Raw genomic sequence first — 57,421 nt, forward strand, 5'->3', positions numbered from 1 at the left:
CCCTTGTGTTGCGACGGCCCCGGCTGGCATATTGGCGGGACGCAAATAGTACACGCGTACTATTAAAAAAATAACATCAGATCAGGAGACATGATGCGCCAAATGACATTTGCGCTGGCCGTAGTGGCCGGCGCCATCCTTGCCGCGTGTGGCGGCAGCAGCGGCGATCCCCAGCCCGGCGCCCAGGTCAACCGGGTCAAGTTCGCCTCCCAGGTGAGCTTCGGCGACAGCCTCTCCGACGTGGGCAGCTACGCCGTCGGCACCGTGAAGGCGCTGGGCGGCGGCAAGTACACGATCAACGGCGACAGCACATCGGTCAACCCGGCACTGACCGGCAAGAACTGGACCGAACTGATGGCGGCGCAGTTCGGCCTGCCCGCACCGTGCCCGGCCCAGACCGGCCTCGACGGCGACGCCGCCCGCGGCTTCTCGGTTCCCGTCGTCAACCATGCCGGGTGCTACAGCTATGCGCAGGGTGGTGCCCGCGTCACCAATCCCATCGGCGCCGGCCACAAGTTGACCGGCAGCCCGCTCGGCGCATTGACCGTGCCCGTCGTCACGCAGGTGCGGAACCACCTGGCGAAGACGGGCGGCAGGTTCAAGGGCGATGAAGTGGTGTTCGTGATGGCCGGCGGTAACGACGTGCTCGTCAACCTGGGCCAGCTGTCCGCCGGCGCCACCGCGGCCGGCACCGCGGCCGGCCAGCAGGCCTTCGGCACCAGCCTTGCCACGCAGCTGGCGGCCGGCGCCACCAACCCCGCCACCGCGGCGCCCGCGATCGGCCTGGCCATCGCCACCGAGAGCGCGCGCAGCGGCAGCACGCAGGCGTCGATCGTGCAGGCAGCCGTCGCTGCGGCGGTCCAGGCCGGCAACACGGCGGCACCTGCCAATATCACCGCCATTGTCGGCACGGCCACGACCGCGGCTTCCACGGCGGGTGCAAAGGCCGGTACCGACTACGTGACCGCGCAGGCGCCGGCCATGGTGGCCGCGCTGGGCACCGCCGGCGCCGAACTGGCCGCGCTGGTCAAGTCGCAACTGCTGGGCAATGGCGCCAACTACGTGGTGGTGAACAACCTGCCGGACGTGGCCAGCACGCCGGCCGGCCGCTCGCGCGACGCGAATGTCCGCGCGCTGATCGACCAGATGGTGCAGGCGTTCAATGCGCAGCTGACGTCCGCGCTGGCGTCCGAAAGCAAGGTGCTGATCGTCGACGTGTATGCGGTCAGCCATGACCAGGCGACCAATCCGGGGCCGTACGGCCTGACCAATGTGTCCGAACCGGCCTGCGACCTGGCCTCGGCGAAGAACCCGCTGGCCAGTTCGCTGGGCTGCACGGCTGCCAGCCTGAAGGCGGGCGACGTAAGCCATTACTCGTTTGCCGATGAAGTGCATCCGACCCCCTTCAACAATCTGCTGCTGGCGCGCTTCGTCTCGAAGGCGCTGGTGACCAAGGGCTGGCTGTGAGCGAACGGAGAAAAACCATGAAAAACACGAAAACCGCGATGCAGCTGGCCGTCCTGGCCGCCATGCTCGGCACCGCCGGCGGCGCCGCGGCGCAGGCAAAGGGCGACTGGACCGTGAAGCTGGGCGTCAACCGGATCACGCCGAAAGTGGAGAGCGGCAACGTGTCTGCCCCCGCGTTGCCGAACACCAAGGCCGACGTCAATTCGGATACCAAGCCGATCCTGAACCTGGCGTATTTCATCACGGACCATCTTGCGGCCGAGCTGGACATGGGAGCGCCGTACCGCCACAAGCTGTTCGGCGCCGACGCCATCGCCGGTACCGGCCAGCTGGGCACGGTGGATGTGCTGCCGCCCACGCTGTTCGCGCAATACCGCTTCTTCCGGCCGGATGCCATGTTTCGCCCGTACGTGGGCCTGGGCGTCACCTACGCCTACTTCCGCCGCGAGCGTGGCTCGGCGCAGCTGACGGCGATCCTGAACACGGGCGGCCCCGCGTCCACGTTCTCGCTGGAATCGAAATGGGCGGCAAGCGCGCAGCTCGGCGCCAGTGTCCGGCTGAGCGAGCGCTGGTCGCTCGACGGCGGCGTGATCAAGACCAGGCTGCGCACCACGGCCACCTATTCGACCGGCCAGACGCAGGCGATGAAACTGGATCCGGTGGCCGTCAACCTGGGCGTCACGTTCAAGTTCTGAAGCTCCAGGTCGCCCCCTGGAAGCCGGCCTCGCGCCGGCTTTTTTGCGCGCTGGAACGGCGGCGCCGTGCCGCGGCGCCCTTGGCTATACTCGCGGACTATGAGACCAGACGGGAGAATGTGCAGCATGCCGCCAAATGACGCAGGGTTCCTGACCGAAGGCGGCACGATGGGCGCGGCGATGCGCGGCCACGACTGGTCCACGTCGCCGCTCGGGCCGCCCGAACGCTGGCCGGCGGCGCTGCGTACCGTTGTCGGCCTGATGCTGAACTCGAAGTTTCCCATGTTCGCTGCCTGGGGACCGCAGCTGGCCTTCCTGTACAACGATGCGTACGTGGAGATTCTCGGCCGCAAGCATCCGCAGGCGCTGGGCCGGCCATTTAGCGACGTCTGGGCCGATATCTGGCCCGACATTTCGCCGATCGTCGACGAAGCCATGGCGGGGCGTGCCACCTACCACCAGAACCTGCTGCTGACCATGCAGCGCAAGGGCTATGACGAGGATACGTGGTTCACGTTCTCGTATTCGCCGATGCGCGACGAGGACGGCAGCGTGGCGGGCGTGTTCTGCGCCTGCACGGAGACCACCGAGCAGGTATTGTCGGAGCGCCATCGCGCCGAGGAGATCGGGCGCATGCGGCTGCTGTTCCAGCAGGCCCCCGGCATCCTCGCGGTGGTGTCCGGCCCGGATCACGTGTTCGAGATCGCCAACGATGCCTATATGCGGCTGGTGGGGCGCGGCGACATCGTCGGGCGGGCGGTGGTCGAGGTGCTGCCGGAAGTCCGCGACCAGGGCTTCATCGCGCTGCTGGACGAGGTCTACCGCACCGGCGATCCCCACGTCGGCCACGAAATGCCGGTGCTGCTGAGGCGCCGGCCGGACAGCGAGCTCGAAGAGCGCTTCGTCAACTTCATCTACCAGCCGATCCGCGACCATCGCGGTGCCGTGTACGGCATCTTCGTCGAAGGCAGCGACGTTACCGCCGCCGTGCTGGCGATGCGCGCGCTGCAGGAAGCGAACTCGCGCAAGGACGAATTTCTGGCCATGCTGGCGCACGAGCTGCGCAACCCGCTGGCGCCGATTGCCGCCGCGGCCGAGCTGCTGCGGCTCGGCACGCCCGATGCCGCGCGCGTCCACAAGACCAGCGCCGTCATCACGCGGCAGGTCGAGCACATGACGAAACTGGTCGACGACCTGCTCGACGTGTCGCGCGTCACGCGGGGGCTTGTTACCCTGCAGCGCGAAACGCTCGACTTCGGCGCCGTGGTGGGCGACGCCGTCGAGCAGGCGGGCGCGCTGATGCAGGCCAAGCGGCAACGTGTAACCGTCGAGCTGCCGGACACGCGGCCATGGGTCAACGGCGACCGCACGCGGCTGATCCAGGTGTTGTCGAACCTGCTCAACAACGCGGCCCGCTATACGCCCGATGGCGGCGAGGTGGCCGTGCGGGTGACGGCGGACGAGCGCGAGGTGCGCGCCACCGTCGCGGACAACGGAATCGGCATTGCTCCCAGCCTGCTGCCGCACGTGTTCGACCTGTTCACGCAGGCGGAGCGCTCGCCCGACCGGTCGCAGGGTGGCCTCGGCCTTGGGCTGGCGCTGGCAAAGACGCTGATCGAACTGCAGGGCGGCCGCGTAACCGCGTACAGCGCCGGTGCCGGGCTGGGCAGCCGCTTCACGGTCTGCCTGCCGCGCGTGGCGCGGCCCGAAGGGGCCGGGCCGGGCGTTGGCGACGGCGAAGGTGGTGGTGGCAAGTACACGCGCGGCGCCAGGCGGCGCCACCTGATGGTGGTGGACGACAACGCCGACGCGGCGCAGATGCTGGCGCTGCTGCTGGAAGCGGCCGGCCATTCGGTGGCGGTGTGCAGCGATGCCCGGCAGGCGCTCGGCGCCGTGGTGGACAGTCCGCCGGTGCTGATGTTCGTCGACATCGGCTTGCCGGGCATGGATGGCTACGAACTGGTGCGCCGCCTGCGGCAATTGCCGGAAACGGCCAAGGCCTGCATCGTCGCCATCACCGGCTACGGCACGCAGCAGGATCGCGAGCGGGCACTGGCAGCGGGCTTCGACGAGCACCTCGTCAAGCCGGTGCACCCGAAGGCGCTGTACGGGATACTGGCGCGGCTGGCCGCGCAGTAGTCAGTATGCAGTAGTCAGTAGTCAATAGGCAGCGGTCAGCCCGGCACGTGCAGGCCGCCCAGGCGGCCGGCATGGAATACGAGCGGTTCGCGCGGGCTGAACTCGCAATGCTCCACCTCGCCGACGAAGATCACGTGATCGCCTTCCGGATAGCGGCTGCGGTTGTGGCACTCGAACGAGGCCGCGCATCCCTTCAGCACCGGGTGGCCGGTACGCGACAGTTCGAACTCGACCTGGCTGAACGGGTCTTCCGTACGGGTCGAAAACAGCTTGGCCAGGTGTGCCTGGTCGGCCGCCAGGATATTGATCACGTAATGCGAATTGCCCGAAAAGACCGGCATGCTGGACGCCTGCGACTTCAGGCTCCACAGTACCAGTGGCGGATCGAGCGAGACCGAATTGAACGAACTGGCGGTCAGGCCGCGAAAGGTACCGTCCGCCAACCGGGTGGTGATGACGGTAACGCCGGTGGCGAATTGCGACAGCGCCTGCCGGAAATGCACGCTGTCGAACGCGGGCGTGGCGGCGCGGGGGGAACTGGTATTCATCCGGGCATTATGCCAAAGTTTGCGCTAGCCGAGCGCGGCACCGGAAATCCAGTTGCACGAATGCATGAAGTGTCGGAAATATTTCCTGCGGGCGGCGGTGTTTTGCCAATTGCGTTACAGTAGCCGTCATTGAACAGTGAGGATCGTATGGCGCAGAGCGAAATCGCCGTGCTGGGCGGCGGGTGTTTCTGGTGCACGGAAGCCGTGTATCTTGAAGTCAAGGGGATCGGCAAGGTGGAGTCGGGCTACACCGGCGGCCCCCAGCCGGACCCGACATATGAACAGGTGTGCTCGGGCACGACGGGCCATGCGGAAGTGGTGCGGCTGGAGTTCGATCCCGCCGTGATCAGCTACCGCGACATCCTGGAGATCTTCTTCACGATCCACGATCCCACCACGCTCAACCGCCAGGGCAATGACGTGGGCACGCAATACCGCTCGGTGATCTATTTCCAGTCGCCGGAACAGGAAGCCACCGCGCGGCAGGTGATCGCGGAAATGGCGCACGTATGGGATGCGCCGATCGTGACCGAACTGTCGCCGGCGCAGCCTTACTACAAGGCCGAGGATTACCACCAGAACTATTTTGCCCAGCATCCGCTGCAGGGTTATTGCGCGTTCGTGGTCGGCCCGAAAGTGGCCAAGTTCCGCAAGATGCACGGCGCGCGGCTGAAGTAGACACCGCGCTGCGCTGCGGGCTCATCCGGCCGTACATGTGCTGGATCCCGCTAAGGCTGGATCCTCCCCCTGGACCAGCTCCCATCCGCCTGCAGCGTATAGACGATCCGGTCATGGAAGCGCGAGGCGCGCCCCTGCCAGAACTCGATACGTTCGGGCACCAGGCGATAACCTCCCCAGTGCGCCGGCCGTTGCGGCTTGCCGCCGCCGGCCGCCGGGTCGCGGGTACCCTGCTGGCCATCTGCCACGCCTTCTGCCACGCCTGCTGCAACGGCACGTTCCACGGCCGCATAATTTGCCTCCATGTCGGCCCGGCTGCCGATCGGCGCGCTCTGCATCGAGGCGATCGCCGCCAGCTGGCTCTTCACGGGGCGGCTGTAGAAATACGTGTCGCTTTCCGCGGCCGATGTCCGTTCCACGCGGCCTTCGATCCTGACCTGGCGCTCCAGTTCGGGCCAGAAGAACAGGATGGCGGCATGGGGATTCTCCGCCAGCTGGCGGCCTTTCAGGCTCTCGTAGTTGGTGTACCACGTGAACCCGCGCACATCGAACTGCTTGATCAGCACGATGCGCGAAGATGGCTTGCCGTCGCTGCCCACCGTGGCCACGCTCATCGCGTTCGGTTCGTTGACCTGCGCCTTCATGGCCTCGTCGAACCACTTGCCGAACTGCGCCACCGGGTCGGCCAGCGTGTCGTCTTCGGAAAGACTGGCGCGGCCGTAATCCATGCGCAGGTCGGCCAGCGCGATGCCGCCCGCTGCCGGGCTGCCGCCATTGGCGCCACCGTTGCCCCCACTGCCACCGCCGCCACTGTTACCGTCCGCAGCCGGCGAGTCGATACCGCGCCGGCGCCGCATCGATTCGCCCAGTACCGCCATCTGGGCCGGATTGAACAGGCGCTTCGCCATCGGCGCGATATGGCCTTCTTCGGTTTCCATGTGCGCCGTGTACATGCTTACGAAGGTGTTCACCGCATCGGCCGAGAGTTCGCCGGCGGAGCCGCTGGCGATCTTGTCGAGTTGTCGATCGAGTACATGCCACGCCTCGTCCATTTGCTGGTGTTGCTGGAGGATCTCGGGACGCAGCCGCCGCACCGTTTCCAGGTCGGTGCCGGTGGCCGTCGCGTCGAGCATCGGCAGCAGGTCGATTTCCTCGTCGGCGTGGTGCACGTGCGCCGCCTTGTTGAAGTATTTCTGCACTGCCTGCGCCGCCTGTTGCGCGGCCGCGTCGGCACCATGCCGGGGCAGGTGCGTCAGCAGGTTTTGCAGCGTGGCCAGCTGCTGGCGGATCTTGTCGTGGCAATGTTTCAGCACGGCGATCGGCTGGTCGAACCCGGGGGCGGGGGCGGGGAGGAAATCTGTCATGGCGGCATCCTTGGTTCTGAACGACGGATTGTAGAATAATCCTTCGGGCCGCGTCCGTTAAAATGGCCCCATGAACGACATCATCCCATCTTCCCAAGGCGCCGCGCACGATATCGACACCGACATCGACTTCGAGCGCCGCTTCGGCGGCATCGCCCGGCTGTACGGGGCACCTGCCCTGGAGCGCTACCGCGCCGCGCACATCTGCGTGATCGGCGTCGGCGGCGTCGGCTCCTGGATCGTCGAGGCGCTGGCGCGCAGCGCCATCGGCCGCCTTACGCTGATCGACCTGGATAACGTGGCGGAATCGAACATCAACCGCCAGATCCAGGCGCTGACCGATACCGTCGGCATGGCCAAGGTCACCGCGCTGCGCCAGCGCATCGCCCAGATCAACCCGTATTGCCAGGTGACCGAAATCGAGGATTTCGTCACCCCCGACAACCTCGACGAGATGATCGGCGGGCACGACTACGATTACGTGATCGACGCGATGGACAGCGCGCGCGCCAAGACGGCGCTGGTGCACTATTGCCGCACGCGCGGCATCCGCCTGATCATGATCGGCAGCGCCGGCGGCAAGACCGACCCCACCAAGATCGAGGTGCGCGACCTGGCCAGGACGGAACAGGAACCGCTGCTGAAGAAGGTGCGCCGGCGCCTGCGCAGCCAGTTCAACTATCCGCCGAACGGCAAGAACAAGCTCGGCGTGGATGCCGTGTTCTCGATGGAGCCGCTGAAGTTTCCCGAAACGGGCGAGGTGTGCGAAGTCGACGCGGACGATGCGCCACCCGTGAAAGCGGGGCTTACCGGCATCAACTGCGCGGGCTTCGGGTCGGCGGTGGTGGTCACGGCCACGTTCGGCATGGTGGCCGCGGGGCACGTGCTGGCGAAGCTGGCGGAGGAAGTGGCTCCGGCAGCTCCGGCAGGCACTTCCGAAGCGGCGGCAGGCAAAGGCTAGCTCTCCACCGGCACATACCGGCCATCCGGCAGCGACTCCACCAGCACTGCCCGGTCCACGGTCCACACGACCGGCATTTCCGGTGCCGCGGGCGGCGCCTGTTTCGCCTCCCGCGCCAGCGTGACGTGCGGCTTGAACGATCCGTGCGTGGCGGCGGAAAAGCCGGCCGCTTCCAGCTGCCGCACCAGGTCTTCATGCAGCGCCACCAGTCCGGCCGGCACCTGCGTCATGCCGGCCCAGGCAATGCGCGGCCGCGTGAAGTAGCCATAGCAGTCGATGACCAGCCGCAGCGGCGGCACGCCGAGCCGGTCGCGTATGGCGAGCAGGGCCGGCACGGCATCGGCAGGAACATGGCCCAGGAAGGCCAGTGTGAGGTGCAGCTTTGCGCGTGGCGTCAGCCTTCCCGCGACAGGGGCCTGCAGCGCGGCCAGCGCGGCGCGCGCGGCTTCGTCCGGCCACAATGCAAAGAAAAGCTTGCGGGTGGGCCCGGCTTTTGGCTGTTCTTCAGGTTCATTTGCTATCATGTTGCCGCCTCAAAACCCAGTACAGAAAGAATACATGATGACCCGTCTGTCCGCTCCAGTGCTGTCCGTCCTGCTGTGCGCCGCCTCCTTCGCGCACGCCCAGACCCCGCCCGCCGGGCAAGAAACCCCGGCACAGCCGGCCGCCCAGGAAGCGCCGGCGCAGCCCGCCGCCGCCCAGGAAGCGCCGGCAGGCCCCGTGGTGCCCGGCTCCGCCACGATCGGCCCCGCCGCCGAGCAGTTGATCGTTACCGACAGCAAGGTCGGTACCGGCCGCGAAGCCGCGACCGGCGGTACCGTGTCCGTGCACTACACGGGCTGGCTGTACCGTCCGATGGCGCGCGGCCACAAGGGCCGCAAGTTCGATTCCTCGCGCGACCGCGGCGAACCGCTCGAATTCCGCCTCGGCGCCGGCCAGGTCATCAAGGGCTGGGAGCAGGGCGTGGCCGGCATGAAGATCGGCGGCAAGCGCACGCTGATCATCCCGTCGAACCTGGCCTACGGCGCGCGCGCCATGCCGGGCATTCCTGCCAACTCGGCGCTGATCTTCGACGTCGAACTGCTCGACGTGAAATAAGCCGCGGCGTTACACTGGTCTTCCATTCCTCGTGAGGAGACCTCGATGAACGTTGCGAATGATGTGACTGCGCTGATCGGCAATACGCCGCTGGTGCGCATCAACCGGTTGGCGCAAAGCGGCCTGGCCCAGGGTGCAACCGCGCCCGCGCAGATCCTGGCCAAGCTGGAGTTCTACAATCCCGCCCACAGCGTGAAGGACCGCATCGGGCTGTCGATGATCGCAGCGGCCGAACAGGCCGGCCTGATCCGGCCCGATACGGTCATCCTCGAACCCACCAGCGGCAACACCGGCATCGCGCTGGCGATGGTCTGCGCGGCACGCGGCTACAAGTGCACGCTGGTGATGCCGGAAACGATGAGCCGCGAACGCCGCACGCTGCTGCGCGCGTATGGCGCCGAACTGGTGCTGACACCCGGCAGCGAAGGCATGGTCGGGGCGATCCGCCGGGCCGAGGAAATGGCCCATTCCGATCCGCGCTACCTGATGCCGCAGCAGTTCAACAATCCCGCCAATCCCGAGATCCACCGCCGCACCACCGCCGAAGAAATCTGGCGCGACACGGACGGCGGCATCGACATCCTTGTCGCCGGCGTAGGCACCGGCGGCACGATCACCGGCGTGGGCGAAGTGATCAGGGAACGCAAGCCGTCGTTCCAGTGCATCGCCGTGGAACCGGAAGCGTCGCCGATCCTGTCGAAAGGCACCAAGGGTCCGCACCCGCTGCAGGGCATCGGTGCCGGCTTCGTGCCCGCGGTGCTGAACACGCATGTCTACAGCGAAGTGGTCGCCGTGAAGAACGACGATGCGTTCGACTACGCGCGCCGGGCCGCGCGCGAAGAGGGCCTGCTGGTGGGTATTTCAGCCGGTGCCGCGCTGTGGGCCGCCGTGCAGGTGGCGCGCCGGCCGGAAAACGAAGGCAAGCTGATCGTGACGATCATTCCGTCGTTCGGCGAGCGCTACCTGAGCACGCAGCTGTTCGCGGGGCTGGCCGATCAGTGATGGCCGGCATGGCCATGCGCGCGGCCATGGCCGTGCTTGTGGTCGTGTCCATGATCGTGGCCATGCTCATGGTCGTGGCCATGTCCGGTCTTGTGGCCGTGCCCATGCTCATGGTCGTGGTCATGCTGATGTCCATGTCCATGTTCATGTTCATGTTCGTGGTCATGGTCGTGCCCATGGCCATGGCCGTCATCCCCCTGCGCCTGTCCGTTCGGACCCAGGCAGCACGCATGTTCGGTCGTGCCCAGCTCGGTCTGCAAGGTGCTGTGATGGATCGAGAACTGCTCGCGCAGGCCGCGCGCGATGTCGTCCATCGCCACGTCGCCGGGGTAGCCGCCCGGCATCACCAGGTGCGCGGTCAGCGCCGTCTCGGTCGTGCTCATCGACCAGATATGCATGTCGTGCACATCCGTTACGCCGGGCCGGCCGCGCAGGAAATGCTCCACCTTGCGTGAATCCACATTGTTCGGCACGGCCGCCATCATCATCCGCAGCGATTGCTTCAGCAGCGACCATGTGCCGGCCACGATCATCACCACGATGCCGAGGCTGACCAGCGGGTCGAGCCGGATCCAGCCGGTAAACATCACGAGCAGGCCGGACACCAGCACGCCGAGCGAAATCGCGGCGTCGGCGGCCAGGTGCAGGTAGGCGCCGCGGATGTTCAGGTCATCCTTGCTGCCCTTCATGAACAGCCAGGCCGAGATGCCGTTGACGAGGATGCCAATGCCGGCAACCACCGACACGGTCGGGCCATGCACGGGCACCGGATCGATCAGCTGCAGCACGGCTTCCCACGCGATGGCGCCGCATGCGGCCATCAGCAGCATGCCGTTGAACAGCGCGGCCAGCATCGAACTGCTGCGCAGGCCGTAGGTATAGCGGCGCGACGGTTCCCGCCTGGCCAGGATCGCGGCGCCCCAGGCCAGCATGAGCCCCAGCACGTCGGACAGGTTATGCCCCGCATCGGCCATCAGCGCCGTCGAATTGGCCAGGAAGCCGTAGCTGAATTCCACGGCGACGAAGATCGCGTTCAGCGTGATCGCAATCGCGAACGCGCGGCCATGGTCCGTGGGGTCGCCATGGTGATGATGGTGCCCATGCCCGTGGTCATGATGATGGTGGCCGCTCATACGTCGTTTCCTGTCGAGGGTTCGGCGATATGCTCGAGCATGTCGCGCAGGACACCGCTGATGTGCGCATCGGCGGTCGAATAGAACACCTGCTTGCCCTGGCGCTCGGCCTTGACGATGCGGGCGGCGCGCAGCAGGCGCAGGTGATGGCTGACCAGCGAGCTGGAAAGCGCCAGCGTGGCAGCGATCCCGCTGACGGCGATCGGGGCGGCCACGCAGGCCAGTACGATGCGCAGGCGGGTAGGGTCGCCCAGCAGGTGGAACAGGTCGGCCAGCTGGGCAACCGACTCTTCGTGGACGGGCGCCAGGTCCATCTTATTGACAACATTTGAATACATGTTCACATATTAGTCCCACTCCCACGATGGCGCAAGCCGCCTGCATTCGGCGGCCAGCTCCGACCACTACGGCTTCATGCCAATCGGCGCCGCGCGGCAAACGATGGCAAGGTAGGGAGCGGCACGATGAAGGCCCGGATCGCGCGACAGCGTCGACGGTGACCGGGTGGCGGCAGCGGCAGCGACCGTTGCGATGGCGGCGCCGGTGCGTACATGCAGGTTGGCGATGGCGACGACCTCTAAGTGGCCGGCACGGCGTTCGCCGTCGTCATCGACGCGGATGGTGGTGGCCGCAATGCCGTAAACATGAGCCTGGCTTTTGCGTTACCGGCCCGGTTACCGCTGCGGTTCGCGGACCGGGCTTGCAGACTCAGTTCACGAACCGCAGCAGCCCTTGCAGCGCGTGGATCACGGTCTGCTCGCGCACCGCGCGGCGGTCGCCGGAGAACACCAGGCGTTCGGTATGCACCGTGTCGCCGTTGGCCCAGCCGAAACAGACAGTACCGACCGGCTTGCCCGGCACCGCGCCGGTAGGCCCGGCAATGCCGGTGGTGGACACGGCCAGGTGTGCATTGCTGTTGCCCAGTGCACCCTGCGCCATCGCGGCCGCGACTTCCTCGCTGACGCTGCCGAACTGGGCGATCAGCGCGGCCGGTACTTCCAGCAACTCCGTCTTCGACGCATTCGAATAGCAGACGAAGCCGCAATCGAACCAGCCGGTGGAGCCGGCGATCTCGGTGATCGCCTGCGACACGCCACCCCCGGTGCATGATTCGGCCGTGACCAGAAGTAATTCCTTGTCCTGCAAGGCACGGCCCACCTGGGCGGCCAGTTCGTTGATGTCCGTACTCACTTGTAGCTCCTTCGGCAAAGAATGTCCGGGTTCATTCTAGCGCGCGGCATCGGCTGCCGGCCACGCGTGCGGGAAAAAAGTTGTCGGGTCCGTATTGGCGCCGCGGCTGGCAGGGCAAAGATGCGGCGCTGCCTGGAACTGGACGATAGAATAGAGGCAATCAAACACGCGGGCGCGGCAACGTGGAAACTGGAAAGCTCACCCGGAGGCAATGGCTGGCCGCCGCGCTGGCGGCGGGCATGCCCGTGGCCCGGGCGGATGGCGAGCTGGAGCGCCAGGTCAAGGCGGCGTTCCTGTACCGGTTCGGCGGCTTCGTCGAGTGGCCGGCGCACGCGTTCGTGCGTGCCGACAGCCCGCTCGTGATCGGCCTGCATGGCGCCGACGAGCTGGCCGCGCCGCTGGAGCGCACGGTCACCGGTCGCACCATCAACGGGCGCGCGCTGCAGGTGGTCAAACTAAAGAAGGACTACGCGGTGGGTGGCGAGCGCGCGCCGCACATCGCCTTCGTCGGCGCACGGGACCGGACAGCGGCGCAGGGCATGCTCGACGGCTGCCGCGAACGGCCGGTACTGACGGTGTCCGACAGCGACCATGTCCATGGCATGGGCAGCGTCATCAATTTCCTGCTGGCCGACCAGCGCGTGCGCTTCGAGGTGTCGCTGAAAGCGGCCGCTTCGGCACAGCTGCGCATCAGCGCACGGCTGCTGTCGGTAGCCTATCGCGTGCAGGACGGCATGCAGGAGCAGGTGCGCCCGGGGGCGGCATCATGATCAGGCTGCGCTCGCTGCGCACCAAGCTGCTCGGCGTGATCGCGCTGGTGATGCTGCCGACCGTACTGGTATCGATCGGCACCATCGTCGCCTACGACCTGCACGTCTACGAACAGACGATCACCGACGACATGACCACCCAGGCCGAGCTGATCGGCCACATGAGCGCGCCGGCGCTGTCGTTCGACGATGACCGCCTGGCACACGAGAACCTGGCGTTGCTGCGGCTGCGGCCGCAGGTCGATGCGGGCGCCATCTACGACGCGCGTGGCCGGCTGGTCGCGCGCTACGCGGCAGCGGGCAAGTCTTCCGGCTCCGGCGAGGGTGGCGTGCCGGCGGCGCCGGGGCCGCAAGGCTTTCGCATCGACGATGGCAAGCTGTACCTGTTCCAGCCCATCGCCGACAATGGCGAGGTGCTGGGCACCGTCTACCTGCGTGCCGATTACGAGGTGCTGGAGCGCTTCCTCGACTACATCGTGATCGGCATCGTCGCCGGCCTGCTGGCGCTGATCTGCGCCTGGCTCGTCACCCGGCGGCTGAACGACGTGATCACGCGGCCGATCCTGTCGATCGCGGACGTGGCGCGCGACGTGATCGCTACCGGCGACGTGTCGCGCCGCGCCGAGCGGCTGGGCGAGGATGAGGTGGCCGAGCTGGCAGGTTCGTTCAACCAGATGCTGGCCGATATCGAGGGCCGCAAGCGCGAGCTGGAAACCTCGAACCGCGAAATCGCCCGCGAATCGGAGCGCCGGCGCGAGGCGCAGCAGGAAGTCATGCGGCTGAACCAGGAGCTGGAACAGCGCGTGCACGAACGCACGCTGCAGCTGGAAATGGCCAACCGCGAGCTGGCGCTGGCCATGGAAGAAGCCAAGAGCGCGAACCAGGCCAAGTCGGCCTTCCTGTCGTCGATGAGCCACGAGCTGCGCACGCCGCTGAACGCGATCCTGGGTTTCGCGCAGATCCTCACGTCGGACAAGCTGCCGTCGACGCTGGCGCAAAAGAAGGAATTCGCCCAGCACATCCTGAAGTCGGGCCGGCACCTGCTCACGCTGATCAACGAGATCCTCGACCTGGCCAAGATCGAATCCGGCGCGGTGGCGCTGTCGATGGAACCGGTGGCACTGCCGGAAATGCTGCGCGAGTGCGAGGCGATGATGGTGCCGCTGGCCACCGAGCGCGGCATCCGCCTGCTGTTCCCGGAACGCTGCACGGCGAACGTGACGGCCGACCGCACGCGGCTCAAGCAGGTGCTGCTGAACCTGCTCTCGAACGCGATCAAGTACAACCGCGAGGGCGGTGCGGTGGTGCTCGACTGCGCCCCATCCGGCCCCGGGCTGCTGCGCGTGTCGGTGCAGGACACCGGCATGGGCTTGCGGCCGGAACAGGTGCGCATGCTGTTCCAGCCGTTCAACCGTCTCGGCCAGGAAGCCGGCGCGGAAGAGGGCAGCGGTATCGGCCTGGTCGTCACCAAGCGCCTCGTCGAACTGATGGGCGGCACGATCGGCGTCACCAGCAGCCCCGGCGTGGGCAGCATGTTCTGGGTCGAACTGAAGACGACCGAGCCGGTGCCGGTACCGGCGACCCGTGTCCCGGCGATGGCGGCGCCCGGCACGGCGGCGCCCGGGCGCCACAGCGTCACGCTGCTGTACGTGGAGGACAACCCGGCCAACCTGAAGCTGGTGCAGGAAATCATCCGCTTCCGGCCCGAGCTGCGGCTGCTGTCGGCGCCGGACGGCCAGCTGGGCCTGGAACTGGCGCGCGCCCACCTGCCGGACGTGATCCTGCTCGACATTAACCTGCCGGGCATGAACGGGTTCGACGTGCTGCGCCAGTTGCGCGCCGACCCGCGCACCGCCGGGATCCCGGCTATCGCCTTGACAGCCAACGCGATGCCGCGCGACGTGGAACGGGGAATTGCGGCAGGATTCTTCCGTTACCTGATCAAGCCGATCAATATCGACGAATTCACGGAAGCCATCAACAGCACGATGGGGACGGCCGGCGATGACAGCAATGCCGGCAATGCCGGCAATGCCGGCAATGATGGTAATAACGGCACTAACAGTAATAGCGGCACTAACAGTAACAGCGCCACTAACAGTAACAGCGGCATTAACAGTAACAACGGCACTAACGGCAATGGCAGTGCTACCGGCGAGCGGCAGGCCCAGCTGCTGGCGGAAAAGAAGGAGGAGTCATGATCAGCCGGGCCGATATCCAGAACGCGAGCATCCTGATCGTCGACGACCAGCCCGTCAACGTGCAATTGCTGGAATACCTGCTGCAATCGACAGGTTACACGCACGTCAGTTCCACGACCGATCCGCGCGTGGTGGCGGCGTGGCACGAACAATATAACTACGACATCATCATTCTCGACCTGCAGATGCCGGGCATGGATGGCTTTGCCGTGATGGCGGCGCTGCGCCCGCTGGAGCCGGACGGCTACCTGCCGGTGCTGGTGGTGACCGCCGAGCCGGACAAGAAGCAGGCTGCGCTGGATGCCGGCGCGCGCGACTTCGTCAGCAAGCCGTTCGACCCGGTCGAAGTGCTGACACGGATCCGCAACCTGATCGAGGTGCGGCTGATGCAGCGCGAAGCGAGGTTCCACAACATCGTGCTGGAGCGCACGGTACGCGAGCGCACCGCCGACCTGCAGCGCTTCCGTACGGCCATGGACGCGACGGCCGACGCGATCTTCCTGATCGACCCGCAATCGATGCACTTCGTCGACGTCAACGATGGCGCCGCCCGCATGCTGGGCTACTCGCGCCAGCAACTGATGGCGCAGGAGCCGGCGCGCATCGGCCTGGGCAGTCCGGAGTCGTTGCGCCACCATGCCGATGCGGTGCCCGGTGCCGGCGCGGACGCGCGTGCGCCGGTGCTGCTCGAAGCCGAGCTGCTGCGGCACGACCATGCCACGGTGCCGGTTGAGCTCTACTGGCAAGTACAGCACAATCAGCACAATCCGCACGAAATAACGCAGGAAAGCGGCCGGGATAGCGCACGGAATAGCGCACGGGATAGCGCACGGGATAGCGCGCTGGTGCCGGTCCCGGCGCGCGAGATCCAGCGCACGCTGATCTGCGTGGCGCGCGATATTTCCGAGCGCCGCCTGGCCGAGGAAAGACTGCGCCATGCGGCCCATTACGACAGCCTCACGGGCCTGCCGAACCGCACGCTGTTCTACCGCACGCTGGGCGACGCGATCGACCTGGCGCGCGACAAGGAATGGCGCATCGTCGTGCTGTTCATCGGCCTCGACCGCTTCAAGAACATCAACGACTCGCTGGGCGCCGCGATGGGCGACGAGCTGCTGCGCGAGTTCGCCGGGCGCCTGGTGCAGTCGGCACGCATCCGCGACACGGTGGGCCGGCTGGGCGGCGACGAGTTCGGCCTGATCCTGACGATGCAGCGCGACCAGCAGGACGCGCTGCTGGTGGCGAACGAGGTGCGCGAGGCGCTGCGCTCGCCGTTCCAGCTGGGCGGGCACCAGGCCACGATGACGGCTTCGATCGGCATCGCCGTGTATCCGGACGATGCGGCCGATCCCGAAACGCTGGTGAAATATGCCAACACGGCGATGAGCCAGGCCAAGGAAGCGGGCAGCGACGCCTACCGCTTCTTCACGGCGGGCATGAACGTGCAGGTGCTGGCGCGGCTCGACCTGGAAATGGCGCTGCGCCGCGCGCTGGACCAGGAGGAACTCGAGCTGCACTACCAGCCGAAGGTGAACCTGCTGACGGGGCGGGTGTCCGGCGCGGAAGCGCTGCTGCGCTGGAACCGGCCCGGTCACGGCACCGTGTACCCGGCCGAATTCGTCGGCGTGCTGGAGGATACCGGCCTGATCGTCCGCACCGGCAACTGGATCATCGATGCGGCGTGCCGGCAGATCGCGGCGTGGATGGCGTCGCCGGTGGGGCCGGTGCACGTGGCGGTCAATGTCGCGTCGCGCCAGTTCATCGAGGGCGACCTGGAGCGGGAAGTGAAGGAAGCGCTCGAGCGCCACCAGGTGCCGCCGGATCTGCTGGAGCTGGAGCTGACGGAAACGGCGCTGATGTCGAACGCCGAACGCACCATCGACGTGCTGACCAAGCTGCGCCTGCTCGGCGTGAAAGTCGCGATCGACGATTTCGGCACCGGCTATTCATCGCTGGCCTACCTGCAGCGCTTCCCGATCGACAAGCTGAAGATCGACATCGCCTTCGTGCGCAATATCGTCACCAACCCGAACGATGCGGCGATCGCGCTGGCCATCATCAGCATGGCGCACAGCCTGAAGCTGCGCGTGGTGGCGGAAGGCGTGGAGACGCGGCCGCAGCTCGAGTTCCTGCGCCGCAACCGCTGCGACGAGGTGCAGGGCTTCTTCTTCAGCCGCGGCCTGAACGTGGCGGCGTTCGGCGAGCTGGTGGAGGGCGGCAAGTCGCTGCCGCCAGACCCGAACCTGGCGACCGAGCCACCGCAGACGCTGCTGATCGTCGACGACGACGTCAACGTGCTGTCGTCGCTGCACCGGCTGTTCCGGCGCGACGGCTACCGGATACTGACGGCATCCTCGCCCACCGAGGGCTTCGACCTGCTGGCGCTGCATCCGGTGCAGGTGATCGTGTGCGACCAGCGCATGCCGGTGATGAGCGGTACCGAATTCCTCAGCAAGGTAAAGGACATGTACCCGGACACGATCCGCATCATCCTCTCCGGCTACACGGGGCTGGAAGCGATGCTCGATTCGATCAACCGGGGCGCGATCTACCGCTTCTACACCAAGCCGTGGGACGACGTGCAACTGCGCGACAACATCCGCCTGGCCTTCCACCATTACTGGCTGATGCACGGCAGCGGCAAGCAGGCCGGCCAGCCCGGCGAGGATCACACGGCCTTGCCGGGACGCTGACGGCGCTTACTGGCTGCCGAAGTGGTCGAAGCCGGCCAGCCGCAGCTCGAGCGGCGCGCCCTGGCCATCGGTCAGTTGCAGGCCCGGCGATGCGTCGATGCGGCCGACCCGCGTGACCGGCGTGCCGCTGGCGGCGCCGGCCGCCAGGATGGCCGCCCGCTGCTCCGGCGCGGCGGTGAAGCACAGCTCGTAGTCGTCGCCGCCGGCGGCCGCGTAGTTGCGGCGCAGCGCGATGTCGCACGTGGCGAGCACCGGGCCGGCGGGCAAGGCGTCGATGTCCAGCGTGGCGCCGACCCCGGAACGTTCCAGGATGTGATCGAGGTCGCCCACCAGGCCGTCGGAAATGTCGATCGCGGCGCGTGCCAGGCCGTTTTCGGCGAGCAGCCGGCCCAGCGCCACGCGCGGTGCCGGCAAGTGCAGGCGCGCCTCGGCCTGCCGTTGCGCGTCCGGCGCCAGTGCCACTTCGCCGCGCATGCCGGCCAGCGCCAGGCGTGCGTCGCCCAGCGTGCCGGAGATCCAGATATCGTCGCCCGGCCGGGCCGCATCGCGCCGCAGTGCCTGGCCCGGCACCACTTCGCCGAACACGGTGATGCAGATATTGAGCGGGCCCTTCGTCGTGTCGCCGCCGATCAGCTCGCAGTCATGCGCATCGGCCAGCGCGAACAGCCCGGCGGAAAAGCCGGCCAGCCAGTCGCGGTCGGCGGCCGGCAATGCCAGTGCCAGCGTGAAGCCGGCCGGCCGGGCACCCATCGCCGCCAGGTCGGAGAGATTCACGGCCAGGCTCTTGTGGCCGAGGCGGCGCGGATCTTCGCCTGCAAAGAAATGGCGGCCCTCGACCAGCATGTCGGAGGAAATCGCGAACGACTGGCCGGGCGCGATGCCCAGCAACGCGCAATCGTCGCCGATACCCAGCTGGACCCGGCTCTGGAGCTGCGGGGCACGTGCCGGGCGAACGAAATACTGTTTGATCAGGTCGAATTCGGAGAGCATGCCGTCATTGTAACGGCACCGGAAACCTACCGGCGGCGCATCGCCCGCGCCATGACGCGCCGTGGCTCGCGGCGCGCATAGATCCATGCGCTGCCGGCCGTGACGGCCGTGACCGATAACGCCAGTTCCCATACGGATCGCTGCGGAGTGAAGAACAGTGCGACCGTGCAAACGGGGAAAACCACACCCGCTACGCGGGAGCACGTACGCCAGAACTTGGCCCGCATCCGCAACCCTTTCCGATAATGAGAATCCAGAGAAGCATTAGTCTAGAAGAACGTTTGGTTTATGTAAAGAAATAATTGAAACTCTGCCAAGTATCGCGTGCCTCTTTCCGCCAGTTGAACGATCCGGCCGATACGCTGAATAATGTCTTTACATACGTGCGATAAGGACCAATGCCGCGCGGCATGCGGCTTTGCGGGACACGGGAAGCATTTTTGATAGCGCAAGCGGATAACGGAAGATTTTCCGATAGAAAATTCGGTGGTAACCCGGCCGTTGGTAAAAATACCTACTTTGGCCAGGAATGCGGTCTGCTAGAATCAAAGGATTTCAGACAGCACAGGAAGGCAGCAGGCAATGGATTCGTCATCTGACAAGAAAGAAGAATTGCGGCAACAACTGCGTCTGGCGGCGCTCGAATACCACGAGTTTCCGCGGCCGGGCAAGATCAGCGTGACCCCGACCAAGACATTGACGAACCAGCGCGACCTGGCCCTGGCGTACTCGCCGGGCGTGGCCGCGCCCTGCGAGGAAATCGTCGTCGACCCGGCCGCCGCCTATAAATACACCGCGCGCGGCAACCTGGTCGCCGTGATCTCGAACGGCACCGCCGTGCTGGGCCTGGGCAATATCGGCGCGCTGGCATCCAAGCCGGTGATGGAAGGCAAGGGCGTGCTGTTCAAGAAGTTCGCCGGCATCGACGTGTTCGACATCGAGATCAACGAACAGGATCCGGACAAGCTGATCGACATCATCGCCGCACTGGAACCCACCTTCGGCGGCGTCAACCTGGAAGACATCAAGGCGCCCGAGTGCTTCTACATCGAGCGCGAACTGCGCAAGCGGATGAAGATCCCCGTCTTCCACGACGACCAGCACGGCACCGCGATCATCGTCGGCGCGGCGATCCTGAACGGCATCAGCCTGGTCGGCAAGAACATCAAGGAATGCAAGCTGGTCGTTTCCGGCGCCGGCGCGGCCGCGCTGGCCTGCCTGGACCTGATCGTCGACCTCGGCTTCCCGATCGAGAACATCTTCGTGACCGACCTGGCCGGCGTGGTCTACCAGGGCCGCACCGAGCTGATGGATCCGGACAAGGAACGCTTTGCCCGTGACACCACCGCACGCACGCTGGGCGAAGTGATCGCCGGTGCGGACATCTTCCTGGGCCTGTCCGCCGGCGGCGTGCTCAAGCAGCCCATGGTGCAGCAGATGGCGGCGCGTCCGATCATCCTGGCGCTGGCCAACCCGAACCCGGAAATCCTGCCGGAAGACGTGAAGGCCGTGCGTGACGACGCCGTCATCTGCACCGGCCGTTCGGATTACCCGAACCAGGTCAACAACGTGCTGTGCTTCCCGTACATCTTCCGCGGCGCGCTCGATTGCGGCGCCAGCACGATCACGCGCGAAATGGAAATCGCCGTGGTGCATGCGATCGCCGACCTGGCGCACGCCGAGCAGTCCGACGTGGTGGCCACGACCTATGGTTTCACCAACCTGTCGTTCGGCCCCGAGTACCTGATCCCGATGCCGTTCGATCCGCGCCTGCTGATCAAGATCGCGCCGGCGGTGGCCAAGGCCGCCGAGGAATCCGGCGTCGCCACGCGTCCGATCAAGGACCTGGAAGCGTATGCCGACAGCCTGCAGCAGTTCGTCTACCGCAGCGGCACGTTCATGAAGCCGCTGTTCGCGCAGGCCAAGATCACCAGCCCGGACACCAAGCGCATCGTCTACGCCGAAGGCGAAGAAGAACGCGTGCTGCGTGCCGTGCAGGTGGTGGTCGACGAGCGCCTGGCGCGCCCGATCCTGGTCGGCCGCCCGGCCGTGCTGGAATCGCGCATCCAGAAGTTCGGCCTGCGCCTGAAGCAGGGCGTGGACTTCGACGTGATCAATCCCGATTACGACGACCGCTACCGCGACTACTGGACCTCTTACTACGACCTCGCCAAGCGCAAGGGCGTGACGGAGGAATACGCCAAGCTGGAAATGCGCCGCCGCCACAGCCTGATCGGCGCGATGATGATCAAGAAGGGCGATGCGGACGGCATGATCTGCGGCACCTTCGGCACTACCCAGCTGCACCTGCACTACATCGACCAGGTGCTGGGCAAGCGCCCGGGCGCCAATGTGTATGCGGCGATGAACGTGCTGGTGCTGCCGGAGCGGCAGCTGGTGATGGTCGACACGCACGTCAACGAAAATCCGACCGCCGAGCAGCTGGCCGAGATCACGATCATGGCCGCCGAAGAGATGCGCCGCTTCGGCCTGCACCCATCGGCCGCGCTGCTGTCGCACTCGAACTTCGGTTCGTCCAACAACGAGTCCGCGCAGAAGATGCGCGCCGCGCTGGCCCTGATCAAGGAACGCGCGCCGGACCTGGAAGTCGATGGCGAAATGCACGGCGACACCGCGCTCGATTCGAAGCTGCGCAAGAAGCTGATGCCGGATTCCACCCTGCAGCGCGATGCGAACCTGCTGGTGGCGCCAAACATCGAATCCGCCAACATCGCCTACAACCTGGTGAAAACGGCGGCCGGCAACGGCATCGCGATCGGTCCGATCCTGCTGGGTTGCGCCGCGCCGGTGCACATCCTGACCCCATCGGCCACCGTGCGCCGCATCGTCAACATGACGGCGTTGTGCGTCGTCGACGTGGTCGCCCAGCGCAATAACTGATCCTCGCTGATCGCCCTCCGAAAGCCGCCGCAAGGCGGCTTTTTTTTCGCCCGCAAGTTTCCAGAAAACCGGTGACAGACACCGGTTTTCTGGAAACATTGCAAAAAAACCGGTGACAGACACCGGTTCTCGTGGAATATTTCTGGTATGACAGACCTCATCCTGGCCATCGTCCACCACCTGATCGTGTTCGGCATCGCCGCCGTGCTGGCGGCGGAACTGGCGCTGCTGCGGCCCACGTCGATGTCGCCGCACACGGTGAAACTGCTGGGGCGCTTCGACACGTTCTACGGCCTGCTGGCATTGGCGATCCTCGTCGCCGGTTTTGGCAGGGTCTTCCATGGCCCGAAGGGCGCGGATTTTTACCTGGACAATCCCGTCTTCTGGATCAAGGTCGGCGCGTTTGCCGTGGTCGGCATCCTGTCGATCAAGCCCACGGTGCGCATTCTCGCGTGGCAGAAAGCGCTGAAGGCCGATGCCGGCTTTACGCCTCCAGCGGAGGAGCTGAACGCCGTGCGCCGGCGCAAGCTGGCGGAAATCCACGTCTTCGCCATCATCCCGGTAGCCGCGGCCGCGATGGCCCGCGGATTCGGACTGGGCTGAACGCCTGCCGCTCACACCGGCCTGCGACGGCGCCAGAACATCGCCAGAACATCGCCAGAACATCGCCAGAACATCGCCAGAACATCGCTTCCGGCAGCCGCTTGCCGATTGCATGCGACCGTTTTTTCCGTGGTTTCGTCAGCTCGTCAGCACTGATTCCCGGCGCTAGTTTGGCGCCTTTGTTGCGAGAATGATGAGGCCGGATTCCCGGCACCCACATCGTCGAACGGAGGAGGCCATGCAAAAAAACTGTTATGTACCGCCGTGCTCGCAGCTGTCACCACCTGCGTCAATGCGCAGGACATCACCTGGCATTTCACCTGCCAGGGCTTCGCCAACGGCCACACGGGAACGTTCGGGCCAGTCGAGACGCTGAGCGAAACGTTCCGCGGCAGGGACCGTGGCGCTGCTGATGGGCGCCTTCACACATTCAAGTGGAGAAAAAGATGAGCATGCAAAAACAATGGCTGGGTGCGCAATGGCTATTTGCGCTCTTGCTGGCGCACGCGGCCGGCGCCCAGGCGCAGCTGACGACATGGGAATTCTCGTACCAGGGGTTTGTCGACGACTCGACCGGCCTGCTCGATCCCGGCCGGCGGTTCAGCGGACTGTTCACCGGCCGGGACAGCAACAGTAACGGCATCATCACGCGCGACGAACTGGTCTACCTCAGCGCTGGCGGCACGACCTACATCGACCCTACCGGCATCAGCTGCAACCGATACGACGGCGCCGCGGGCTACAGCTGCCGCGTCGACCAGTTTGCCTACTCGCTGTCGGGCAACCTGGTGTTTGCAGGCAGTCATTCCGTCGGGGCCGAGATGTCGGCGTGGACGGCGTGGGTGGTGACGGGAGAGGCCCATGGCGACTACGGCGACACCTTCGGCAATTACTGGGACAACCGTTACGCCTGGACCGAACAAACCACGTTCGCGATCTCGCCGCAGCCCGTGCCCGAGCCTTCCATCGCGCTGCTGCTGCCCGCCGGATGCGCGGCACTGTGGGGCCTGGGCCGGTGGCAGCGGCGCAGCCGCTGCCTGCGCTGACATGCGTTGGTGTCATGGCCGATGACTGCCGGGCCTGGTAGCCATCTCTCGAACATCATCAAGGAGGATCGAAATGCAGCCACAAAAACTCGGGCTGGGCGCATTGCTGCTTGCTGCAGCCGCCTGTGCCAGCGCGCAAATGACCACGTGGGAATTTACCTATCAGGGATTTAATGATGCCTGGTCCGGCACGTTTCTGCCTGACCGCAAGTTCAGTGGCCTTTTCACCGGCCGGGACACGAACGGAGACGGCACCATCGCGTACTCGGAACTGGTGTACCTGTCCGCAGGAGGTCGCACATTCGTCGATCCTACTGGCCCGGATTGCAACAGCCACTCGTCGGGGACGGATTATCAATGCTGGGTCAGTGAGTTTTCCTACGGGCTGGACGGGACCCTGAACTTCTCGGGCCGTGCGATCGTCACCAGTTCGACGCGCTACTTTGAATTCTGGGCCAACACGGGGCAAGACTGGGGTTTCCGGGATATCCAGGAATGGGGAGGGCCGACTGGCGAGTACGTATGGGCCGACCAGACCACGCTGACGATCTCGCCGGCGCCGATCCCTGAACCGTCCGTGGCGCTGCTGATGCCGGCGGGGTTGGCCCTGCTGGCCCTGGCCGCGCGGCGCCCGCGTGTGAAAACTTGCGCTGTAACAAGATGTAATTGATGTAATACGGCCCGCCGGCACCGGCGGGCCGATGTCATGCCTCTGTTACAATATCGGGCTTCTTCGTCAACCTCTTGAACACCCGATCATTATGAAAAATACGAAACGCGCCCTGGTCACGGGCATTTCCGGTCAGGATGGCGCTTACCTGGCGCAGCTGTTGCTCGAGAAGGGTTACGAAGTCACCGGCACGTTCCGCCGCACCAGTTCCGTCAATTTCTGGCGCATCGAGGAACTCGGCATCCAGAACCACCCGAACCTGAAGCTGGTCGAGCACGACCTGACCGACCTGTCGTCGTCGATCCGCCTGCTGCAGAATGGCCAGTTCCACGAAATCTACAACCTGGCGGCGCAAAGCTTTGTCGGCGTGTCGTTCGAACAGCCGGTGACCACGGCCGAGATCACCGGTATCGGCGCCGTCAACCTGCTCGAAGCGATCCGCATCGTCGATACGAAGATCCGCTTCTACCAGGCGTCGACCTCGGAAATGTTCGGCAAGGTGCAGGCCATTCCGCAGAAGGAAGACACGCCGTTCTATCCGCGCAGCCCGTATGGCGTGGCCAAGCTGTATGCGCACTGGATGACGGTCAACTACCGCGAGTCCTACGGCATCTTCGGCTCGTCCGGCATCCTGTTCAACCACGAATCGCCGCTGCGCGGCCGTGAATTCGTCACGCGCAAGATCACCGACTCGGTCGCCAAGATCAAGCTGGGCAAGCTCGAGGTGCTCGAACTGGGCAACCTGGATGCCAAGCGCGACTGGGGCTTCGCCAAGGAATACGTGGAAGGCATGTGGCGCATCCTGCAGGCCGACCAGCCGGATACCTATGTGCTGGCCACCAACCGCACCGAGACCGTGCGCGATTTCGTGACGATGGCGTTCAAGGCCGTGGACATCGCGATCGAGTGGCAGGGCAGCGCGGATAACGAAACCGGCCACGATGCGCAGACCGGCAAGGTGCTGGTGCGCGTCAGCCCGAAATTCTACCGCCCGGCCGAAGTCGAGCTGCTGATCGGCGACCCCACCAAGGCGAAAACGGAACTGGGCTGGGAGCCGAAGACCACGCTGGAAGAGCTGTGCCAGATGATGGTCGAGGCCGACCTGCGCCGCAACACCGCCGGCTTCTCGTTCTGACATGGCCGCGGCGCCGCAGTTGTCGTTACCGTTGTTGTCGGCCACCCGCGAAGGCGCCGGCAAGCGCGCGCTGGTGACCGGCATCGCCGGTTTCACGGGGCGCTACGTGGCCGAGGAACTGCGCGCCGCCGGCTACGAAGTGATCGGCCTGGCCAGCACGGCGGGCGAACATGGGGCGGAAAACGTGGCTGTCGACCTGACCGACCGCGCGGCGCTGGCCGCCGCGGTGCATTCGCTGCAGCCCGACGTGGTGGTGCACCTGGCCGCGATCGCCTTCGTCGCGCACAGCGACGTCGAGCAGATCTACCGCGTCAATGTCACCGGCACGCGCAACCTGCTCGAAGCGCTAGCCACGGCGCCGAAGAAACCCGCAGCGGTGCTGCTGGCATCGTCCGCCAACATCTACGGCAATGCCGACGCCGGCGTGATCGGCGAGGATACGCCGGCCGCTCCCGCCAACGACTACGCGGTCAGCAAGCTGGCGATGGAATACATGGCCCGCCTGTGGATGGACCGCCTGCCGCTGATCTTCGTGCGGCCGTTCAACTACACCGGCGTGGGCCAGGCCGAGAACTTCCTGCTGCCGAAGATCGTGTCGCACTTCAAGCGGCGCGAGGCACGCATCGAACTGGGTAACCTGCACGTGTGGCGCGATTTTTCCGACGTGCGCGTGGTCGCCGCCAGCTACCGCCACCTGCTCGCCGCCGGCCCCGCCGCCATCGGCAAGACGTTCAACGTCTGCTCCGGCAAGGCGTATTCGCTGGGCGAGGCGCTCGACATGATGGGCGCGATCGCCGGCTACCGGATCGACGTGCACGTCAATCCGGCCTTCGTGCGCGCCAACGAAGTGGTGCGCCTGACTGGCGACAACACGCGCCTGCAAGGCGTGGTCGGCGCCATCGATCCGCCGCCGCTGGAGCAGACCTTGCGCTGGATGTACGAGGCGTGACACTGAAGGTCGGCATTTCCGCCACCACGACCGAACCCGCCCTCACCGGCGGCCACCTCGACGGGATCGGCATCTACAGCCGCGCGCTGCTGCGCGAGCTGCCGCGTGCCGGCGTGGCCGTCGACGCCCGCTCGTTCGGTCCGGCGGAGCGGCTCTCGGTCGGCCGCCCGATGCCGCGCCCGTTCCCGCTGGCGACCCTGCGCGACCTGGTGTGGCCCGCTTCACTGCCGGGCGCGCGCGAACACGTCGACGTCGATCTTTTCCACTCCACCGATTACCGCATCGTGCGCATGGACCGGCCGATCGTCGCCACGCTGCACGATGCGCTGCCGATTTCCCACCCCGAATGGTGCAATCCGAACTGGCGCGGCGTGAAGAACTGGCTGCAGGCCAGGGCGGCGCGCAAGGCCGATCACGTGATCGCCCACACCCATTACACGATCGCCGAACTGGTGCAGTGCTTCGGCGTCGACGAGCGCCGCATCAGCGTGGTGCCGTGCGGTGTCGACGAGGAATGGCTCGATGCGCCCGATCCGGCGCAGGTCGCCGCCACGCTGGCGCGGCACGGCCTGCGGCCCGGTTACTTCCTGACCGTTGGCACGCTGCAGCCGCGCAAGAACATTGGTGCGCTGCTGCAGGCCTATCTCGGCCTGCCGGCCAGCGTGCGCTCCCTGCGCCAGCTCGTGATCGTGGGTGCGGCCGGGGCGCGCAGCGAGGAACTCGTCGCGCAGATCAAGGCCGCGCAGCAGCATGGCGAAAACGTGGTGTGGCTCAGCGGCCTGACCAGCACCGACGAACTGCGCTACGTGTACGCCGGCGCGGGAATCTTCGTGTTCCCCTCGCTGTACGAGGGCTTCGGCATCCCGGTGGTGGAAGCCTTCGCATCCGGCGTGCCGGTGGTGGCGTCGAACACCACGTCGGTGCCGGAAGTGACGGGCGGCGCGGCGATCGATGTCGATCCGCTGTCGGTCGCCGCGATCGGCGCGGCGATGCTCGAACTGGCGCGCGACGAAGCCTTGCGCCAGCGCTGCATTGCCGCCGGCAGGGTGCGCGCGGTGCAGTTGACGTGGCGGGAAACGGCGCGCAAGACAGCCGCCCTGTATGAATCGGTGCTGAAGGGCTGACAATGCGCGTTCTCCATTTCTACAAGACGTATTACCCCGATTCCTGGGGCGGCGTGGAGCAGGCGATTCGCCAGATCTGCGTGGGCACGGCACGCCTCGGCATTACCAACGAGGTGCTGACGCTGACGCGCAACGGCGGCCCCGCACGCATGGAAATCGACGGCCACGTGGTGCATCGCGTGCCGCAGGATATCGAGATCGCCTCGAACGCGATGTCGTTTTCCGCGATCCGCGCGCTGGCGCGGCTGGCGCGCTCGGTGGACCTGGTGCATTACCACTTCCCGTGGCCGTTCGGCGACCTGGCGCACTTCCTGGCGCGGGTCAACAAGCCGTCGGTGGTGACCTACCATTCGGACATCGTGCGGCAGAAAACCCTGCTGAAGCTGTACTCGCCGCTGATGCACCGCTTCCTTGCCGACGTCGACGGCATCGTGGCCACCTCGCCGAACTACTTTGCCTCGTCCGACGTGCTGCGCCGCTATGGCGACAAGGTGCGGGCGATTCCGTTCGGGCTGGACCGCAACACGTATCCGCAGCCGACGCCCGAGCGGCTGGCGCACTGGCGCGCCGAAGTGGGCGAACGCTTCTTCCTGTTCGTCGGCGTGCTGCGCTACTACAAGGGCCTGCACATCCTGCTCGATGCGCTGGCGCGCTGCGAATACCCGGTGGTGATCGTCGGCGCCGGGCCGATCGAGAACGAGCTGAAGGAACATGCGCGGCGCCTCGGCCTGAAGCAGGTGCGCTTCCTCGGCGCCGTCGACGAGCACGACAAGGTCGCGCTGCTGACGCTGTGCTACGCGATGGCATTCCCGTCGCACCTGCGTTCCGAGGCATTCGGCATTTCGCTGCTGGAAGGAGCGATGTACGGCAAGCCGATGATCTCCAGCGAGATCGGCACCGGCACCAGCTACATCAATATCGACGGCGAAACGGGCCTGGTGGTGCCGCCGAGCGACCCGGCGGCATTCGGCAACGCGATGCGCACGCTGTGGGAAGATCCGGCGCTCGCGCAGGCGATGGGGCAGCGCGCCAGCGCGCGCTATGGCGAGTTGTTTACGTCGGAAAAAATGGCGGCCGATTATGCCGCGCTGTATTCCGAGGTTGCAAAGAGTTCCCCATAGCGGCGCGTGGTTTGACTTGGATCAAAGCAGCAAGCCCATGCATCGCTAAGATGGATCCCGGACTCCCTGCCACCGCAACGGTCTGCAAATTCCCGAACGTGCAGCGCAACAACGGGGCGATGGTGGGAGTTCACCAGTTTTCTTTGCGGGGCCGACGCCGGTTTCAGATTCGTCGTACGCGCGCATAAAACCGGGGACAGTCCCCATGCGGGGACAGTCCCCTGCGGCTCGACCGTCATCCGCGACCTCTACGAAGGTCAGGCCGCGACCGCCAAGGGCGTTTCCGCCCACTTCTCCTTGATCGCCAAAATCGCCGGCAGCCGTTCCACGAACAGGTCGACCAGGCGCGGATCGAAGTGCACGCCGCGCTGCTTCAGCAGTAATTCCACCGCGTCCTGCACCAGCCAGGCCTTCTTGTACGGGCGTTCCGACGTCAGCGCGTCGAACACGTCGGCAATCGCGCAGATGCGGCCTTCGAGCGGAATATCCTCGCCGGCCAGGCCTGCCGGATAGCCGCTGCCATCCCATTTCTCGTGGTGCGACAGGGCGATATTGCGCGCCAGCTTCAGCATGCCGTGCGGATGTTCCCCGATGATGTCGGCGCCGATCGTGGCGTGCGTTTTCATGATTTCCCACTCGTCCGGATCCAGCGGGCCGGGCTTTTGCAGGATGCGGTCGGGGATGCCGATCTTGCCCACGTCATGCATCGGCGCCGCATGCAGCAGGTCGTCGGCATCGGCTTCGTTCATGCCGGCCGCCACGCCCAGCAGGCGCGCGTAATGGCTCATGCGGATCACGTGCATGCCCGTTTCGTTGTCCTTGTACTCGGAAGCCAGGCCCAGGCGCTGCACGATCTGCAGGCGGCTGTCCTTCAGTGCGTCCATCCGCACCAGCGACAGGTGGGTGCGTACCCGTGCCCGCACGATCGGCGCGCTGACCGGCTTCGTGATGTAGTCGACCGCGCCGGCGTCGAAGCCGCGTACTTCGTCGTCGGGATCGGTCAGCGCCGTCACGAAGATCACGGGAATGCCCGCCGTGTCCGGATCCGCCTTCAGCGTGCGGCACGCTTCGTGGCCCGTCATGCCCGGCATCATCACGTCGAGCAGGATCAGGTCTGGGTGTTCCTGGCGCGCCAGCTCGAGCGCGCGGGCGCCATCCTTGGCGAACAGCAGCCGGTAGTGGTCCTGCAGGATCTGGCGCAGCAGTTGCAGGTTGCTGGCCTCGTCGTCCACCGCGAGGATCAGCGGCAGGTGGGCATTCTGTTTCATGGGGTGTTTTCCGTAGCCATATCCAAGACCGTTTCCAGCATCGTCGCCAGCCTGGTCTCGGCCAAAGTAAAGTCGAAGTCGTCGATCGCCATCTGCAGCGGTGCCAGCGTGGCCGGCGGCACGTGGCCGTGCAGCGCCTGGAACAGGGCAGCCAGCGCGGCATCGTCGAGCGCGCCACGTGCCAGCGATTGCTGCAGCGCCTCGGCGGCCGTACGCACGGCAGTGGCATCGAGCGGCACCGCGGCACCGGCCGCGGCAACGCAGGGCGCCGCCACCGGACCGGGGCAGTCCTGCATGCGCACGGCGGCCAGGGCCAGGTCGAGTTCGGCGGCGTAACGTAGTAAAAGTGGTGCCAGCAGCGGGGACGGCTGCGCCGGCACCGCATCGCTGCCGCCGGCGCCGGCCTTCTCGATCTCGGCCAGCGTGGCAGCCAGCTGTTCCAGTCCCAGGTTGGCAGCGACGCCGCGCACACGGTGTGCCTGGGCCTGCAGGCCGGCATCGTCGCCGGTTTCATGGAGCGCCGCCAATTGGCGCGCGCTGAGCGCGTGATCCGTATCGAAGCGGCATAGCGCCAGCTGGTGCTGTTCGGCGCTGCCGCCCCAGCGCTGGGCGCCGGCCACGCGGTTCAGTACCTGCACGTCGCTGGCCTTGTGAAGGCTGGAGGCGGCGCCCACCGCATGCAGACCCAGCACGCGGGCAATCTCGTGCGACAGCGCATACCAGTCCACCGGCTTGGAGGCGAAGCCGTCCATGCCTGCCGCGGTGCTGGCCTTGCGGTGCGCCTCCAGCACGCTGGCTGTCATGGCCACCACCGGCACGCGCGGGCGGCCGCTGCGGGCGGCTTCCTCGCGGATCATGCGCGTGGCGGCCAGCCCGTCCACATTGGGCATCTGCACGTCCATCAGGATCACATCGAAGTCGTGCCGCGCCGCCAGCTCGGCCGCATGGGCACCGTCGTGCGCCAGCGTCAGCGTGTGGCCGCGCTTGCCCATCAACAGCGCCAGCAGTTCGAGGTTCTGCGCCACGTCGTCCGCCGCCAGCACGCGCAGCGGCGGCAGCTCATAGGCCACGCGCTGGCGCTGGCGCGGCACCAGCGCCTGTTGCGGCGCCAGCGCCGGCACCAGCGGCAGTTCGACATGGAAGGTGGAGCCTTCGCCCGCCGTGCTTTCGGCCCAGATGCGCCCGCCCATCAGCTCCACCAGCTGCTTGCTGATCGTGGTGCCCAGACCGGTGCCGCCGAAGCGGCGCGTCATCGAGGCATCGGCCTGCGTGAACGGATCGAAGATCGCGGCCAGGCGGTCCGGCGCGATGCCGATGCCGGTATCCTTCACGGCGATCCGCAGCTTGCCGCCATCCGGCGCGACCGACAGCGTGACGCTGCCGGCGGCGGTGAACTTAATTGCGTTGTCCAGCATGTTGGTCAATACCTGGCGCATGCGCAGTTCGTCGCCGTGCAGCCAGGGCGACAGCTCCGGCGCGAACGCGATGTTCAGCGCCAGGCCCTTGGCGCGCGCCGTCGTATTGTAGGTCGACGACAGTTCGTCGATCAGCGTCAGCAGGTTGTAGTCGGCCAGCTCCAGCTGCACCGCGCCTTTTTCCAGCTTGGCGGTATCGAGGATCTCGTTCAGCAGGCGCAGCAGGGCGCGGCCAGCATTGCGCACCGTGTCCAGGTGGCCGCGCTGCTCCGGCTTCAGGTCGGTATCGAGCAGCACGTCGGTAAAGCCGAGGATCGAATTCATCGGCGTGCGGATCTCGTGGCTCATGTTGGCCACGAAGGTGGCGCGTGCCGCTGCCGCCTGTTCCGCCTTTTCCTTCGCCTGCCGCAGGTCTTCCTCCATCTGCCGCCGTTCCGTGGTGTCGAGCACCACGCCGTCCAGCCAGCGCGGCGAGCCGTCGTCGTTGCGCACCAGCGCGCCATGCGCCCATACCCAGCGCCAGGTGCCGTCCGCGTGCCGGATCCGGTGTTCGACGGTAAATGGCACGCCGTTCGATGCGCACAGGTTGAAGATGGCCTGCACGCGCGGCTTGTCGGCCGGCGAAACGAGTTCGGCGAAGGTGCGGCACGCGTCCGGCCCGATGAAATCCGATACCGGGTAGCCGCTGACCCATTCCACGCCGTCGCTGATGAATTCGAGGGGATAGCCTGGTTCGACGCGGCAGCGGAACGAGATGCCCGGGATGTTGCCGATCAGGGAGCGGAACTGCAGTTCGCTGTCGCGCAGCGCCTGCATGATGGCGCGCCGCTCGCTGATGTCGGTAATGAACAGCACGTACAGGTTACGCTTGATCAGTTTCGCATGGCCCAGCGCCTTGCGGATCGGCACTTCCGAGCCATCCTTGCGGCGGCCCATCACCTCCTCCCCGGCTCGCGCAAGATGCATCTCGCCGGTGCGGATGCAGCGCAGCAGGCCGTGCTGTTCCGACGCCTCCGGGTCGGCCATCAGCATGCTGGCCGGCTGGCCCACGATCTCGTCGCGGCGCCAGCCGAAGATGCGCTCGGCCGAAGCATTGAAATCGCGGATGACGCCCTGCTGGTCGATGGTGACGACGCCGTCGACGGTCGTCGTCAGCAGCGCGCGCATCGAGCTTTCGCTCTGCAGCAGGCTGAGGTACATCTCGCGGTAGCGCAGCAGGCCTTGCACGGCCATCACGCCCAGCGTGAACATCACGGTGATCAGCGTCACGGAAAGGGCCATCTCGTCGGTGTCGTCCGGCAGGGCGATGACGGGCGGCGTGCCATGGAAGCGCGCTGCCGCCATGCCGGTGTAGTGCATGCCCGTGATGGCGCAACCCATGACGACTGCGCTGATGCCGAGGCGCTGGCGCGACGACAGCTGGCGTGCGCGCTCGCGCAGGCCGAAACGCACGCCCAGCGCGACGGTCGACAGCACCACGGCGACCACGATCGACAGGGCGAACATCAGCGGATCGTAATACAGCGTCAGCGCCGTCTGCATCGCCGCCATGCCGCTGTAATGCATGGCACCGATGCCCGCACCGACCAGCACGCCGCCGAGCAGCAGCGTGCCGCGCGTCAGCCGTTCGCGCCGGGTAATCGACAGGGCAACCGCCGACGCGGCCATGCCCGGCAGCAGCGACAGGCCGGTCAGCAGGGGTTCGTACTGGGTCCCGGTACAGACATCGAAGGCCAGCATGCCGATGAAGTGCATGGCCCAGATGCCCGCACCCAGGGCCAGGCTGCCCGACATCAGCGCGGCAGCGCGCAAGCCCCTGGTCTGCGACGCGCTCTGGTGGGCGGCAATGTACAGGCCCATCCACGACGCGAAAATCGCGATCAGCACGGACAGGACAACCAGCATGGGATCGTAAATACCGTATTGCAGCAGCGACGGATCGTCCGGCGGCGAGAACAGATGGATCAGCGCTGTGAAATTCATGATGGGAGGAAAACGGGGGGAGTTGCCCTACAGTAGCATATTTTCCCCTTGGAAATTAAGGACTTGCGCGATATCAGGACGTTGCACCTGGCGGAAAATAACGATAGTTGTTGTGAATCAGCAACGCCGTTATCTTGCTTTTATCGAGTCGGATGTCTTATTGTCACCGGTTCGCTTGTAAATATGTAATGCCACTTGTTTTCGCGGAAATGCACCGAAAAGCGGTAATGCCGCGCCGGCCGGCCATGAAAGCCGGGGCCCGGAACTGGTCAGGCCAGTGATCGAAAGGCAGGGGTTTTTGCTTGCTTAACGTCCTGTTAGGTTGTACGATGACATACAACTTTGGCCCCGCGCCTGGTGCTGCTGCTGATCTCGCTGGAGACCGAGAGAGATCAAACCATAACCTATACAAGTGATCCCTATGAAGCTGAACGAGCCCGTAAGCCAGCAAGGCGCTGGCCAGCGCGCCGCCGCACCCGCCGGTAAATACCGGTGGACCATCTGCGCGCTGCTGTTCTTTGCCACCACCGTCAACTACCTTGACCGCCAGGTGCTTTCGCTGCTGGCACCGCAGCTCTCGAAGGAATTCAACTGGTCCAACTCGGACTACGCCAACATCACCGCCGCGTTCCAGTTCGTCTATGCGCTGTCGATGGTGTTCGCCGGCCCGATCGTCGACAGGCTCGGCACCAAGAAGGCCTACATGTGGGCGATCGCCATCTGGTCCGGCGGCGCCATCCTGCATGCCTACTCGGTACCGATGGGCAATGCGGTCGGCACGGCGATGGGTGCGCTCGGCATGGTGGCCGCGCCGGCCTCCATCGTCGGCTTCATCATCTCGCGCGCGGTGCTGGCGGTCGGCGAGGCGGGCAACTTCCCGGCCGCCATCAAGGCCACCGCCGAGTTCTTCCCGAAGAAGGAACGCGCCTTTGCCACCGGCATTTTCAACTCCGGTGCCAACGTCGGCGCGATCCTGGCACCGCTGACGGTGCCGCTGATCGCCATCCACTGGGGCTGGCAGGCCGCCTTCATCGCCATCGGCGCCATCGGCTTTATCTGGATGATCTTCTGGCACCTGATGTTCGACTCGCCGGAGAAAAAACTGTCGGCGGCGGAACTGGCCTATGTGCGCAGCGATTCCGGCACGGGCGCCACCGCGGCGGCCCCGGTGGGCGCCAAGAAGGTGCCATGGACCAAGCTGCTGACGTACCGCCAGACCTGGGCGTTCGCCGGCGGCAAGTTCCTGACCGACGGCATCTGGTGGTTCTTCCTGTTCTGGCTGCCGAAATACCTGGCGTCGGAATACCAGATGGGCCCGGCGGACATCGTGGTCCCGCTGGCCGTGCTGTACAGCATGACCATGTTCGGCAGTATCGGCGGCGGCTACTTCCCCGCCTATTTCATGAACCGGGGTTACTCGCCCTATGACGGCCGGATGAAGGCGATGTTCGTGATCGCGCTGTTCCCGCTGGTGGTGCTGGCCGCGCAGCCGCTGGGCTCGATCAGCTTCTGGGTACCCGTGATCCTGATCGGCATCGGCGCCTCGGCGCACCAGGCCTGGTCGGCCAACCTGTTCACCACCGTATCCGACATGTTCCCGCAGCGTACCGTGGCTTCCGTGGTCGGCATCGGCGGCATGGCCGGCGGCCTGGGCGGCGTGGCCGTGTCGAAGCTGGGCGGCTGGCTGTTCGACTACTACGGTGCGCAGGGCAGCCTGTCCACCGGCTACATGATCATGTTCACGCTGTGCGCCGTGGCATACCTGCTGGCCTGGTTCCTGATGAAGACGCTGGTACCGCAGCACAAGGAAATCACGGATCTGTAACAAGGGACCCATGATTCGTCCATCCATCGCAACGGCCGCGCTGGCGCTGGTATTGGCCGGCGCCGCGGCCGACGGGGGCTGCACCGATACCCATCAGGGTATTCTGGTGCGGCCCTTCGGCGTCCTGGCCGGCGGCCAGGCCATCGAACAGGTCACGCTGACGAATACGCGCGGCATGACGCTGTCCTATATCGACTACGGCGCCACGATCACCGGCGCCGCCGTGCCCGACCGGTCCGGACGGCGCGCCAACGTGATCCTCGACCTGCCCGATCTCGCCACCTACGAGCGCTCGAAGTCGAAGCACGCGGCGGTCATCGGCCGCTTTGCCGGCCGCATCGCCAACGCCCGCTACACGCTCGACGGCAAGACGGTCGAACTGATCCCGAACGCCCGCGGCATGACCATCCACGGCGGGCCGGACGGCTACGAGAAGCGGGTGTGGAAGCGCCGCGATTTCGCCGACGGGGCATCGATCGGCTCCGTCTACACGCTGGTCAGCCCGGACGGCGACCAGCGCTTTCCCGGCACGCTGACGATCGACGTCACCTACCGGCTGCAGCGGGCCAGCGACGAATTCTCGATCGAATACGCGGCGCGCACCGACAAGCCCACCGTTCTCAATCTCACCAACCACGGCTACTTCAACCTGGCGGGCGCCGGCAGCGGCGGCCTGCAGACGCACCGTTTCTGCATCGCCGCCGAGCGCTATGCGGTGACCGACGAGCAGCGCCTGCCGAGCGGCGAACTGGCGCCGGTGGCCGGCACGCCGCTGGACCTGCGCCGGCCGACCGACATCGCGCCGTTGCTGGCGCAGCCGAAAGGCACGCTGGCTGCGCCGCGCGGTTTCGATCACAGCTATGTGTTCGGCCAGCCGGCCGGCACGCTGGCGCGGGCCGCCGTGATCGACGAGACGGCCAGTGGACGGCGTCTGGAAATCCTCACCACCGAGCCATCGGCCCAGTTCTACACGGGGAACGGCTTCAACGGCACGGAGCGGGGCAGCAGCGGCCGGCCGTACCAGCAGTACGACGGCTTCGCGTTCGAGACCCAGCATCTGCCGGACAGCCCGAACCAGCCGTCGTTCCCGACCACGGCGCTGTATCCGGGGCAGGAATTCAGGTCGGTGACGACGTTCCGCTTCTCGGCGGTGCCGCAGGGCGCCGCACCCGCCACCTGCATGCCGGCTTCCGCCGGCCGGTGAGCATGGCGTCCGGCACGCTTTCCGGAAAGCGTGCCGGACAGCCGTTCCTGGTAAAACGAAGTTAAACGTTTTACGGATTCGGCCCCGGCGATTGCCTTACTGTCGGCCTGCGGGTTAAGATCGCCGGCACCCCTGGCGATCCCGACATGAAAAAACCCATCCCGACCATTCGCGACGTGGCCGCCGCCGCCGGCGTCTCGACCGCCACGATTTCGAAATTCATCAACGGCACGCAGCGGTTTTCGCCGGCGGTGGAAGCCCGCATCACCGAGGTGATCGGCCAGCTGGGCTACCGTTCGAACCCGCTGGCGCAATCGATGATCACGGGGAAGACGAAAACCGTCGGGCTGTCCGTGCTGGACATCACGAATCCCCATTTCACCAGTATCGTCAAGGGCGCCAACCGGGTCGCGCAGGAGCACGGCTACACGGTGCTGCTGGTCGATACCGAGGAAAACCCCGGCCGCGAACGGGCCCTGCTCGAAGCGCTGTCGCGCCGGGTCGACGGCCTGATCATTTTTTCGCGCATGCCGGACGCCGAGCTGGAATGGCTGGCCGGTCTCGACAAGCCGCTGGTGTTCTTCGGCCGCCTGCCGCGCCTGACCTTGCCCACGGTGGCCAGCGACGACCACCGCGGCGCCTACATGATGACGCGCCACCTGGTCACGCTGGGACACAAGCGCTTCGCCTACATGGGGTTTTCAAAATCGCGCCGCGACGAGGAGCGCATGGGCGGCGTCCGCGAGTGCCTGGCCGCGCACGGGCTGGCGCTGGCCGTGTACGATACCGTGTCGCCGTCCGCGCAGGAGGGCGAGCGGCTGTGCGCGGAGATGATGCTGGGCGCCGAACACCCGGATGCGCTGGTCTGCTACAACGACCTGATGGCGCTCGGCTTCATGAAGGCGGCGCAGACGCTGGGCTTCCGCATCCCGGCCGACATCTCGGTCGCCGGCGTCGACAATATCGTGTACGGCAACTACACATCGCCGCCGCTGACCACCGTCGACCTGCACAGCGAGCGGATGGGCGTGGCGGCGATGGAGAAGCTCCTCGACACGATCGCCGGCCGCCCTACGGAACCGTTTACGCTGATCGAGCCGCAGCTGATCCTGCGCGGTTCCACCACCAACAGGAATTGACCGGAAGACCCTTCGCATGCCCCATTTGAGAATCGAATACACCGGCAACCTCGACGGCCATGTCGACATGCAGGCCCTGTGCAACGTGCTGTGCCGGACACTGACGCAGTTCCAGGACGAGACGGGCAACTCCGTCTTCCCGCTGACCGGCACCCGCGTGCTCGCCTATCCGGCGCCGTATGCCGCGGTGGCCGATGGCGCCGACGACCGCGCCTTCCTCTACCTGCTGCTGCGCATCGCTCCCGGCCGCCCGCAACCGTTGCTGGATGCCGTCGGCAAGGCGCTGCTGGCCCAGGTCGACTGCGCGCTGGCACCCGTCACCGCGCTGCGCTCGATCCGCGCCACATTGCAGTTCGACGAAGGCCGTCCGGTGTACGAGGGGAAGTGGGCGTCGGCCTGACTGTTTTGCGGTTGTGCTTGTTCGCGCGATGAAAAAGCCCCGTCTCCACCGGACACGGGGCTTTCTGGATGACTTGTTCTGGCGGGGCTGAAACTGCAGGAAGAGCCCTGCGGTCAGCCGTATCGCGGGCTGGCGCCTGCAGTCGATCAGCGGCGGCGGCGCGCCAGTGCCAGCATGCCGGCCAAGCCAACGGCCAGCATGCCGTATTGCGCGGGTTCCGGGACGGGCAGCGGTACCGTTACATTCGCGGGAACCACATAGGTTTCAGTTGCCGATGTCCATTCCCAGCGCTCGTCGGCCCAGCGCGCGCTTTGATACTCATAGTACTCACCGGCAACGATACGTTCACTCCACGGATACAGCTCGTCACTTACACGCATCGACGCCGTGAAGGATGGATTGCTTCCCGGCGTGTACGAGAAGCTGTTGAGACAGCTCCACCAGCCAAACGAGCCGTCAGAGCATTCTCCACTGTAGGTAATCGATTCGAATTCGAACCTGACAACCTCGGAAAGCGAATAGGAGCCGTCCTGGTTCAGATCGTCGACATTGAAATTTGCCGTCAGCCGCTTGGTCAGATCGAACTTCCCGGCATGGGCGTCATAGAGGCCCTGGTAAACGACCTTCAGTTCCTGTACTTCGGCCTGGGCAAGCGAGCATGCGGCAAGTGCACCAGCGATAGCAAGTTTCTTCAACATAATTTCCCCGTTATTGATAGACAAATGAATGACTAAATATTGGACTACGCACGGAGAATAGCATTCGGGTATTGTTTTTTCAATAATTAATGGATTATCTCGAAATATTGGTCGATATTATATTGCAAGTCTTCGGTCGAGAATATTTAAAAATTAATAACGGTAATTACTGATCTTTAGAGGAAATATACAAAGCCGAAAAAAGGTTCTTTTCGATCGGCCATGTCGTCGTAAAATAAAAAAAGCCCGCGTCCACTTTCGTGGATACGGGCTCTTTCGTTACAGCAGGTACTAAAAATCCATCAGAACGCGCACGAAGCGTCCGCCAACCCTTGCACACCCGGGTTCAGCAGGATGACACTGCCACCCCATTCGGCATCCTCGGGCTTGCCGGAAACGATCGAGGTCACGATCATCGTCCGCAGGTCCGGCCCGCCGAACGTGCACATCGACGGTTTCGCGAACGGCACGTCGATGCGGCGGTCCAGCTTGCCCTGCGGCGTAAAGCGGAGCAGGGCGCCGGCATCGTTGGCGCAGATCCAGTAGCAGCCATCGGCATCGACCACGGCGCCGTCGGGACGGCCCACATGGTCGGCCAGGTTGGCGAACACCCGGCGGTTCGACGGGATACCGGTGGCGGTGTCGTAATCGAAGGCCCACACCAGGCGGCTCTTCGGATGCGAATCGGACAGGTACATCGTCTTGCCGTCCGGCGACCAGGACAGGCCGTTCTGCGTCAGCAGCCCGGACACCACCGGTTGCGACAGGCCGTTGCCATCGTAGCGGTACAGCTGCCCGATGTTCTTCGCGGCACTCATGTCCATGAACATGGTGCTGCTCCAGAAGCGGCCCTGGCGGTCGGTGCGGCCATCGTTGAAGCGCATGCCCGCACCGAGATCGGCCGGCTTGCCCAGCAGCGTGGTCGCCACCGTGCCGTTGTCGAACAGGTCGACGTCATACATCCCCGTTTCCATGCCGGCGATCAGGCCGCCACGGGCACGCGGTGCCACGCAGCCGGCCATCTCGGGCAGGTCCCACGAGCGCGCCTTGCCGGCGGTATCGAGCCGCCAGACGCGTTTCGCGGGAATGTCGACCCAGTACCACGCCCGGGCAGCGGCATCCCACGCCGGGCTTTCGCCCGTCGCGCAATGCACAGTCAAGTTGATCTTCGCCAAATAGGCAACCGCCTTAAGCATGCGTAAAAGCAATGATTTTTATTTCCTATGGTCAATAATAATTTAATGGTTGAATTTAGCGTCGTTGCTTCGAATGGGCTGCATTTTCAGGAGGAAATATGCGTTTTGCGACACTGTTCATTATCTCAACATTGTTATCACTTCCCCAGTTTGCTTGGGCGGATATACCCCTTACGCTTGAGGATCTTTTAACAGACAAAGGAAAATTGAAGTTGGACTTGTCAGTTTCTTACGCCAATTCTGACCGTCAAGGCATATCGACAGCTGAACCAGTTACTGTCCAAACAGGTCCGACATCGTTTATTACGCTACCTACTCTAATTGGCGATAGCATAAGTAATAGCGATACGAACGTCGTTACGTTGGGCTTACGTTATGGTCTCACAGCCAAGGCCGAGATATATTCACGTTTTAGCGGGGTGACTATGAGCCAACGCAGCAGCGGTTTGGAAGGCGCAAGCAAGAGCAATGAATCAGGATTTGTGGATACTTGGGCTGGCATTAATTACCAGTTTAAAGCCGCCGGGGGAGGGATTGTCGGGAATATTGCTTGGCGTCCTAGTATCGTGGCAGCCAACTTCGGTCTAGCACAATATCGAAAATACCGCGAATGGTAATAATTATGTCTCCGCGCCATGTATGGTGCGGAGATATTTTTATAGGGGGTGTAAAATGAGTGTTTTTGTTGAAGTGGCAGGTTTTCTATCAGGAGTTATCGCGGGATATGCTGAGAAGAAACAGTGGAGTAAATGCAAAATTTTTCTTGTAATGTTTTCCTCGTTTTTTTTATTATTCATGTTTTACGTTGTGCTTTTTCCCTCTGATAAAGGCATATGGATTGGGATGTCTCTCGCTGCGGCTTTTGGTTGTTGGGTGGGGATGGTATGTGTCATTTTAATGTGCTATAACGACTGGCGGAGGAATGTAAGGGGCCGCAATCATGAGTAATTATAATAGGTTTTTTTCTGGGGGTGCTTCTTCTGGCACTCGCGCCACATGCGAAGTCCAATCAGCCATATATTAATCCAATTAGGCTGTCAGAAACTAGTCATCACAGTACGTTGTCGATTTCAGGTGCACGAAAAGATATCGGCGATAGCGCGATCATTTTTACGCATTCAGCCAGCGGCCGAGTGCCGATCAAAAGTTGGAAAACATCGTGTGATGAAGGAGTTATTAAACAGAACTTAGATTTTTCGTGTGGTGCAGCATCGCTAGCAACATTGCTTGGAGGCTATTACGGACAGCATGTAACAGAACAAGCTCTGCTTATAGCTATGGATAAGGGCACTGGTCGCGCCAGTTTCGACGATATGGCACGAGGCTTATCTCAATTTGGCTTCCGGGCGCAAGGATTCGCCGCTAGCTGGGAACAATTAGTGCGGCTAAAGATGCCGGTCGTCGTATATGTAAAGCACGATAGGGGTGACCATTTCACCGTTTTACGTGGGATCAATAGTGAAACGGTGTGGCTGGCTGACTCGAGCGCTGGCAACCGAACTTACAGTCGCGAGCAGTTCTTAGCTATGTGGCAGACACGTATTAATGCTGATGGCTTATCGGGAAAATTTTTAGCGATCTTGCCTGCCAATCCAAGTATCACGTCATCTAACGCTTTTTTCACTAAAACACCCCGCAGGCAAAGTGCTAACGCTAAAATCAACTTGGCATTCCGAGTGCAGCCCTGATGCATACTATTGATAGTTGGTATGGCTCAGGCGGTATAACTTGTAAAACATAAGAGCCCGCATCACAGTCGTGAACGCGGGCTCTTCTTTTACAACGGCGAAACGAATTACATCAGAACGCGCACGAAGCGTCCGCCAACCCTTGCACACCCGGGTTCAGCAGGATGACACTGCCACCCCATTCGGCATCCTCGGGCTTGCCGGAAACGATCGAGGTCACGATCATCGTCCGCAGGTCCGGCCCGCCGAACGTGCACATCGACGGTTTCGCGAACGGCACGTCGATGCGGCGGTCCAGCTTGCCCTGCGGCGTAAAGCGGAGCAGGGCGCCGGCATCGTTGGCGCAGATCCAGTAACAGCCATCGGCATCGACCACGGCGCCGTCGGGACGGCCCACATGGTCGGCCAGGTTGGCGAACACCCGGCGGTTCGACGGGATACCGGTGGCGGTGTCGTAATCGAAGGCCCACACCAGGCGGCTCTTCGGATGCGAATCGGACAGGTACATCGTCTTGCCGTCCGGCGACCAGGACAGGCCGTTCTGCGTCAGCAGCCCGGACACCACCGGTTGCGACAGGCCGTTGCCATCGTAGCGGTACAGCTGCCCGATGTCCTTCGCGGCAGCCATGTCCATGAACATGGTGCCGCTCCAGAAGCGGCCCTGGCGGTCGGTGCGGCCATCGTTGAAGCGCATGCCCGCACCGAGATCGGCCGGCTTGCCCAGCAGCGTGGTCGCCACCGTGCCGTTGTCGAACAGGTCGACGTCATACATCCCCGTTTCCATGCCGGCGATCAGGCCGCCACGGGCACGCGGTGCCACGCAGCCGGCCATCTCGGGCAGGTCCCACGAGCGCGCCTTTCCGGCGGTATCGAGCCGCCAGACGCGTTTCGCGGGAATGTCGACCCAGTACCACGCCCGGGCAGCGGCATCCCACGCCGGGCTTTCGCCCGTCGCGCAATGCACGCCGTCGATACGTTCGATCGACGGGTTCGCCATTACTTCAGCACCAGCTCGCCGTCGACGACGCGCGGGATGCCCAGCGAGTTGGCGCTGTCCAGCGCGGCCGGCAGCAGCTCGGCCGGCACGTCCTGGTACGAGACCGGACGCAGGAAGCGGTCGATCGCGGATGCGCCCACCGAGGTGGAGCGGCTGTCGGACGTGGACGGGTACGGGCCGCCGTGCACCATCGCGTGCGACACTTCCACGCCGGTGCCGAAGCCGTTGAACAGGATGCGGCCAGCCTTGCGTTCCAGGGTCGGCAGCAGCTTTTTCGCCACGGCGATGTCGGCGCCGGTGGCATGCACGGCGGCGGTCAGCTGACCTTCGACGTGTTCTGCTACCGCTACCAGTTCAGCTTCGTCTTTGACGCGGATCAGCAGCGACGTCGGGCCAAAGATCTCGCCTTCCAGTTCCGGCTTGGCCAGGAAGTGTTCACCGGAAGTTTCGTACAGTGCAGCAACCGCGCCGCACGGCACTTCGCTTGTCTTGCCTTGTGCAACCAGCGTCACGCCTTCGATGCCGGCCAGTTGAGCCACGCCCTTGTTGTAAGCGGAGTGGATGCCCGGGGTCAGCATCGTTGCGGCGCCCTTGGCGGCCAGCGCCACCTTGGTGCCTTCGAGGAACTTGTCCAGTGCCGGCGAATCGATCGCGATCAGCAGGCCCGGGTTGGTGCAGAACTGGCCAGCGCCCAGCGTCAGCGAATCCGCGAATTGCTGCGGCAGCTTTTCGTTGGACGACAGCGCGCCTTCCAGGATGAACACCGGGTTGATCGAGCTCATCTCCGCATACACGGGGATCGGCTCTTCACGGGCAGCGGCGGTCTTCATCAGTGCCACGCCGCCGGCGCGGGAACCGGTGAAGCCCACGGCCTTGATGACCGGGTTGCTGACCAGGTTCTGGCCGATGGTCTGGCCGGAGCCGATCAGCATCGAGAACACGCCTTCCGGCATGTCGCACTCGATGGCGGCCTGCTGCACGGCTTTCGCCACCAGCTCGGAGGTGCCCAGGTGAGCCGAGTGCGCCTTGACGATGACCGGGCAGCCGGCTGCCAGTGCGGACGCGGTGTCGCCACCGGCCACGGAGAACGCCAGCGGGAAGTTGCTGGCGCCGAACACGGCAACCGGGCCCAGGCCGATCTTGCGCAGGCGGATATCCGGGCGCGGTGCCGGTGCGCGGTCCGGCAGCGCGGAGTCCAGCGTGGCGCTCAGGTAGCGGCCGTCGCGCACGACTTTTGCGAACAGGCGCAGCTGATTGCAGGTGCGGCCACGCTCGCCTTCCAGGCGGGCCTGCGGCAGACCCGTTTCCTGCATCGCACGTTCGACCAGGGTCGTGCCCAGGTCCATGATGCGGTCAGCGATCGTTTCCAGGAACTTGGCACGCTGTTCCGGCGTCGTTTCGCGGTAGCGATCGAACGCCTCCCACGCCAGCTTGCAGGCCAGGTCCAGCTCGGCCTGGGAAGCCAGGCCGAAAGCCGGCTCGATCTGCTCGTTGCGAGACGGATCGATGGCCTTGACGGAGCCTTCCTTGCCGCTCACGGTCGAGCGGCCAATGATCATTTCACCTTTAATCTGCTGCATGTGCTCTCCTTTTACTGCGGGCCTTGTGCTCGCATCAGTTTTTCCAGCATCGCGAATTCTTCTTCGTTCAGGTCGGTCAGCGGTGCGCGCACCGGACCGGCGTCGTAGCCTGCAATCTTCGCGCCGGCCTTGACGATCGACACGGCGTAACCAGCCTTGCGGTTGCGGATGGCCAGGTACGGCAGGAAGAATTCGTCGATCAGACGGTTCTGGGTCGCGCGGTCGTCGTTGGCGACAGCGTGATAGAAGTCCATCGCCAGCTTCGGCATGAAGTTGAAGACAGCCGACGAGTATACAGGGACTCCGAGGGCTTTGTACGCAGCGGCATAAATCTCCGCCGTCGGCAGGCCGCCCAGGTAGCTGAAGCGGTCGCCCAGGCGGCGCCAGATCGACATCATCAGCTCGATGTCGCCGATGCCATCCTTGAAGCCGATCAGGTTCGGGTTACGGTCGGCCAGCTTTTCCAGCGAGTCGGCGGTCAGGCGGCAGGCGCCGCGGTTGTACACGACCACGCCGAAATCGACGGATTTGCAGACTTCTTCCACGTGGCGCACCAGGCCGTCCTGGCTGGCTTCGGTCAGGTAGTGCGGCAGCAGCAGGATGCCCTGCGCGCCGATTTTTTCCGCTTCCTGGGCATAGGCGATCGCCTGGCGGGTCGGGCCACCGGCACCGGCCAGGATCGGCACCACGCCGCGGCAGGTGTCGACGGCGGTCTTGATGACGTCGCCGTATTCGTTCGGCGTCAGCGAGAAGAACTCACCCGTGCCGCCGGCGGCGAACAGGGCCGACGCGCCGTACGGAGCCAGCCACTCCAGGCGCTTCGCGTACGTATCCGCGCGGAAGTTGCCTTCCTGGTCGAAGTCCGTGACCGGGAACGACAGCAGGCCATGGTTCAGGATTTTTTGGAGTTCTAACGGTTGCATGAGTGTCTCGCTTCTTTGATGAGTGGAACAACAGGTAAGGGGTTCTGATGGCTCGCCATCGTTGTATGACATCGTACAACCATATCGAAAGCAGGGCAAGCGTTTTGACAGGCAACATTCCAGGAGCAGGGAAAGAACCGGACGCCGGACCGTGTATATTCAGAAACGTTGCTGGACAGATGGGCTGTCCAGCGCTCCATACCTCTCCATTTTGTTGCCGGAAAAATGGGGTACGTCCCCATTTTTCCGGAAATATTTCTCCAGCTCTACTCAGTGCTCGGGAGACAGGGTAGGTCCGCCCAGGCAGCGCTCAGCCGCCGGCGCTTTCTTCCTGCGCCTTGCGCAGCCGTTCGCGGCTGTTGGAAAGGTGGGTGCGCATCGCGGCGCGGGCACCTTCCGGGTCCTTGCGCTCGATGGCATGGAAGATGTCTTCATGCTCGCGGTTCACGCGCTGCAGGTAGGCCGACGGCTCGTCGTGCGACAGTTGCGCCGAGTTGAGGCGGGCGCGCGGAATGATCGTGGTGCCCAGGTGCGTGAGGATGTCGACGAAATAGCGGTTGCCGGTGGCCTGCGCGATCAGCATGTGGAACTGCATGTCCGCTTCGATCGAGCCGCCCTGCAGGATGTGCTGCAGCGCTTCGCCCATCTCGCGCACCTGCTCTTCGGTGCGGCGCGCCGCGGCCAGCCAGGCCGCCTCGGTTTCCAGGCTGATGCGCAGTTCCAGGATAGCCAGCACGTCTTCGATCGTGCGGATCGTATCGGGAGAGATCAGCAGCCCCGGCGCCGGCGGTTCCAGCACGAAAGTGCCGATGCCATGGCGTGTTTCCACCAGCCCGGCGGCTTGCAAGTGCGAGATTGCTTCGCGCACCACGGTGCGGCTGACCCCATGCAGCCCCATGATCACCGATTCCGTGGGCAGTTTTTCGCCCGGTTTCAGCATGCCTTCCCGGATATTCGCGCCAATGCTTTCCACTACCCCTTGAGCAAGGTTGCGGTGGCGCTTCTTCGGTGCGGCGGGCGTGGCGGTGATGTCGATCATGCTCATGGGTATCCTCGAGAAGTGCCGATTATACCAGCACGGTGCCTGCCGCCGACCGGTTGTATGATGACTTTGCAACCGAAGTCGCGGCGGATTGCCACAGTGGAAAGCGGTCCTGCGGCAGCCACTGGGGCGGTGCCGCAGCTGGTCATTGTAAAAAGACGGTGCGCAGGGCCGGTCCTGATATACTGTATAAAAACACAGTATATTTTCTGGTGGGCAAGCATGAGAATCAAGATGGTGAAATTGCGCATGGGCGGCGTGTCGCTCCCCAGCCGGGTACTGGGCGACCGGGCCGCGCCGCGCTTCGGCGACTTGCGCATCCTCGATACGGATGACCAGGGCCTGCGCCGTCCCGTCAAGCTGGCCCGGCTGATGGAGCACGATTCGCAAGTCATCCGCGAAACCCTGATCGACCCGCGCATCCTGTGGTGTGGCGACAACCGCTTCACGCTGACCGGATTCGAGCGTATCCGCAACCGCCATGGGGAAACGGTCGAGTATGCCCAGTCGTGGCTGTGCGAAATCGACACCAGTCCGCCCGACCGTCCCGCCGATACGCTGCGCGCCGCCCCTTACAAGGACCGTTGATGCGGCTGCACGGTAGTGAGTGCGTGTTTGTGCCTTTTTGTGCGTTTGTTTACGTGTTTTTGCGTTTTTAAATTAAAATAATGCAAAACACGGAGGACTCATGCAATTGGCAGAAGAACGGCGGCGCCTGATACTGGCTGCCGTCGACGAAGAGGGCAAGGTGCTGGCGGCCGAACTGGCGCGGCGTTTCGATACATCGGAAGACACGATCCGCCGCGACTTGCGCGATCTCGACCTGGCGGGCCTGCTGCGGCGCGTGCATGGCGGCGCGGTCCGGCGCGGCGGCGTGGCGAGCTTCACCCAGCGCGAGGGGGCGGACCAGCAACGCAAGGCCCTGCTGGGGCAGGCATTACGGCCATTGCTGAAGCCGCTCGACACGGTGCTGATCGACGCCGGTTCGACCAATCTGGCGCTGGCCCGGCAGCTCGACGACGGCTGCGCGGCGGCGATCGTCACCAACAGCCCGCAGATCGCGCTGGCATTGGGCGAATTCCGGCGCACCCGCGTGATCCTGCTGGGCGGAACCTATTCCGCCGACAATGGTGCCGTGCTCGGCGCGCGTACGCTGGCCGACATCCAGGCACTGCGTGCCGACCTGTGCATCGTGGGGCTGTGCAGTCTGGCGCCGGACCGGCTCGGCGCCACCAACGACGAAGAGGCTGTACTGAAACGCGCGATGCTGGCCGGCAGCGCACGCCGCGCCGCGGCCGTGCTGAACGAACGCCTGACCGCGTCGGCGCCGTTCACCATCGGCGTCGCCGCCGACCTGGACCACCTGGCATTGGAAGCCGACGTGCCCGCCGACCTGCTCGGCCCGCTGCGCCGCGAAGGCGGTCCCGACCTCATCCTTGCCGAAAGATAAGCCATGACCGACCGTACCAACCGAACCATCGCCCGGGCGCGCTGGGCCATCTCGACGATTTTCCTGCTGAACGGTACCGGCATCGGCCTGTGGGCGGCGCATGTGCCCGTGGTCCAGGCCCGTGCCGGGCTCGACACCGCGGTCCTCGGCATGCTGCTGCTGACGATTGCCGCCGGCGCCATGGCATCGATGCCGCTGGCCGGCTGGCTTGCCACGCGCTGGGGCTCGCGGCAAGCCACGCTGGCATCGGCATTTGCGTTTGCCGTGGCGACGGCCGTGCTGATCTGCACCAGCCACCCGGCAGGCGTATTTTTCGCGGCGTTCGCGTTCGGCGCCACCAACGGCGCATTGGACGTGTCGATGAACGCTAACGCCAGCGAGGTGGAGATCGCCCGCGGCATACCCACGATGTCGTCGTTCCACGCCTTCTTCAGCCTGGGCGGCCTGGTGGGCGCGGGGCTGGGCGGCCTGCTGATCCAGGGCGGCTTCGGCGACGGCTCCGGCGCGCTGGCGGCGAGTGCCGTCATCGTCGCCGCCACGCTGGTCGTGATGCCGCGTGTGATGACGGGCCCGGCATCGGCGGCGCACACCTCGCACTTTGCGCTGCCGCGCGGCCCGGCCCTGTTCCTCGGCCTGCTTGCACTGCTGTGCATGGCGGTGGAGGGCGCGCTGGTCGACTGGAGCGCGCTGCTGCTGACCGAACGCACCGGCGCCACGCCTGCCTCGGCGGCGATCGGCTACTCGGCCTTCTCGATCGCGATGGCCGCATGCCGCTTTGCCGGCGACCGGCTCACGGTGCGCTTCGGCGCCGCCAACGTGATGGTGTGCGGCGGCGTGGCGATCCTGCTGGGCCTGTTGATCGCGGTGCTCGGCACGCATTACGCCGTCGCCGCGGCAGGCTTCGCACTGGTCGGACTCGGCGCCGCCAACGTGGTGCCGCTGATCTTCGCGGCGGCAGCCCGCACGCCGGGCATGTCCGCCGGCGGCGGCGTGGCCACGGCCGCCACGGTCGGCTACACCGGTTTCCTGATGGGGCCGCCCGTGATCGGCTGGGTCGCGTCCCACACGAATATCGCGGTGGCACTGGGCATCCTGTCGCTGGCGGGAGCGGTGATCGCACTGAATGCGCGGGCGGTGGTCCGGCAGGCCGAAAGCCGGCAGGAGGCCAGGCAGGAGACTGCATGAGTACTTCGCGAACGGACTGCGCGTGTGGAATCACTTGCGACGGGATCGGCGAAACGCCGGCCCGATGCAATACCGATCAGCCCGTTCCGACGGACGGTTCCAGCGATTTTCATGACTGTTGAGGCACGACACCGGCCACCGCATTGGGCTGCCACGTACTGCCCCGGCGGCTAACATGTTCATGAACCGCTGACTGAAAGGCGCACCATGACCCCGGAACAGGCTTCCCAAATCCTTGAACAGCTGGCGCTGGGCTTCGACCCAGGTACCGGCGAACCCTTGCGCGATGGCGATGCCTGCATCGCGCCCGACGTGATCCGCGCGCTGTTCATCGCGCGCAATGCCTTGCGAGGCGTGCCGGAAACGGAGCCTGCACGTCGGGCACGCCGCGCACCGGTGATGCGCAACGGCGTGGTGCTGCAGAACGTGGGCAAGAAATGGTCGGCCGACGATGCCGATACCCTGCTGCAGCAATTCGAAGCCGGCATGCCGATCGGGCAGATTGCCGCGCAGCTGGGGCGCACCGGTGGCAGCATCGTGGCCCGGCTGGTGCATGCCGGCGTGCTGCCGGACCGGGAAACGGGCTACGCGCTGCTCAACGGGAGCCGCGAGCAGCCGGCCTGATTTCGGCGATCATTTCGCCGTCGTCGTCCAGGCCGGTCTCCACGAATCCCAGCGATGCGTAAAAGCGTTTTCCCACCTCGTTGGACGGCATGTAGCAGATGGTGATGCGGCGTAAGTCCGGCTGCGCACGCAGCTCCCGCAGCAGCAGTTCCATCGCGCGGCGGCCGACACCCCGGCCCTGGAATTTCGGGTCGACCATCAGGCGGAAGATGCCGTAGCAGCCGGGTTCGTCATTGGTGTTGATGCTGTACAGGAGAAAACCGGCAAGATTCCCGTCATGGTGAATCGCCATCGGCCGCAGGCTGGGGAAATAGCTGGCCTGGGCGATCGAAAAGGCATTGGTGGCAACGAACTGTGCCTGGTGCGGCGGCAGTTCCAGGTTCATCACGGCTTCGACGTTTTTCCTGGTGATGGGTTCGAGTGTGACGTTCAAGTACGCTCCTTCGGGTGGGATGGCGGCGGTGCCTGTGCCGGGATGCGTGCCGGAGGGCCGGCACGGCGAGTCGATAATGTACCGGCAAACATCCGGCTGGAACAACTCCCCGCGGCCCGCTTCGCCAGCCTTGCTTCGCCGGCTTTACTTCGCAAACTTCACCAGCGGGCTGGCCTTCTCCACGATATACGTGGCCAGCTCCTTCGATTCGCCGTCATGCACGTTGCGCGCCGAGTGCACCGCGCCGGCCGGGATGAACAGTGCCTGTCCGGCCTTCAGCGTGACGGGCGGCTGGCCGTCGATCCGGTATTCCAGCGTGCCTTCCAGCACGAAGGCGACCTCCTCGCCGGGATGCGAGTGGCGGGGCGCCTCCACGCCCTGGGCAAAGTCCACCCGCACCTGCACCAGTTCCTTGCCGGGCACGGTCAGGTTTTCCTTCAGCAGATCGACACGGCCAAGGCCGGCCACCTGTGCATGGGCAGTCATCGACAGGGCGGTACCCAGCAGCAGTGCGGAGCCGGCGATCAGGGAGTGGAACTTGTTCATGGTGTTTCCTTTCAATGTGAGTGGAGTGCTCACAGTAGGCCACCGCCATGTGTACGGGGAATGTCGCCGCGTATCGGCAACGGAGGAAATAGTATCTGGAGCGGCTCCAGATACATGGGCTTACATATGCGCTTATAACAAGCTTGCCTACACGTTACCTACACGCTTGCATAAACGCTTAGTTACGCGCTTAGATACGCGCTTAGATACCCGCTTGCATACCCGCTTGCATACCCGCTTGCATACCCGCTTGCCCCTGCACCTGCAAGCCGCCCGTCCGCGCGTGTTCAGCCAGCCGGAATGGGCGATCATTCACCGGGCGTCCGGCTGCTTGTCCGGGCTGGCGGCATCGAACGCCGGCAGCGCTTCGCATCGCGATGCAATCGCCGTCAGCGTGGGGTATGGAGCCAGGTCGCAGTCGAAGCGCCGGGCGTTATACAGTTGCGGCACCAGGCAGCAGTCGGCCATGGTCGGCGTGTCGCCATGGCAGAACGATCCTGTCTCCCGGTCGCGGGAGACCTGGCGCTCGAGCGCTTCGAGGCCCAACGCCACCCAGTGGCGGTACCACGCGCCTTTCTGGTCGAGCGAAACGTCCAGCTTGTCGCTCAGGTACTTCAGCACGCGCAGGTTGTCGATCGGGTGGATGTCGCATGCGATCGCCTGCGACAGCGCGCGCACGCGCGCCCGGCCGCGCGCATCCGGCGGCAGCAACGGCTGCTGCGGATGCGTCTCGTCCAGGTATTCGATGATCGCCAGCGACTGGCCCAGGGCCATCCCGTCGTGTTCCAGCAATGGCACCAGGTGCTGCGGGTTGAGCGCGTCGTAGGCCGGGCCGAATTGCTCGCCGCCATCCTTCAGCAGGTGTACGGGGACCAGCTCCGCGTCGATGCCCTTGAGGTTCAATGCAATGCGCACGCGGTAGGCGGCGGAACTGCGGAAGTAGGTGTACAGCTTCATGGAGGGCTCCTGTCATCGTGGCGCATGCCAATGTAGAACAGTGGAGCGGATTTTGCGACATGAATGCGGAAATGCGCTGTATTTATAGCGTGAATACGGGGCGCCGTGCCGCAGTGGTGCGACAGTCGCTGTCGCACTTGGTGGCAAGATGCGGCTTTACGAATGCGAGGTACGACGATGGCACACGCGATATTGCTTGGGGATTCGATTTTCGACAACCGCGGCTATGTTCCCGAAGGACATGAGGTCGCAATGCAGCTGCGCAGCCACCTTGGCGACGCGCACGAGGTGACGCTGGGCGCGCGCGACGGCAGCGTCCTGGCCGACATGCCGGCGCAGTTCAGGGAAGTGGCATCGCTGCGGGATGCGTCAACGAACCAGGCGCCGACGCACCTCGTGATCAGCTGTGGCGGCAACGACGTTCTCGGCCTGGTCGGCGCCATGCAGTCGCCGGTGGCGTCGGTGCTGGAGGCCGCGGAAATGCTCGCGGCCTGGCAGGCGGATTTCCGGCGCGGCTACCGCGCCATGCTGCAGCAGGCGGACGCCTGCGGCCTGCGCCTGGTCTGCGCGGATGCCGGCGACTACTCGGCGGTGTCGCCGATCGAGCCATCGTCCGACGGGGGGCGGAAAATCGCCGCGTCGATCGCCGAGCTGCTGCTGGCCGACGAGACCGATGTGGTACGGACGGTCGTCTTCGGGGCGAAGGCGCTTCGGCCGGGGCCTGCCGGCTGATCGAAGCCGGTCAACCCTGCACACACGCCGCCGGCACATGCACCGGCCAGCCTCCGCCGGCCACTCGACGGGGCCGGGGAGTGCGCCAACCCGACTGGTCAGGTCTTGCGGCGACGGGCCGCCGCGCCCAGCAATGCGAGGCCGCCCAGCAGCATTGCATAGGTACCCGGTTCCGGCACCGGCGTTACGCCATCCCACACCGACGAATAGCCGTCGACGATGATGAATGCCTGGAGTTCGCCGCTGGCCTCCGTGGCGCCCGTGTTGACAAAGCTGGTCGACAGCAGGCCGCTCCAGCTGTCGCTGACGCCGGTCGTGGTGTTGTCGTCGAGCACATCGAAGGCGGCGACGACGCGGCGTTCCTGGGGATCCGATACATACATGCCGTTCAGCAAACCGCCAACGTTCAGCATGGCCTGCACGCTCGCATATTCGCCCATGTCCGCGTCGAGGTTGTAGCCCATGGTCGTGCTGGCGCGCATGTCCGCCAGGACGCTGAAGGTGACTGCCGTGTTGGCGGACAGCGTGAACGTATTGCTGGGCTGTGAGGCATAGGACACGGTGTTGTACGTGCCATAGCCATCGAGACCGCTGAGCGCTGCGCCTTCCGCGGACATCGACGTAAAACCTGCCACGTTATTCGCGGTCATGATGCTGGCGGCCGACGACGACCATGCGGTATGGGTTTCGCCGGTAAACAGGCCTCCCTGCCGGGGTGCGTAGTTCTGGAACTGGTAGCTTTCCGCGACATCGCCGAAGCCCTCGGTCCAGCTGCCGATGAAGGAGGGGCCGCCCTGGTTCAAGGTCAGCGAAGGTGCGATGCCGTCGCTGGTATCCAGGTCGGTCAGCGTGATGACCAGGTTGGCGAAAGTCGCACCGCTGCTGGCGGCGGCCAGTGCCGGACCGGCCGAGGCCGCCATGCAGGCCATGGCCAGGGTGTGCATTACAAAGCGCTTCATGAATTCTCCGGTAGTGAGCTACGTTCAGTGAGCTACGTTCAGTGAGCTACGTTCAGTGAGCTACGTTCAGTGAGCAAGTGGGTGAGCAAGTGAGTGAGCAGGTTCGGGCAACGTCGGGTGGGCAAAGCCGGAGGGCAGCCTTTATCCGGCACGATGGCGGCGGCGCCCAAGCATGCCGATCAATCCCAATCCGCCCAGCAGCATGCCGTAGGTCGACGGTTCGGGCACGGCGGCCAGCACGGCAACGCCCTCGATAGTGGCGTTGGCGCCGAATACGCCAGACGTGCTGGCATCGCCCAGGTTGCTGAAACTTGCCGACAGCACACCGTTCCAGCTGTCGGATCCGCCTCCCGGAACGATGAGGGTTTGCTGTGCAATGTCTTCCAGCGGTGTCTCGGCGTCCGGCGCCATGCCACCGGCAAACAGTGTCATCGTGACCGACGCGCTTTCGCTGATGCCTTGCCACGGGATCGCATTGGTCGTACCTGCGCTCATCGATGCATCCACCGAAAACACCACTTGGGTGTTGGCTGACAGCGTGAAGTCCAGCAGGCCGCTGGAACTGCCCGGCACGTTGGTAGAAGCCCAAAAGCGCGACCGTTGGCCCATGCCGCTGAGAGCGCTACCAGACATGCTGAGAGCGCTGAACCCGACGCCGCTGCTGGAGCCGGTCACACTGCTGGCCTGCATCGCCAGGTTGGTCTGCACGCTGTTGGCCACATTGGTGGACGGCCAGGCACCACTGTTGGCATAGGTCCTGTTTTGCGCACCGGGCCCGCTGAGGCTGTCGCCATAGTTCTGTGCCTCGCCCCTGATGAGGGCGCCGCCCATGTAAATTGCCGGGTCCGGCAAGAACGATATGCTGGCGGCAATACCGTCGTTCGGGTCGAGGTCGATCACCGTCACGGTGACATTGCTGACGGTTAAGGAGCTGAACGCGTCAGCAAGTGCTGGAGCGGCTGCAACGGCCAGGAATGCAGCCAGCGCCGCACGGGAAACAACATAATTCATTGAACCTCCTTGGGTTGTCATTAAGCCAAATATGCTGTCGATCGACCAGCCTGTCTATACCGTTATGATTTTTTTGTTTTGGACAAGCGGTCAAAAATGCCGTGTTCCTGTCAATATTAAAGCCTCGTCTGCCGAGTGAAAATGCACCTTGAAATCCAGTTCCAACTTCCAGAAATCCGCCCAAAATGTCTGTCGCATTTTGTTGGAATTCTTTAACGCATTATCTTTTTGCTCAAAATTTCACACTTTTCGCACCGCGGGATTGTTATATTCCACTGGCTGCTATTGCTCGGGAAGTAATGCAAACCACATGGGGAGAGTGCCGCAATGAGGAAATGCAATCTGCGATATCGCCGTCTTTTTCAGCTGCTTATGGGAGCGCTACCACTGCTGGCAAGCGTCCAGGCGGCTCATGCCGGCGATGCGCGCCGCGCCTACATCGTCCAGCTGGCCGATCAGCCGGTCGCCAGTTATCGGGGCGGTGTCGACGGCCTCCGTGCAACCATCGTTGCGCCCGGCAAGCGCCTGGACACGTCCAGTCTGGCCGCTCGCCAGTATCGAAGCTTCCTCAGCAGGAAGCAGGACGAGGTCAAGGCGCTGCTGCCCGCAGCCACGGTCACGCACCAGTACCAGGTGGTGTTCAACGGCTTCGCCGCACGCCTCACCGATGCCGAGGTGCGCACGCTGAAAGCCAGCGGCAAGACCCTGCGCATCGTGCCCGACCAGCGCCAGCGTGTGATCACCAACTACACCCCGGCCTTCCTCGGTCTCGACCAGCCGGGCGGCCTGTGGGAGCAGCTCGGCGGCCAGGAGCAGGCGGGCGAGGACATCATTGTCGGCGTGATCGATAGCGGGGTCTGGCCGGAAAACCTGTCGTATGCCGACCGGGTCGACGGAAATAGCCGGCCCACCTTCGACGACGGCGGCACGCTGGCCTATGGCGCGCCGCCTGCGCGCTGGAAAGGGGCCTGCCAGGCTGGCGAAGGATTCGCGGAAGAGCACTGCAATAACAAGCTGATCGGTGCGCGTTACTTCAACGAAGGCTTCCGGGCCAGCGGCGACGTCATGCACTGGAGCGAATTCCAGTCGCCGCGCGATTCCGTGGGCGCCCCGGCGGGCAAAGGCGGGCATGGTACCCACACGGCGACCACGGCGGCCGGCAACGCCAACGTGCCCGCCGTCGCACCGGGCGGGGAAGTGGTGGCCGTCCGCAGCGGCATGGCGCCGCGTGCACGCATCGCCGTGTACAAGGTCTGCTGGAGTTACCGGCCTTTCGGCGCCGAGGTGGCCGATGCCTGCTACGACAGCGACAGCGTCGCCGCCATCGAAGCGGCGGTGACGGACGGCGTGGACGTGCTGAACTACTCGATCACGGGCGGCATGAGTCCGCTGGAACCTCCCGAACAGGCGTTCCGGCAGGCGGTCGCCGCCGGCGTGTTCGTAGCCGCTGCCGGCGGCAACTTCGGTTTCACCAATAGCGTCAACCACATGGGCCCATGGCTTGCCACCGTGGCCGCCGCCACGCACGACCGCACGCGCACCGCCGCGGTGACGCTGGGCAGCGGCCAGGTGTTCCAGGGCCTTTCGCCCAACGGCAAGGCGCTGCCGGCAATGCCGCTCATCCAGGCTGGCGCCGCCGCCGCGGCAGGGGCCGAAGGCTGGTCTGTCGAGCAATGCTTCCGCGCCGCTGACATGGACTCCGGCGCGGCGCAGCTCGACCCCGAGAAGGTGGCCGGCAAGATCGTCGCATGCTCGCGGGGCTACATCGATCCGATCAGGCAAGTGGAAGCGGTCAAGGCTGCCGGCGGCGCCGGCGTCATCCTGCTGGACACCGGTTCGGGGCCGTCGCTCAACGTGTACAGCCTGCCGACGATCTACGTGACCCAGGCGGACGGCGAGGCAATCCTTGCTTACGCGGCCACTCCCGGCGCCCGCGCCGCGATGTCGGCTAGCGAGCCGACGCCGATGCACGGCCCGGTAATCGCCGACTTTTCCTCGCGCGGCCCGAACGGTTTCGATCCTGGCGTGATGAAACCCGACATGGCCGCCCCGGGCGTCGATATCCTGGCCGGCATCGCACCCAGCCTGAGTGCGGCACAACGCAGTGCCGTCGTGGCTGGTACAGCCGGGCCCATCAGCGTTTCCGCATACATGTCAGGCACCTCGATGGCCGCGCCGCACGTGGCGGGCATCGCAGCGCTGCTGAAGCAGCGGCATGGCGACTGGTCGCCCGCCGCCATCAAGTCAGCCATGATGACCACCAGCCGCACCGTGCTGCCGACCGCGCTCGAAGGCGACCTGGACGGCACGCTGCCCTGGGGCCAGGGCGCCGGCCTGGTGGTGCCGAACGGTGCCGCCGACCCGGGCCTGGTGTATGACATCAGCCCCACGGACTACCAGCGGTACGTGTGCGGCGCCAGTGGCGAAGCCGCCGACTGCGGCCACGGCAGCCTGGCAGGCCATGCACTGAACCTTGCCTCGATCGCGCTGCCCGGCGTCGTCGGCAACCAGACGATCACCCGCCGGGTCACCAACGTCGGCGACACGGCATCGATCTACCATGCCAGCACCAGTCTCGACGGTTTCAATGTGACGGTCACGCCAGCCACGCTGCAGCTTGCGCCAGGCGAGACCGCGAGCTACACCGTCGGCCTGGTGCGCACCGATGCCGCGGATGGCGCCTGGAAGCTTGGCGAACTGGTGTGGGACGACGGCGAACACAAGGTGCGCAGCCCGCTGCAGGCACGCTACAACAGCGGGGTGGCAGCGCCGGCGGTCATCGCCGCGACCAGTACCAGCGGCAACCGCCAGATCGACGTGCAGGCGGGCTTCGACGGTGTCATGACGGCAGCGCGAGGGGGCATGCGCGAGTACACCCGCCTGGCGCAGATCGTGACGCAGGTTGCCGCCGGCTCGATCGAATCGATGAACGACGTGGTGAATGCCTGCAAGGCACGAGGCCCGGGCGTGAAGGCCATATCGATCGGCATTCCGAAAAATACCGTCATCGCGCGTTTCGAGATCTCGAACCGCGACACCGAAGGCGGTGCGGACAATAACCTGGACCTGGCCGTGCTGAACCAGTACAACGACCTGGTCGGTTTCAGCGGCCACGCCGACTCGAACGAAAGCGTCACGCTGCTTAATCCCGCCATGGGCATTGCGAAGATCTGCGTAGTGGGTTTCCAGCTCAAGAACGGCCGCAGCGCCAACTTCACGCTGTCGTATGCCACGGCGATACCGAACGATACACGGGGCAGCGTGAAGCTGGCGTTGCCGTCCTCCGTGCAGCAGGGCGGATCGTACCCGGTCGGTATCAGCTGGAGCGGCCTGGAACAGGGCAAGCGCTACCTCGGCGGCGTGCACATGGCTAACCCGGCCACCGGCGCCGGCACGGTCACGCAGCTCGACATCGATACGCGCGACGTGCCCCGCGAAACGCCGACGGGAGCATTCAACCGCATGCGCCTGGACCGCTAGGCGATCGATCCTGTTCACCCGGCGACGCTCGTGCAGGTCGCCGGCACCGGTTTCTGCCCGGTAGCCGCGCGATGACTAGCCGGATTGCCGGTCGGTCGATTCCCGCTCTGGCATGGCAAGGCATGCAGGGCGCCGCCGCCGATTCTCGAGGGACCCCAGCAAGACGCGCTCGCGGACATCGGCCGGGATTCCTTCCCGCAGCATCAA

50 protein-coding genes and 1 pseudogene (1 of these 51 only partly in view) are annotated in these 57,421 nt (G+C 65.0%); 30 read left to right on the top strand and 21 right to left on the bottom strand.

The genetic code is table 11. From position 1 onward, the window contains the following. Positions 1-90: 90 nt before the first annotated feature. The 3 genes from FHS02_RS06325 to FHS02_RS06335 all read left to right on the top strand — a co-directional run bounded on the left by FHS02_RS06325 (position 91) and on the right by FHS02_RS06335 (position 4,301). A complete protein-coding gene (locus FHS02_RS06325; protein ID WP_307722157.1) occupies positions 91-1,467 on the top strand; it encodes an SGNH/GDSL hydrolase family protein in 1,377 nt (458 codons plus the stop codon). Positions 1,468-1,484: 17 nt separating this feature from the next. Beyond that, positions 1,485-2,162 carry an OmpW/AlkL family protein gene (locus FHS02_RS06330; RefSeq protein WP_137314842.1) on the top strand — a complete coding sequence of 226 codons (678 nt, stop codon included), beginning with the start codon at positions 1,485-1,487 and terminating at the stop codon, positions 2,160-2,162. 126 nt (positions 2,163-2,288) lie between these two features. Beyond that, on the top strand, positions 2,289-4,301 hold the full coding sequence (locus FHS02_RS06335) for a PAS domain-containing hybrid sensor histidine kinase/response regulator (RefSeq protein ID WP_175424849.1): 2,013 nt from the start codon (positions 2,289-2,291) through the stop codon (positions 4,299-4,301). Positions 4,302-4,336: 35 nt separating this feature from the next. Here the strand turns inward: FHS02_RS06335 and FHS02_RS06340 are convergent, their stop codons facing one another. Further along, positions 4,337-4,849, bottom strand: a complete 513-nt coding sequence (locus tag FHS02_RS06340) for a flavin reductase family protein (protein ID WP_137314840.1) — start codon at positions 4,847-4,849, stop codon at positions 4,337-4,339. A gap of 147 nt (positions 4,850-4,996) precedes the next feature. On the opposite strand from FHS02_RS06340, the gene msrA reads away from it, so the two are divergent. Then, positions 4,997-5,527: a peptide-methionine (S)-S-oxide reductase MsrA gene (gene msrA, locus FHS02_RS06345; RefSeq protein WP_137314839.1), complete on the top strand. Its 531-nt coding sequence runs from the start codon at positions 4,997-4,999 to the stop codon at positions 5,525-5,527. 50 nt (positions 5,528-5,577) lie between these two features. Here the strand turns inward: msrA and pdxH are convergent, their stop codons facing one another. Beyond that, positions 5,578-6,891, bottom strand: coding sequence for a pyridoxamine 5'-phosphate oxidase (pdxH, locus tag FHS02_RS06350; RefSeq protein WP_137314838.1), 1,314 nt, complete (start codon positions 6,889-6,891; stop codon positions 5,578-5,580). A gap of 70 nt (positions 6,892-6,961) precedes the next feature. Between pdxH and tcdA the strand changes: the two genes are divergently transcribed. Continuing rightward, the gene (tcdA, locus tag FHS02_RS06355; RefSeq protein ID WP_137314837.1) at positions 6,962-7,852 is read left to right on the top strand and encodes a tRNA cyclic N6-threonylcarbamoyladenosine(37) synthase TcdA; all 891 of its coding nucleotides are present in this window, start codon (positions 6,962-6,964) and stop codon (positions 7,850-7,852) included. Here the strand turns inward: tcdA and thpR are convergent. Continuing rightward, positions 7,849-8,376: an RNA 2',3'-cyclic phosphodiesterase gene (gene thpR, locus FHS02_RS06360; protein WP_137314836.1), complete on the bottom strand. Its 528-nt coding sequence runs from the start codon at positions 8,374-8,376 to the stop codon at positions 7,849-7,851. The genes tcdA and thpR overlap by 4 nt on opposite strands. A 37-nt stretch (positions 8,377-8,413) precedes the next feature. On the opposite strand from thpR, the gene FHS02_RS06365 reads away from it, so the two are divergent. Both FHS02_RS06365 and cysK read left to right on the top strand, forming a co-directional pair. After that, on the top strand, positions 8,414-8,950 hold the full coding sequence (locus FHS02_RS06365) for an FKBP-type peptidyl-prolyl cis-trans isomerase (protein WP_137317537.1): 537 nt from the start codon (positions 8,414-8,416) through the stop codon (positions 8,948-8,950). A 45-nt stretch (positions 8,951-8,995) separates the two neighbouring features. After that, positions 8,996-9,952, top strand: a complete 957-nt coding sequence (cysK, locus tag FHS02_RS06370) for a cysteine synthase A (RefSeq protein WP_137314835.1) — start codon at positions 8,996-8,998, stop codon at positions 9,950-9,952. Between the two features lie 218 nt (positions 9,953-10,170). On the opposite strand, the pseudogene FHS02_RS06375 reads toward cysK, so the two are convergent. The 3 genes and pseudogenes from FHS02_RS06375 to FHS02_RS06385 form a co-directional block, all read right to left on the bottom strand. Then, positions 10,171-11,085, bottom strand: a pseudogene (locus FHS02_RS06375) (cation diffusion facilitator family transporter); the annotation flags it as partial. Next, complete coding sequence (locus FHS02_RS06380) at positions 11,082-11,423, bottom strand: ArsR/SmtB family transcription factor (protein WP_229422247.1); 342 nt, start codon at positions 11,421-11,423, stop codon at positions 11,082-11,084. The pseudogene FHS02_RS06375 and the gene FHS02_RS06380, both read right to left, overlap by 4 nt. Positions 11,424-11,793: 370 nt before the next feature. Further along, positions 11,794-12,276, bottom strand: a complete 483-nt coding sequence (locus FHS02_RS06385; protein WP_137314833.1) for a CinA family protein — start codon at positions 12,274-12,276, stop codon at positions 11,794-11,796. A 182-nt stretch (positions 12,277-12,458) separates the two neighbouring features. On the opposite strand from FHS02_RS06385, the gene FHS02_RS06390 reads away from it, so the two are divergent. Genes FHS02_RS06390 through FHS02_RS06400 form a run of 3 tightly spaced genes read left to right on the top strand, consistent with a single transcriptional unit; the run spans position 12,459 to position 17,940 of the window. After that, positions 12,459-13,046, top strand: a complete 588-nt coding sequence (locus tag FHS02_RS06390) for a TOL_0243 family YfiR-like periplasmic protein (RefSeq protein WP_137314832.1) — start codon at positions 12,459-12,461, stop codon at positions 13,044-13,046. Beyond that, complete coding sequence (locus FHS02_RS06395) at positions 13,043-15,247, top strand: sensor histidine kinase, YfiR-like protein-associated (RefSeq protein WP_137314831.1); 2,205 nt, start codon at positions 13,043-13,045, stop codon at positions 15,245-15,247. The genes FHS02_RS06390 and FHS02_RS06395 overlap by 4 nt, the downstream gene beginning before the upstream one ends. Beyond that, positions 15,244-17,940: an EAL domain-containing protein gene (locus FHS02_RS06400; RefSeq protein ID WP_137314830.1), complete on the top strand. Its 2,697-nt coding sequence runs from the start codon at positions 15,244-15,246 to the stop codon at positions 17,938-17,940. The genes FHS02_RS06395 and FHS02_RS06400 overlap by 4 nt, the downstream gene beginning before the upstream one ends. 6 nt (positions 17,941-17,946) lie before the next feature. Here FHS02_RS06400 and thiL read toward each other — a convergent pair whose 3' ends face one another. Then, positions 17,947-18,930 (bottom strand): thiamine-phosphate kinase, encoded by a 984-nt coding sequence (gene thiL, locus FHS02_RS06405; RefSeq protein ID WP_137314829.1) that lies wholly within the window; start codon positions 18,928-18,930, stop codon positions 17,947-17,949. Between the two features lie 582 nt (positions 18,931-19,512). Between thiL and FHS02_RS06410 the strand changes: the two genes are divergently transcribed. The 8 genes from FHS02_RS06410 to FHS02_RS06445 all read left to right on the top strand — a co-directional run bounded on the left by FHS02_RS06410 (position 19,513) and on the right by FHS02_RS06445 (position 28,479). Continuing rightward, complete coding sequence (locus FHS02_RS06410) at positions 19,513-21,831, top strand: NADP-dependent malic enzyme (protein ID WP_137314828.1); 2,319 nt, start codon at positions 19,513-19,515, stop codon at positions 21,829-21,831. A 147-nt stretch (positions 21,832-21,978) separates the two neighbouring features. After that, positions 21,979-22,434, top strand: coding sequence for a DUF2214 family protein (locus FHS02_RS06415; RefSeq protein WP_137314827.1), 456 nt, complete (start codon positions 21,979-21,981; stop codon positions 22,432-22,434). 446 nt (positions 22,435-22,880) lie between these two features. Beyond that, positions 22,881-23,480: a PEP-CTERM sorting domain-containing protein gene (locus tag FHS02_RS06420; RefSeq protein ID WP_137314826.1), complete on the top strand. Its 600-nt coding sequence runs from the start codon at positions 22,881-22,883 to the stop codon at positions 23,478-23,480. 73 nt (positions 23,481-23,553) lie between these two features. After that, on the top strand, positions 23,554-24,150 hold the full coding sequence (locus FHS02_RS06425; RefSeq protein ID WP_137314825.1) for a hypothetical protein: 597 nt from the start codon (positions 23,554-23,556) through the stop codon (positions 24,148-24,150). Between the two features lie 91 nt (positions 24,151-24,241). Beyond that, positions 24,242-25,285, top strand: a complete 1,044-nt coding sequence (gene gmd, locus FHS02_RS06430) for a GDP-mannose 4,6-dehydratase (protein WP_137314824.1) — start codon at positions 24,242-24,244, stop codon at positions 25,283-25,285. A 1-nt stretch (position 25,286) separates the two neighbouring features. Further along, positions 25,287-26,234 carry an NAD-dependent epimerase/dehydratase family protein gene (locus FHS02_RS06435; protein ID WP_137314823.1) on the top strand — a complete coding sequence of 316 codons (948 nt, stop codon included), beginning with the start codon at positions 25,287-25,289 and terminating at the stop codon, positions 26,232-26,234. Then, entirely contained in the window at positions 26,231-27,358 is a 1,128-nt protein-coding gene (locus FHS02_RS06440; protein ID WP_229422245.1) for a glycosyltransferase family 4 protein, read from the top strand. The genes FHS02_RS06435 and FHS02_RS06440 overlap by 4 nt, the downstream gene beginning before the upstream one ends. A 2-nt stretch (positions 27,359-27,360) precedes the next feature. Beyond that, entirely contained in the window at positions 27,361-28,479 is a 1,119-nt protein-coding gene (locus FHS02_RS06445; RefSeq protein WP_137314822.1) for a glycosyltransferase family 4 protein, read from the top strand. Positions 28,480-28,736: 257 nt separating this feature from the next. Here the strand turns inward: FHS02_RS06445 and FHS02_RS06450 are convergent, their stop codons facing one another. Together FHS02_RS06450 and FHS02_RS06455 are read right to left on the bottom strand one after the other, a co-directional pair. After that, a complete protein-coding gene (locus FHS02_RS06450) occupies positions 28,737-29,747 on the bottom strand; it encodes a response regulator (RefSeq protein WP_137314821.1) in 1,011 nt (336 codons plus the stop codon). Next, positions 29,744-33,145: an MHYT domain-containing protein gene (locus FHS02_RS06455; protein ID WP_137314820.1), complete on the bottom strand. Its 3,402-nt coding sequence runs from the start codon at positions 33,143-33,145 to the stop codon at positions 29,744-29,746. The genes FHS02_RS06450 and FHS02_RS06455 overlap by 4 nt, the downstream gene beginning before the upstream one ends. Before the next feature lie 421 nt (positions 33,146-33,566). Between FHS02_RS06455 and FHS02_RS06460 the strand changes: the two genes are divergently transcribed. From FHS02_RS06460 to FHS02_RS06475, 4 genes are all read left to right on the top strand, one after another. Next, a complete protein-coding gene (locus FHS02_RS06460; protein WP_137314819.1) occupies positions 33,567-34,970 on the top strand; it encodes an MFS transporter in 1,404 nt (467 codons plus the stop codon). A 10-nt stretch (positions 34,971-34,980) separates the two neighbouring features. Further along, positions 34,981-36,174 carry an aldose epimerase family protein gene (locus FHS02_RS06465; protein ID WP_137314818.1) on the top strand — a complete coding sequence of 398 codons (1,194 nt, stop codon included), beginning with the start codon at positions 34,981-34,983 and terminating at the stop codon, positions 36,172-36,174. A 146-nt stretch (positions 36,175-36,320) separates the two neighbouring features. Beyond that, positions 36,321-37,313, top strand: coding sequence for a LacI family DNA-binding transcriptional regulator (locus FHS02_RS06470; protein ID WP_137314817.1), 993 nt, complete (start codon positions 36,321-36,323; stop codon positions 37,311-37,313). Positions 37,314-37,329: 16 nt separating this feature from the next. Continuing rightward, a complete protein-coding gene (locus tag FHS02_RS06475) occupies positions 37,330-37,713 on the top strand; it encodes a 5-carboxymethyl-2-hydroxymuconate isomerase (protein WP_137314816.1) in 384 nt (127 codons plus the stop codon). A gap of 146 nt (positions 37,714-37,859) precedes the next feature. Here the strand turns inward: FHS02_RS06475 and FHS02_RS06480 are convergent, their stop codons facing one another. Both FHS02_RS06480 and FHS02_RS06485 read right to left on the bottom strand, forming a co-directional pair. Then, positions 37,860-38,411 carry a PEP-CTERM sorting domain-containing protein gene (locus tag FHS02_RS06480; protein WP_137314815.1) on the bottom strand — a complete coding sequence of 184 codons (552 nt, stop codon included), beginning with the start codon at positions 38,409-38,411 and terminating at the stop codon, positions 37,860-37,862. Between the two features lie 302 nt (positions 38,412-38,713). Further along, entirely contained in the window at positions 38,714-39,607 is an 894-nt protein-coding gene (locus FHS02_RS06485) for an SMP-30/gluconolactonase/LRE family protein (RefSeq protein WP_175424848.1), read from the bottom strand. A 98-nt stretch (positions 39,608-39,705) separates the two neighbouring features. On the opposite strand from FHS02_RS06485, the gene FHS02_RS06490 reads away from it, so the two are divergent. Further along, positions 39,706-40,224 (top strand): hypothetical protein, encoded by a 519-nt coding sequence (locus FHS02_RS06490; protein WP_137314813.1) that lies wholly within the window; start codon positions 39,706-39,708, stop codon positions 40,222-40,224. Positions 40,225-40,668: 444 nt separating this feature from the next. Further along, positions 40,669-41,295, top strand: a complete 627-nt coding sequence (locus tag FHS02_RS06495) for a C39 family peptidase (protein WP_221403796.1) — start codon at positions 40,669-40,671, stop codon at positions 41,293-41,295. A gap of 112 nt (positions 41,296-41,407) precedes the next feature. Here FHS02_RS06495 and FHS02_RS06500 read toward each other — a convergent pair whose 3' ends face one another. The 4 genes from FHS02_RS06500 to FHS02_RS06515 all read right to left on the bottom strand — a co-directional run bounded on the left by FHS02_RS06500 (position 41,408) and on the right by FHS02_RS06515 (position 45,834). After that, positions 41,408-42,292: an SMP-30/gluconolactonase/LRE family protein gene (locus tag FHS02_RS06500; RefSeq protein ID WP_175424847.1), complete on the bottom strand. Its 885-nt coding sequence runs from the start codon at positions 42,290-42,292 to the stop codon at positions 41,408-41,410. Next, positions 42,292-43,872 (bottom strand): aldehyde dehydrogenase (NADP(+)), encoded by a 1,581-nt coding sequence (locus tag FHS02_RS06505; RefSeq protein ID WP_229422244.1) that lies wholly within the window; start codon positions 43,870-43,872, stop codon positions 42,292-42,294. Before FHS02_RS06505 ends, FHS02_RS06500 begins: the two co-directional genes overlap by 1 nt. Positions 43,873-43,883: 11 nt before the next feature. Continuing rightward, complete coding sequence (gene kdgD / locus FHS02_RS06510; protein ID WP_137314812.1) at positions 43,884-44,795, bottom strand: 5-dehydro-4-deoxyglucarate dehydratase; 912 nt, start codon at positions 44,793-44,795, stop codon at positions 43,884-43,886. A 310-nt stretch (positions 44,796-45,105) separates the two neighbouring features. Then, positions 45,106-45,834, bottom strand: coding sequence for a FadR/GntR family transcriptional regulator (locus tag FHS02_RS06515; protein ID WP_137317531.1), 729 nt, complete (start codon positions 45,832-45,834; stop codon positions 45,106-45,108). Between the two features lie 225 nt (positions 45,835-46,059). Here FHS02_RS06515 and FHS02_RS06520 point away from each other — a divergent pair, with 225 nt between their 5' ends. The 4 genes from FHS02_RS06520 (at position 46,060) to FHS02_RS06535 (ending at position 49,096) form a co-directional block, all read left to right on the top strand. After that, positions 46,060-46,425 carry a hypothetical protein gene (locus tag FHS02_RS06520; protein WP_137314811.1) on the top strand — a complete coding sequence of 122 codons (366 nt, stop codon included), beginning with the start codon at positions 46,060-46,062 and terminating at the stop codon, positions 46,423-46,425. A 100-nt stretch (positions 46,426-46,525) separates the two neighbouring features. After that, positions 46,526-47,287 carry a DeoR/GlpR family DNA-binding transcription regulator gene (locus FHS02_RS06525; protein WP_137314810.1) on the top strand — a complete coding sequence of 254 codons (762 nt, stop codon included), beginning with the start codon at positions 46,526-46,528 and terminating at the stop codon, positions 47,285-47,287. A 3-nt stretch (positions 47,288-47,290) separates the two neighbouring features. Continuing rightward, the gene (locus FHS02_RS06530) at positions 47,291-48,472 is read left to right on the top strand and encodes an MFS transporter (protein WP_137314809.1); all 1,182 of its coding nucleotides are present in this window, start codon (positions 47,291-47,293) and stop codon (positions 48,470-48,472) included. Positions 48,473-48,679: 207 nt separating this feature from the next. Beyond that, entirely contained in the window at positions 48,680-49,096 is a 417-nt protein-coding gene (locus FHS02_RS06535) for a hypothetical protein (RefSeq protein WP_137314808.1), read from the top strand. Here the strand turns inward: FHS02_RS06535 and FHS02_RS06540 are convergent. The 3 genes from FHS02_RS06540 to maiA all read right to left on the bottom strand — a co-directional run bounded on the left by FHS02_RS06540 (position 49,068) and on the right by maiA (position 51,032). Continuing rightward, the gene (locus FHS02_RS06540; RefSeq protein WP_137314807.1) at positions 49,068-49,529 is read right to left on the bottom strand and encodes a GNAT family N-acetyltransferase; all 462 of its coding nucleotides are present in this window, start codon (positions 49,527-49,529) and stop codon (positions 49,068-49,070) included. The genes FHS02_RS06535 and FHS02_RS06540 overlap by 29 nt on opposite strands. Before the next feature lie 144 nt (positions 49,530-49,673). After that, positions 49,674-50,075, bottom strand: coding sequence for a cupin domain-containing protein (locus FHS02_RS06545; RefSeq protein WP_137314806.1), 402 nt, complete (start codon positions 50,073-50,075; stop codon positions 49,674-49,676). Positions 50,076-50,387: 312 nt separating this feature from the next. Beyond that, positions 50,388-51,032, bottom strand: a complete 645-nt coding sequence (gene maiA / locus FHS02_RS06550; protein ID WP_137314805.1) for a maleylacetoacetate isomerase — start codon at positions 51,030-51,032, stop codon at positions 50,388-50,390. A 177-nt stretch (positions 51,033-51,209) separates the two neighbouring features. Here maiA and FHS02_RS06555 point away from each other — a divergent pair, with 177 nt between their 5' ends. Beyond that, on the top strand, positions 51,210-51,764 hold the full coding sequence (locus FHS02_RS06555) for an SGNH/GDSL hydrolase family protein (protein WP_137314804.1): 555 nt from the start codon (positions 51,210-51,212) through the stop codon (positions 51,762-51,764). A 98-nt stretch (positions 51,765-51,862) separates the two neighbouring features. Here the strand turns inward: FHS02_RS06555 and FHS02_RS31395 are convergent, their stop codons facing one another. Continuing rightward, positions 51,863-52,723 carry a PEP-CTERM sorting domain-containing protein gene (locus tag FHS02_RS31395; RefSeq protein ID WP_229422243.1) on the bottom strand — a complete coding sequence of 287 codons (861 nt, stop codon included), beginning with the start codon at positions 52,721-52,723 and terminating at the stop codon, positions 51,863-51,865. Positions 52,724-52,864: 141 nt separating this feature from the next. Then, positions 52,865-53,734: a PEP-CTERM sorting domain-containing protein gene (locus FHS02_RS06565; RefSeq protein ID WP_175424846.1), complete on the bottom strand. Its 870-nt coding sequence runs from the start codon at positions 53,732-53,734 to the stop codon at positions 52,865-52,867. Positions 53,735-54,106: 372 nt separating this feature from the next. Here FHS02_RS06565 and FHS02_RS31930 point away from each other — a divergent pair, with 372 nt between their 5' ends. Further along, positions 54,107-57,214, top strand: coding sequence for a S8 family serine peptidase (locus FHS02_RS31930; RefSeq protein WP_175424845.1), 3,108 nt, complete (start codon positions 54,107-54,109; stop codon positions 57,212-57,214). A 75-nt stretch (positions 57,215-57,289) separates the two neighbouring features. Here FHS02_RS31930 and FHS02_RS06575 read toward each other — a convergent pair whose 3' ends face one another. Beyond that, positions 57,290-57,421 carry the 3' portion of a hypothetical protein gene (locus tag FHS02_RS06575; protein WP_137314801.1) on the bottom strand. The gene runs 111 nt beyond the window's last position, so only the last 132 of its 243 coding nucleotides appear in the window; its start codon lies beyond the right edge, outside the window; it ends in the stop codon at positions 57,290-57,292.

The organism is Pseudoduganella umbonata, assembly GCF_014192225.1.
GTDB lineage: Bacteria > Pseudomonadota > Gammaproteobacteria > Burkholderiales > Burkholderiaceae_D > Rugamonas > Rugamonas umbonata.

Coding starts and splice junctions, on each gene's coding strand:
- FHS02_RS31395 (WP_229422243.1), bottom strand. CDS start 52,723: ATGAAGCGCTTTGTAATGCACACCCTGGCCATGGCCTGCATGGCGGCC.
- FHS02_RS06525 (WP_137314810.1), top strand. CDS start 46,526: ATGCAATTGGCAGAAGAACGGCGGCGCCTGATACTGGCTGCCGTCGAC.
- cysK (WP_137314835.1), top strand. CDS start 8,996: ATGAACGTTGCGAATGATGTGACTGCGCTGATCGGCAATACGCCGCTG.
- FHS02_RS06435 (WP_137314823.1), top strand. CDS start 25,287: ATGGCCGCGGCGCCGCAGTTGTCGTTACCGTTGTTGTCGGCCACCCGC.
- gmd (WP_137314824.1), top strand. CDS start 24,242: ATGAAAAATACGAAACGCGCCCTGGTCACGGGCATTTCCGGTCAGGAT.
- FHS02_RS06395 (WP_137314831.1), top strand. CDS start 13,043: ATGATCAGGCTGCGCTCGCTGCGCACCAAGCTGCTCGGCGTGATCGCG.
- FHS02_RS06545 (WP_137314806.1), bottom strand. CDS start 50,075: ATGAACAAGTTCCACTCCCTGATCGCCGGCTCCGCACTGCTGCTGGGT.
- FHS02_RS06410 (WP_137314828.1), top strand. CDS start 19,513: ATGGATTCGTCATCTGACAAGAAAGAAGAATTGCGGCAACAACTGCGT.
- FHS02_RS06455 (WP_137314820.1), bottom strand. CDS start 33,145: ATGAATTTCACAGCGCTGATCCATCTGTTCTCGCCGCCGGACGATCCG.
- FHS02_RS06420 (WP_137314826.1), top strand. CDS start 22,881: ATGAGCATGCAAAAACAATGGCTGGGTGCGCAATGGCTATTTGCGCTC.
- FHS02_RS06425 (WP_137314825.1), top strand. CDS start 23,554: ATGCAGCCACAAAAACTCGGGCTGGGCGCATTGCTGCTTGCTGCAGCC.
- FHS02_RS06415 (WP_137314827.1), top strand. CDS start 21,979: ATGACAGACCTCATCCTGGCCATCGTCCACCACCTGATCGTGTTCGGC.
- FHS02_RS06535 (WP_137314808.1), top strand. CDS start 48,680: ATGACCCCGGAACAGGCTTCCCAAATCCTTGAACAGCTGGCGCTGGGC.
- msrA (WP_137314839.1), top strand. CDS start 4,997: ATGGCGCAGAGCGAAATCGCCGTGCTGGGCGGCGGGTGTTTCTGGTGC.
- kdgD (WP_137314812.1), bottom strand. CDS start 44,795: ATGCAACCGTTAGAACTCCAAAAAATCCTGAACCATGGCCTGCTGTCG.
- FHS02_RS06490 (WP_137314813.1), top strand. CDS start 39,706: ATGCGTTTTGCGACACTGTTCATTATCTCAACATTGTTATCACTTCCC.
- FHS02_RS06555 (WP_137314804.1), top strand. CDS start 51,210: ATGGCACACGCGATATTGCTTGGGGATTCGATTTTCGACAACCGCGGC.
- FHS02_RS06480 (WP_137314815.1), bottom strand. CDS start 38,411: ATGTTGAAGAAACTTGCTATCGCTGGTGCACTTGCCGCATGCTCGCTT.
- tcdA (WP_137314837.1), top strand. CDS start 6,962: ATGAACGACATCATCCCATCTTCCCAAGGCGCCGCGCACGATATCGAC.
- pdxH (WP_137314838.1), bottom strand. CDS start 6,891: ATGACAGATTTCCTCCCCGCCCCCGCCCCCGGGTTCGACCAGCCGATC.
- maiA (WP_137314805.1), bottom strand. CDS start 51,032: ATGAAGCTGTACACCTACTTCCGCAGTTCCGCCGCCTACCGCGTGCGC.
- FHS02_RS06330 (WP_137314842.1), top strand. CDS start 1,485: ATGAAAAACACGAAAACCGCGATGCAGCTGGCCGTCCTGGCCGCCATG.
- thiL (WP_137314829.1), bottom strand. CDS start 18,930: ATGCTCTCCGAATTCGACCTGATCAAACAGTATTTCGTTCGCCCGGCA.
- FHS02_RS06340 (WP_137314840.1), bottom strand. CDS start 4,849: ATGAATACCAGTTCCCCCCGCGCCGCCACGCCCGCGTTCGACAGCGTG.
- FHS02_RS06475 (WP_137314816.1), top strand. CDS start 37,330: ATGCCCCATTTGAGAATCGAATACACCGGCAACCTCGACGGCCATGTC.
- FHS02_RS06335 (WP_175424849.1), top strand. CDS start 2,289: ATGCCGCCAAATGACGCAGGGTTCCTGACCGAAGGCGGCACGATGGGC.
- FHS02_RS06470 (WP_137314817.1), top strand. CDS start 36,321: ATGAAAAAACCCATCCCGACCATTCGCGACGTGGCCGCCGCCGCCGGC.
- FHS02_RS31930 (WP_175424845.1), top strand. CDS start 54,107: ATGGGAGCGCTACCACTGCTGGCAAGCGTCCAGGCGGCTCATGCCGGC.
- FHS02_RS06500 (WP_175424847.1), bottom strand. CDS start 42,292: ATGGCGAACCCGTCGATCGAACGTATCGACGGCGTGCATTGCGCGACG.
- FHS02_RS06515 (WP_137317531.1), bottom strand. CDS start 45,834: ATGATCGACATCACCGCCACGCCCGCCGCACCGAAGAAGCGCCACCGC.
- FHS02_RS06400 (WP_137314830.1), top strand. CDS start 15,244: ATGATCAGCCGGGCCGATATCCAGAACGCGAGCATCCTGATCGTCGAC.
- FHS02_RS06505 (WP_229422244.1), bottom strand. CDS start 43,872: ATGCAGCAGATTAAAGGTGAAATGATCATTGGCCGCTCGACCGTGAGC.
- FHS02_RS06450 (WP_137314821.1), bottom strand. CDS start 29,747: ATGAAACAGAATGCCCACCTGCCGCTGATCCTCGCGGTGGACGACGAG.
- FHS02_RS06520 (WP_137314811.1), top strand. CDS start 46,060: ATGAGAATCAAGATGGTGAAATTGCGCATGGGCGGCGTGTCGCTCCCC.
- FHS02_RS06530 (WP_137314809.1), top strand. CDS start 47,291: ATGACCGACCGTACCAACCGAACCATCGCCCGGGCGCGCTGGGCCATC.
- FHS02_RS06465 (WP_137314818.1), top strand. CDS start 34,981: ATGATTCGTCCATCCATCGCAACGGCCGCGCTGGCGCTGGTATTGGCC.
- FHS02_RS06325 (WP_307722157.1), top strand. CDS start 91: ATGATGCGCCAAATGACATTTGCGCTGGCCGTAGTGGCCGGCGCCATC.
- FHS02_RS06460 (WP_137314819.1), top strand. CDS start 33,567: ATGAAGCTGAACGAGCCCGTAAGCCAGCAAGGCGCTGGCCAGCGCGCC.
- FHS02_RS06485 (WP_175424848.1), bottom strand. CDS start 39,607: ATGCTTAAGGCGGTTGCCTATTTGGCGAAGATCAACTTGACTGTGCAT.
- FHS02_RS06380 (WP_229422247.1), bottom strand. CDS start 11,423: ATGTATTCAAATGTTGTCAATAAGATGGACCTGGCGCCCGTCCACGAA.
- FHS02_RS06365 (WP_137317537.1), top strand. CDS start 8,414: ATGACCCGTCTGTCCGCTCCAGTGCTGTCCGTCCTGCTGTGCGCCGCC.
- FHS02_RS06445 (WP_137314822.1), top strand. CDS start 27,361: ATGCGCGTTCTCCATTTCTACAAGACGTATTACCCCGATTCCTGGGGC.
- FHS02_RS06565 (WP_175424846.1), bottom strand. CDS start 53,734: ATGAATTATGTTGTTTCCCGTGCGGCGCTGGCTGCATTCCTGGCCGTT.
- thpR (WP_137314836.1), bottom strand. CDS start 8,376: ATGATAGCAAATGAACCTGAAGAACAGCCAAAAGCCGGGCCCACCCGC.